Origin of the sequence: Pseudomonas brassicacearum (assembly GCF_003732175.1) — a bacterium.
Classification (GTDB): domain Bacteria; phylum Pseudomonadota; class Gammaproteobacteria; order Pseudomonadales; family Pseudomonadaceae; genus Aquipseudomonas; species Aquipseudomonas brassicacearum_G.
Window position 1 is genome coordinate 1 of record NZ_MOBI01000023.1, and the last position, 56,833, is coordinate 56,833.

The window sequence follows — 56,833 nt, forward strand, 5'->3', positions numbered from 1 at the left end:
AGTATCCGATCAGAAATAAAAATGCCAGTCAGCTTAACTGACTGGCATTAGCCGCTGAGGCCGGTTTTTTTATGGGCGGGATAAATCCTGCGACTCAATCAGTCGTTGAAATCTTCCCAACCGCCCATTTGTTTCCAGCGATTGACGATGCCGCAGAACAGCTCGGCAGTCTTCTCGGTGTCGTAGCGAGCCGAGTGAGCCTCGCGCCCGTCGAAGTCGATATCGGCAGCCTGGCACGCCTTGGCCAGGACTGTTTGACCATAAGCCAGACCGGCCAGTGTCGCGGTGTCGAAGCTGGAGAACGGGTGAAACGGATTGCGCTTCATGTCCAGGCGCGTAACAGCGGCATTCAGGAAGCCCAGGTCAAAGCTGCTGTTATGGCCGACCAGGATCGCCCGTTTGCAGCCGTTGGCTTTCAGCGCCTTGCGTATGCCACGGAAGATGTCGGTCAGTGCCGCTTCTTCACTCACGGCCATGCGCAGGGGATGATCGAGCTTGATCCCGGTGAACTCCAGCGCCGCGGCTTCGATGTTGGCGCCTTCGAACGGTTCTACACGGAAGAAATAGGTGTGATCGGGGTACACAAAACCTTTTTCGTCCATGCTGATGGTCGTGGCGGCAATTTCCAGCAAGGCGTCAGTGGCACAGTTGAAACCACCGGTTTCAACGTCGACGACAACGGGTAAGTATCCACGGAACCTGGCTGCCATCGGGTGACGTGAACCACCTCCGCCTGAACTTTCCTGTTCGTCGTCGAAATGGTCTTCACTCACGCGTGTTCCTCCAGCAGGCGCCAGCGCAGTTTTTCACCGGCGCGCAGCGGGATGACAGTCAGCTCGCCGAACGGCAGGCTGGTTGGGGCGGTCCATTCTTCGCGGACCAGGGTAATGCGGTCGGTGTTCGCCGGCAGGCCGTAGAAGCGCGGGCCGTTGAGGCTGGCGAAGGCTTCGAGCTTGTCCAGCGCATTGCGCTGTTCAAAGGCTTCGGCGTACATCTCGATCGCGGCATAAGCGGTGTAGCAACCGGCACAGCCACACGCGGCTTCTTTGGCGTGTTGGGCGTGCGGGGCCGAGTCTGTGCCCAGGAAGAACTTCTCGCTGCCGCTGGTAGCGGCGTCAAGCAGGGCGACCTGATGCGTATTGCGCTTGAGAATCGGCAGGCAATAGAAGTGCGGACGAATCCCGCCCACCAGCATGTGGTTGCGGTTATACAGCAAGTGGTGAGCGGTGATGGTTGCGCCAACGTTGGCCGAAGCCTCGTTGACGAACTGCACGGCATCGCGGGTGGTGATGTGTTCGAACACCACTTTGAGCGTTGGGAAACGCTCCACGACCCGACGCATGTGCTCGTCGATGAAGATTTTTTCGCGGTCGAAGACATCGACGTCGCCGCGGGTGATTTCACCGTGAATCAGCAAGGGCATCCCGACCTCGGCCATGGCCTCGATCGCGGGGAAGATCTTGTCGATGCTGGTAACACCGGAGTCCGAGTTGGTGGTCGCGCCAGCCGGATACAGCTTGGCGGCGTGAACGAAACCGCTGGCCTTGGCCTCGCGAATTTCATCGGGTGTAGTCCGGTCGGTCAGGTAGAGCACCATCAGCGGTTCGAAACGGCTGCCGGCCGGGCGCGCAGCGAGAATGCGCTGGCGATAGGCGTCGGCTTCAGCGGCGTTACGCACCGGTGGTACCAGGTTAGGCATGATGATCGCGCGACCAAAGGTGCGCGCGACATCCGCGACAGTATTGGGCAACACAGCACCATCGCGAAGATGAATATGCCAGTCGTCGGGACGCAGCAGGGTCAGGCGGTCGGACATTGGGGATTCCAGGCGGGTCAAACTCAAGGGAATGCTACCGGAAAAGACTCATCCAGGCACTCGCTATCAAGTTTTGCAGCAAGCTTCCGATATGACAAAGGTATGCCGTAATTATATGTATCGGTCTTTTTGTTGTAGAAGCCAGTGGAGCCTCCCGTGCGCCAGCGTTATTTAGCCTTGCTCAGCGTGTTTGCCAGCCTTCCTGCGATGGCGCTCACTTTCCAGACGCGTCTGGAGAGCATCGAGTGGACGGTCGAAGGCGACAAGTTCGAATGTCGCCTGAGCCAGCCGATTGCCGATTTCGGTTCGGGCGAGTTCGTGCGGCGCGCAGGCGAGCAGGCCACCTTTCGTCTGAAGGCCTACAACCCGATGATCAGCGGCGGCTCGGCGACGTTGCTGGCTGCCGCTGCGCCTTGGCAGCCGGGGCGCGGCGACATCAATCTGGGGTCGGTCAAAGTCGGCAGCGGTGATGTGCTGTTCAACAGTTCGCAGCTCCAGGCTGGACGCCTTATCGGTGGTTTGATGGACGGTCGCAGTCCGCTGATTCGTCATTATTCGCGCGATGGCGGTGTGTCGGAAGTCCGTTTGTTACCGGTCAGTTTCAGCAAGGCCTACGCCGATTATCAGGCGTGTGTCGCCAAGTTGCTGCCGATGAATTACGAGCAGGTCAAGCAGGCTGAGGTTGGTTTTCCGGGTGGAGGTATCGATCTGGACGCGCAAGCCAAAGCCAAGCTGCAGGTCATGCTGAGCTTCATGAAGGCTGACCCGACGGTCAATCACATTGAGCTCGACGGCCATTCCGATAACAGTGGCAATCGCCTGACCAACCGTGATCTGTCCCGGCGCAGAGCGCTGGCGGTGATGGACTTCTTCAAGGCCAATGGCATTCAGGAATCACAGATCACAATGCGTTTTCACGGCGAACGCTATCCGTTAGCCCCTAACACCAACACCGCCAATCGGGCCAGGAATCGCCGGGTCAACGTTCATCTTGAGCGCGTTGCACCCACCGATAAACCGGCTCCGCAAGTCAGCTCGGCAAGCAGTGCCGCGACGACCTCCTGAACCGGCTGAAATCGTCGCCCGCTCGACATAATCTGTCGCTTCGTCATCATAAGCTGTCGCGCCTCTGTAATTTATCCTCTCGCAGCGGTAGACTTCTCGGCTTTCCGTAGAACCCCGTGGAGTGATGGCATGGCGGACGTAAACAAGGTCGTTCTGGCGTATTCCGGCGGCCTGGACACTTCGGTGATCCTCAAGTGGCTGCAGGATACTTATAACTGTGAAGTGGTGACCTTTACCGCTGACCTGGGTCAGGGTGAAGAGGTCGAGCCGGCCCGCGCCAAGGCACAAGCCATGGGCGTAAAAGAAATCTACATCGACGATCTGCGCGAAGAATTCGTGCGTGATTTCGTTTTCCCGATGTTCCGCGCCAACACCGTTTACGAAGGCGAGTACCTGCTGGGTACTTCCATCGCTCGTCCGTTGATCGCCAAACGCCTGATCGAAATCGCCAACGAAACCGGCGCTGACGCCATTTCTCATGGCGCGACCGGCAAGGGCAACGACCAGGTTCGTTTCGAGCTGGGCGCCTATGCGCTCAAGCCTGGCGTGAAAGTGATCGCCCCTTGGCGCGAGTGGGACCTGCTGTCGCGCGAGAAGCTGATGGATTATGCGGCGAAGCACGCGATCCCGATCGAGCGTCACGGCAAGAAAAAATCCCCGTACTCGATGGATGCCAACCTGCTGCACATCTCCTATGAAGGCGGCGTGCTGGAAGACACCTGGACCGAGCACGAAGAAGACATGTGGCGCTGGACCGTCTCCCCGGAGAACGCTCCTGACAAGCCGCAGTACCTGGAACTGACTTACCGCAACGGCGACATCGTTGCACTGGACGGCGTCGAAATGACTCCGGCTACCGTGTTGGCGACCCTGAACCGTATCGGTGGCGAACACGGTATCGGCCGTCTGGACATCGTCGAGAACCGTTACGTCGGCATGAAGTCCCGTGGCTGCTACGAAACCCCAGGCGGCACCATCATGTTGCGTGCTCACCGGGCGATCGAGTCGATCACTCTGGACCGCGAAGTAGCTCACCTCAAAGACGAGCTGATGCCTAAATACGCCAGCCTGATCTACACCGGTTACTGGTGGAGCCCTGAGCGTCTGATGCTGCAACAGATGATCGATGCTTCTCAGGCGCATGTGAACGGTGTGGTTCGCCTGAAGCTGTACAAAGGCAACGTGATCGTCACCGGTCGCAAGTCTGACGAATCGTTGTTCGACGCCAACATTGCTACCTTCGAAGAAGATGGCGGCGCTTACAACCAGGCTGATGCAGCCGGCTTCATCAAGCTGAACGCTCTGCGTATGCGCATTGCCGCAAACAAAGGCCGCAAGCTGTTCTGATGTTGTTGGCATGATCAACGATTGAGGCCCCGTTTGTAACGGGGCCTCAATGTGATCGAAGAATTCGTGTGTGGCTGTTTGTCTCCTGAATCTGTGTCGCCAGGTCTTGGTTGTTAACTTCCTGGATTGTCTGTACTCCCCTTCTGTTCTGTTCTGTTCTGTTCTGTTCTGTCTGTGTCAGTGCTGGCTGACGACGGTCACTGCCAAAGTACTCAAGTTATAACTCATGTAAAAAGACTCCTTGCTCTCCAGGGATCTTGCATCTGATTTTTTGAGTGCTCTTTCGTTAATCAAATGTTCCGACTCGCCGCTCGTCAGAAAGATGATCACTTCACGGTCATGGTGTTTCCTTGAATAGAGTGCGTTCATCAAACTGCCGACATCTTTCTTTTTGCGAATCCATCGTGCATCAATGATCTGCATGCCGTGTATCGACGCAGGTAAAGACACTGGGTGTTGGGTCGAAAGGTTCGTGATGAAGGTTATATAGGCGGGTGGAGCGGGGGCGCTCTGAAGCAGATAGTCGGGTTTATGTCCTTTGATTGAGTTGGGTTGATTATCCTCTTCAGCAGGGTCGTTGAGGGTGGTGTTTCTGTTTTTTTCTGGTCGAGCAGCATCGTCGATGACTTTTACAAACTGCTTGCTCTTTTGAAAGTCAGAAGGGGCATACAATGATTTGTAGTTAAAGTTTAGCGTGATAAAAAATAAAAAGAGCAGGTAAAAGGGGAAGCTGATCAGAAACCAGATGTAAGTCTGGCGCTCCTCGTTGTCAAGAAAGGGCAACGATACGGCTGCCGAAGTTTCGGAGAGCGTCGCAAATATCGCAATTATGGTCATCGGGTTGGATATTTTTTTTTGAATTTTTGTCATTTTGATTGCTCGTTAAATAGTGGTCTATAGTGATTCCTTGTCGGTGAAAATGTTAAGTGGTCGTGGTGGTTCGGTATTGGTTTATTAGTTTTTGTAAAGGGTTTATGGATCGGCCTGCTTTGCAGTTTTATCACTATTTTTAACGGATCAATAGCCTTGTTTTAGCGTGATTCATGTAAGCGCGTGAAAGCAGGTTGTTTTTTGATAATAGACTCATGTTTCATGATCGGCCGGGATAGAGTGTGTATTGTCAGCTGGTTTCTTTGATGTCCACAGAAAAAATACAGGTGACCAGAGGAGGGTAAAGCCTCGAGTAAACTTTAAGCGACATTGTTTTTTATGAAATCCTGTAGGGAGATTCCTTGTTGTTTGTAGGGATTGTCTCTCGGTGTGGGTGGTTGGGGTGGGCAGCATCCCAAGGTCGAAACGACTACGCTATTGTGCGGGCTCTAAAAATTCGAACAGCGAAATTGGACTTGCCCATGAATAAAGTGCTGATCGTGGATGATCACCCCGTCATTCGTCTTGCTGTACGTATGCTAATGGAGCGTCATGGCTACGAAGTCATTGCCGAAACGGACAATGGTGTCGATGCCTTGCAACTCGCCCGTGAACAGATGCCGGATATCGTGATACTGGATATCGGTATTCCGAAACTGGATGGCCTGGAAGTTATTGCACGCTTGACCTCGACCACCATGCCTTTGAAAGTGCTGGTCTTGACGTCGCAGGCCCCCGGTCACTTTTCAATGCGTTGCATGCAGGCAGGGGCAGCCGGGTATGTCTGCAAACAGCAGGACCTCACCGAGTTGCTCAGTGCAATCAAGGCTGTATTGTCAGGATATAGCTACTTTCCGAATCAGGCGTTGCACTCGGTTCGCTCAAGTTTGGGCAACGCGAGTGAAGCAGACATGGTGGATCGTCTGTCAGGAAGGGAGATGATGGTTTTACAACAGTTGGCCCGAGGAAAGACCAACAAGGAAATTGCCGATGGAATGTTCCTCAGCAACAAAACCGTGAGTACTTACAAAACGCGTCTGCTATTGAAACTCAATGCCCGCTCGCTGGTAGACCTGATCGAGCTTGCGCAGCGTAATGGCCTGGTTTGAATCTCTCGGGGCGAGTAGTGCTTTGTGCATGGAAAGCGTCTGAAGGTAAGCGGAGTCTGATCGGATTTGAGTCGCCGGATGGCTTGCCCTGATGTCCCCGTCGCGCTGGACTCATTGAATCAGAGAGCATTGCCCAGCGGTTGAGGGCGTGCTGAAAAGCCTCCATTTCGGGAGGCTTTCAGGTGTTAAAGGTCAAAATCGTAATCGGCCAGTTGCTTTTGCAAGCGGCGCTCCTCCAAGAGATTATCGATGGTGCGACGTTTGCTCAGGTTGGTCTTTGCTACCTCTACCACAGGCTCGGCATCATCGGCCTCAACAGAGATGAAGTCGTCTTCTGTGTCCAGTTGTTCTTTGCCAGTGCTCATAAGGTTAACTCCAGGCTAAGACTGCCGTTGGCGCCTCTTATATCGACATTCTCCCGGCGGGTAAAAAAGATTTTTTCAATCGGTAAATCAATAAAAGTAATAGAACCTCAATCGTCGGAGGTCTTTTGCTTGTATTCGCACAGGTCTTCGATACGGCAGCTGCCACAGCGGGGCTTGCGAGCCAGGCAAACGTAGCGTCCGTGGAGGATCAACCAGTGATGGGAGTCGAGCAGATACTCCTTGGGAACAAACTTCATCAGTTTCTGTTCCACCTCGACGACATTCTTGCCTGGCGCTAACCCTGTGCGGTTGCTGACCCGGAAAATATGCGTGTCAACGGCCATGGTCAGCTGACGAAAAGCCGTGTTGAGCACCACGTTCGCGGTCTTTCTACCTACCCCGGGCAGCGCTTCCAGTTCCTCACGGGTTTGCGGTACTTCACCGCCATGAAGCTCTACCAGCATTCGGCAGGTTTCAATGACATTCCTGGCCTTGCTGTTGAACAGGCCGATGGTCTTGATGTACTCGGACAATCCTTCCACACCCAGCGCATAAATCGCTGCCGGAGTATTGGCCACCGGAAACAGCTTGGCGGTGGCCTTGTTGACGCCTACGTCGGTGGACTGCGCGGAAAGGATCACTGCGATCAGCAATTCGAAGGGCGACGAGTAGGCCAGTTCGGTTTTCGGTTCCGGATTGTCTTCGTGAAGCCGACGGAAAATTTCCAGGCGTTTTGCGGCATTCATGGGCAGAGCAGTTCCTTGAAGGCGGTCAGTGTGAGGTTGAGGCACCAAGCCAGGCTTGTTTGGCGGCTATGAGCAGTCCCAGCAGGATAAACCCGCCGGGGGCGAGGATGGCCAGTCGTATGCCGCCATCAGCGGCAAACAGCCAGCCTTGCTCGCTGGAATCAATAATTCCGGTCAACCAGGACACATGGCTGGCGAATGACCCATTGCCGAGAGCTTCTCGCAACACGCCCAGAACAACCATCAGCCCAAAAAACAGGCTGGCCAGGCGAATCCGGTCGATCATGCTGGCGAGGGTAAAAAAGCCGCTGTGCTCCAGCACAATGCACTGCAGGGCAATCAGTCCGGCATACATTCCCAGTTGCTGATGCAGTTCAAAGGCCCAGGCCTGTAATGCCAATGTTGCCAGGCTGGTCAATGTGGCGGCGAGCGCAATGCAGGTGATCAACTGCATGGACGGGACGATCCGCGGCCGCAACACACTCATTTTCAGGCCGTAAATACCAATGACCAGCAGCGATAGCAGCGACAGACCCAAGGCTTTTACCAAGGAGTCACTGGCGCCGATCAACGGGGTCAATATCAGCGAGTTCTGCAGCATCGAGGACTGGTTCATTGTCCGCTCCCGATCAGTTGTGGCTGATGCTCGTCGAAATAGCGTAACGCGTCATGGATTGCACTGATCACCGCCCTGGAAGTGACGGTTGCGCCGATCAACTGATCGAATTGCCCCTGATCTTTTTTCAGTGCCCAGCCACTGTCACCGGGGTCGTTGCGCGACTTGCCGAAAAAGCCCTGAAGCCAGGGATTGGGCTGGTCGGCGATTCTCCCGCCCAGCCCCGGCGTTTCCGATTGCTTGAGGGTTTTGACCCCCAGCAACTTGCCGTTGACGTCGATCACAATCAGCAGTTCGATCGCGTTTTCATAACCCATCACCTGGCTGCGCAATATGACTGCGCCGGGTTTTCCCCCAGACGTTGCCAGGTAACCGCCCAGCAATGTGCTGTTGCTCAGCGCGATATCCTTGAGCGCGAGTGGCTGGTCTAAAGGCTGATTGTCGTAGCTGCCGGCTGGCAGCATATCGAAGAGTCTGCGGCTCTCGATCAAGCGCTGTTCAGCCGAGATCTGCGGTGCGGTGGCGTGTTGCAGGAAAAATGTAGCGCCTGCGCCCAATCCGGCCACGACCACCAGCATCAGCACACTGAGATTCCGGTTCATGGCGTACGAGGCTCTGGTTGTGCAGCAGCGAGGCGTTCCAGGGCCGGTACGCAGAGGTTCATCAGCAGCACCGCAAAGGCCACCCCGTCGGGATAGCCGCCCCAGGTTCGAATCAGGTAGGTCAGCAGGCCGACGCCCGCGCCGAACATCAGGCGGGCTTTGGGACTCTTCGCTCCCGACACCGGTTCGGTCACGATAAAGAATGCCCCGAGCATGCTCGCACCTGTCAGCAAGTGAAAGAGCGGGGAGCCGTGGGAGTCCGATCCCGATCCGTTCCAGCACAGCAGACTGATGACGAACAGACTGCCGAGCATGCCGGCCGGCGCATGCCAGCTGAACACCCGCTGCTGTAACAGGAACGCGCCGCCGGCGAGGAAGGCCAGATTCACCCACTCGATACCTTTACCTCCCACGTGGCCAAACGCCGGGTTGCCGGCGAAGAGTTCGTCCATGGTCAGGCTTTTATTGATTCGCAGGCTATCCAGCGCCGTGGCCGTCACCCAGGCGTCGGGCTGCTCGGCGCCGCTGAAATTGAAACCGAAAATCTGTTGCAAGCCGGCGAGCAGATTCATCCCGTGGGACGTTGGCCAATGGGTCATCTGTTGCGGGAAACACACCAGCACCAGTGCAAAGCCGAGCATGGCCGGATTGAACGGGTTTTTGCCGACGCCGCCATACAGGTGCTTGCCGAAAAACATCGCGAATGCTGCAGCGCTGACTGTCAGCCACCATGGACAGTAAGGTGGTAACGCCAATGCCAACAAGGTGGCGCTGACCAACGCGCTGCCGTCGCTTAACGCAGGCTTGAGTGGGCACTTGCGCAAGCGCAGCACCAGCGCTTCAACCGCCAGCGCGCTGCCGCAGGCCAGCAGCAGGTTGATCAGAACGCCCCAGCCAAATAACCAGAACAACACCAGCATGCCTGGCACGGTAGCCAGTAAAACCCGCTTCATCGCCTGTTGCAGGCGATCATCGACTGGTTCAAGGGGTGACATAGGCGTTTACCTGGCGCTCGGCTTCGCAGAGCCTTTCGCGGGCCTTGGCCAGGAGCTCCGCCGGCGTATCGGGACGCCGCTCGAGCTTGCTGACATCGGCGCGGGCATAAGCCAGTTCGGTTTTCAGTTGCCGCAGTTGAGCGTCGATGGGCCGTTTTTCGACGCGTACCAGGTCGGGGGCCGGTTTTTCGCTGGCTCCCTCGGCATCGTGCAGCGCCTGCTCCGCTTGAGCGAGGGCCGCGCTAAGCGCTTCCAGTTGCTCGGCCGGTGTTTCGCTGGCCTGGGCTTTTTTCAGGTCGGCGCGACGCATCGCCAGCTGGATTTTCGCGCGTTTGAGTTCGACATCGTTGGCCGGTGCCGTCGGTTGCACAGGCGCTGACGGGACGGTACTTTCGAGGTGCGCCAGGGCCTGCTCGGCGGCTTCGAATTGCTGCTGCAAAATGATCAGCTGCGACTGCTGTTCGAAGGTCGGAGGATGCCCAAAAGCCTTCAGCGATTTATTCAGCTGCGCGCGGCTCATCGCCACATCGATCTTGGCTTTTTTCAGCGCGGCATCGGCGGCAGCGGCTTTTTGTGCCTGAACCCGAGCAATGGCGTCCTGCAGCGGGTTGTTGCTGGCGTCGCTGTGCTGTGCGGCTTTTTGCGCGCGGGCCAGTCGTTCGGCGTGCTTTTGCTCTTCCTCACGACGCAGGCGCGTATTGCGCTGTTCGAAGCGCTGTCGGGCGTGATCGCGTTTAGCCGTGCGTGCCTGCAGTTCTTCGGACGTGAACGCCAGACCACCGATAATCGGCAGCACCTTGGCCGAGGGCAATGGATGCATTTCGATGCAATCCACCGGGCAGGGCGCTACGCACAGATCGCAGCCGGTGCATTCGTCGATAAGCACCGTGTGCATCAGTTTTGCCGCGCCGACAATCGCGTCTATCGGGCAGGCCTGAATGCACTTGGTGCAGCCGATGCATTCGGCTTCACGGATAAATGCAATTTGTGCCGGTGCCGAGCCACGGCTGACGTCCAGTTCCAACACCGGGATTTTCAACAGTTCGGCCAGCGCCGAAATGGTCTCGTTGCCACCCGGCGGGCACTTGTTGATTGCCTCGCCATTGGCAATGCCTTCAGCGTAGGGCTTGCATCCAGGGTGGCCGCATTTGCCGCATTGGGTCTGCGGCAGGAGTGCGTCGATACGTTGAATCAGACTCATGTTTTGATCAGTCCGCTGAAGCCGAGAAATGCCACTGCTACCAGTCCGGCGCTGATCAGTTCGATCGACAGGCCACGAAAGGGCAGGGGCACATCGTTATTGAGGGTGCGCTGACGCAGGTCGCTGAACAGACTCAGCACCAGCCAGAAACCCAGCCCGGCGCCGAGAGACAGTGCCGCGTGATAGCCAAAGCCTTTGTCGCTCTGCATGCCGAGCAGGCTCAGACCGAGCACGCCTGCGTTGCCCAGCAGCAATGGCCACAGGCCGTTGAACGGCAACTGCGGCAGGGCACGCGTCAGCAGATTCAGCACGGGGGTTATCAGCAGCACGCTCAAGGGCAAAAACACAAACAGGTGCAAGGACGCCAGACCCAACGGTATCAGCAGCCAGTAATAAGCCGCGTAACCCAGAACGCCGCTGAGCAACATCAGGCAAGTGGTCGCAATGCCCAGGGCATGAATCTGGAGCCGCTCGATGGCAGGCTCACGCGTCGATTGCATCAACGGATCGACACCCAGCGGCCAGTGCACGATGAAGTTATTGATCAGGGCGGTGCTGATGAGCGTGAGCAGAATGTCGGTCATGGGCGTGCCGGGTTGAGCGAACGGGCCTGTGCTTGAAGATTAGGCATTATCCGGCAAGCAGATATGAAAATCCCACCGCCGCGAGTCAACGCGACGGTGGGATCGGTTCAGTCAGGCAACTTACTTGATGCGCTGACCCGGCTTGGCGCCGCTGTCCGGGCTCAACAGGTAGATTTCTTCGCCGCCAGGGCCTGCCGCCATGACCATGCCTTCGGATATCCCGAAGCGCATTTTGCGTGGCTTGAGGTTGGCGATCATCATCGTCAGGCGACCTTCAAGCTTGGCCGGGTCCGGATAAGCGCTCTTGATGCCGGAGAACACGTTGCGTTGCTCGTCACCGATGTCCAATGTCAGGCGCAGCAGCTTGTCTGCACCTTCCACGGCTTCGGCCTTGAGAATCAGCGCCACCCGCAGGTCGACAGCCGCAAAGGTATCGAACTCGATCTCTGGCGACAGCGGATCCTTGGCCAGTTCGCCGTTGCCCTGTGGCGCAGCATCGCCGGTGTCGGTCTGGCTGGCGGCCAGGTCTTCTTTCGAAGCGTCGGTCATGGCTTGCACCTTGACTGGGTCGATGCGCGTCATCAGCGGTTTGAACTCGTTCAGCTGATGGTTGCTGAGCAGGGTTGCGTGATCGTTCCAGGTCAGCGGTGCGACGTTGAGGAACGCCTCGGCGTCGGCGGCCAGCAACGGCAGCACAGGCTTGAGGAAGATCACCAGTTGGCGGAACAGGTTGACGCCCAGTGCGCAGATCGCCTGGACTTCGTCTTGCTTTCCTTCCTGCTTGTTCAGCGACCATGGCGCTTTGTCGGCGATCCAGGCGTTGGCCCGGTCGGCCAGGCCCATGATTTCGCGCATGGCACGGGCGAAGTCGCGAGCCTCGTAAGCCTCGGCGATGCTTGGCGCGGCGGCCAGGAACGCTTCGGTCAGTTCTGGCGCGGCATTACCGGCCACCAGCACGCCGGCATTGCCTTTGTGGATGAAGCCTGCGCAGCGGCTGGCGATGTTGACGACTTTGCCGACCAGGTCGGAGTTGACCTTCTGCACGAAGTCTTCGAGGTTCAGGTCCAGGTCGTCGACGCCACGGCCGAGTTTGGAGGCGTAGTAGTAACGCAGGTATTCCGGCGACAGGTGGTCCAGGTAGGTCCGGGCCTTGATGAAGGTGCCGCGGGACTTGGACATTTTCTGGCCGTTGACGGTCAGGTAGCCGTGTACGTTGATACCGGTCGGCTTGCGGTAGCCCGCGCCTTCAAGCATGGCTGGCCAGAACAGCGCGTGGAAATTGACGATGTCCTTGCCGATGAAGTGGTACAGCTCGGCGGTGGAGTCCTTGGCCCAGTACGCGTCGAAGTCCAAATCCTGCCGACGTGCACAGAGGTTCTTGAAGCTCGCCATGTAGCCGATTGGCGCGTCCAGCCAGACATAGAAGTACTTGCCTGGCTCGTCCGGGATTTCGAAACCGAAATACGGCGCATCGCGGGAGATATCCCACTGTTGCAGGCCGACATCCAGCCATTCGGCGATCTTGTTCGCGACTGCGTCTTGCAGGGTGCCGCTGCGGGTCCATTCCTGCAGCATGTGCTGGAAGTCCGGCAGCTTGAAGAAGAAGTGCTGGGAATCCTTGAGCACCGGTGTGGCGCCCGAGATTGCCGATTTCGGATCTTTCAGGTCGGTCGGCGCATAAGTGGCACCGCATTTTTCGCAGTTGTCGCCGTACTGGTCTTCAGTGCCGCACTTCGGGCAGGTGCCCTTGATGAAGCGGTCGGCCAGGAACATTTTCTTTTCCGGGTCGAAATACTGGGTGATGGAGCGCGTGGCGATGTGCCCGGCGTCGCGCAGCTTCAGGTAGATCTGGCTCGACAGCTCACGGTTTTCTTCAGCGTGAGTGGAGTGGAAGTTGTCGAAGTCCACCAGGAACTCGGCAAAGTCGGCGCTGTGTTCAGCCTGGACGTTGGCGATCAGTTGTTCCGGGGTGATGCCTTCTTTTTCTGCGCGCAGCATGATGGCCGAACCGTGGGCGTCGTCCGCGCAGACATACGTGCATTGATTGCCGCGATGCTTCTGGAAGCGCACCCACATATCGGTCTGGATGTACTCAAGCATATGGCCAAGGTGGATTGAACCATTGGCATAGGGCAGGGCGCTGGTGACGAGGATCTTGCGTGGCTCGGACATGGGGCTCGGCTACTTGATGAAACGGAGGTCGGCCACTATAAAGCGCCGGCGCATATTTTTCACCCCTGTGGCGACGGGGTTTACTGCAGCGCTGGCGCTTTTGTGGCGAGGGGGCTTGCCCCCGTTAGGCTGCGTAGCAGTCGTAAAGTCGGCGAATGCGGTATGTCTGGCGGAACGCATGCGCTGAACTCAGGGCCGCTTCGCGCCCCAACGGGGGCAAGCCCCCTCGCCACAGTCAATCCGTTTGCCTCAAATGAAAGTCGGGCATGCCGTCCGACGTGTGGAACGGGTAGGATACCCGTCTGATTTTCCAGCCTTGTTATCGGAGTTGCCCATGAGCGCCGTCAATCGCGCAGCGGTGGAAGCCGTCCTTCGTCAGTACACCGACCCTTACTTGAACCAGGATCCGGTCAGCGCCGGTTGCCTGCGCAGCATCGACATTCAGGGCGACCGCGTCAGCGTTCAGCTGGAACTGGGCTACGCCGCCGGCCTGTTCAAGAGTGGCTGGGCGCAACTGCTGCAAATGGCGATCGAAGGCCTGGAGGGCGTGACCTCGGCCAAAGTCGACATCACTACTGTGATTGCCGCGCACAAGGCTCAGGCGCAGATCCCGGGATTGGCCAACGTCAAGAACGTGGTCGCGGTGGCGTCCGGCAAGGGCGGCGTGGGCAAATCCACCACCGCTGCGAACCTCGCGCTGGCGCTGGCCCGCGAAGGCGCCAGGGTCGGGATCCTCGATGCCGATATCTATGGCCCGAGCCAGGGCATCATGTTCGGCATCCCGGAAGGTACCCGACCCAAGATCAAGGACCAGAAGTGGTTCGTGCCGATCGAGTCGCATGGCGTTGAAGTCATGTCCATGGCGTTTTTGACCGACGACAACACGCCGATGGTCTGGCGTGGCCCGATGGTTTCCGGCGCCTTGCTGCAACTGGTGACGCAGACGGCCTGGAGCGATCTGGATTATCTGGTGATCGACATGCCGCCGGGCACCGGTGACATTCAGTTGACCCTGGCGCAAAAAGTCCCGGTGGCTGGTGCGGTGATTGTCACCACACCGCAGGATCTTGCATTGCTGGACGCCCGCAAAGGCGTGGAGATGTTCCGTAAGGTCAACATTCCAGTGCTCGGCGTGGTGGAAAACATGGCCGTGCACATCTGCTCCAACTGCGGTCATGCCGAGCACCTGTTCGGTGAAGGCGGCGGCGAGAAGCTGGCCAGCCAATATGGCGTCGAACTGCTGGCATCGCTGCCGCTGTCGATGTTGATTCGCGAGCAGGCTGACGGCGGCAAGCCAACAGTGATCGCCGAACCGGACAGCCAGATCGCCATGGTCTACCAGGAACTGGCCCGTCACGTGGGCGCGCGGATTGTCTTGCAGGAAGCCGCCACGCCAGCGATGCCGAACATCACCGTCAGCGACGATTGATACCTTCCAGATAGAACACTAATAACTGTGGGAGCGAGCCTGCTCGCGATAGCGGTGTAACAGTCACAATCAATTGTGAATGTTATGCCCCCATCGCGAGCAGAGGGAGCGCCGCCCGGCTGCTCCCACATTGGTTTTAGGTAGGTCTTAAATCCGCAAACCGCCATCCATCTCCAGGATCCGGCCGGTGTAATAGTCGTTCTCGAAGATGTACGCCGCCGAATGGGCAATTTCTTCGGGCTTGCCCATGCGCTTGAGTGGAATCCCGGAGGTCATTTTCTCCAGCGCTTCAGGCTTCATGCCCAGGGTCATTTCGGTTTCGATGAAGCCCGGCGCAATACCGGCCACGCGAATACCGTAGCGCGCCAGTTCCTTGGCCCAGGTCACGGTGGCCGCAGCAACCCCGGCCTTGGCGGCGGAGTAGTTGGTCTGGCCGACGTTGCCGGCGCGGGAGATCGAGGAGATATTGACGATCGCGCCGCTGGTCTTCAGCTCGATCATTTTCGCCGCCACTTCACGGGTGCACAGGAACACGCCGGTCAGGTTGACGTCGATCACGGCCTGCCACTGGGCCAGGCTCAGCTTGGTCATTTCGCCATCCTTGACCTTGATCAGCAGGCCATCGCGCAGAATCCCGGCGTTGTTGATCAGGCCGTGGATCGCGCCGAAGTCTTCGGCAACCTGGGCGACCATATGAGTCACCTGTTCTTCATTGGCGACGTTGCACAGATAAGCGCGAGCATCGACACCGGCGGCTTTGCAGGCGGCGACGGCCTGGTCTAGCTTTTCCTGGTTGAGGTCGACCAGCGCCAGTTTCGCACCCTTGGCGGCGAAATACTCGGCCATCGAACGGCCTAAACCCTGGCAACCGCCCGTGATAATGATTACTTTGTCAGTGAGTTTCATTCGCATGCCCCCAATAGCAGGTCAGAGTGGTTTCCTTTTAGAGAGCCTCTCGATCTGCACCTGATGTGGCCTGGCTGCACACGAGAACTGCCCCGATGGCATTGCTGGAACGTTGTTCCAGGTGCCTGTCCGTTTTTTTGACGGATTCTATATAAGGAGTCATAAATTGAGCGTTGAAGCTGCCAAGCATGCCCGAGAATTGCTGCTCAAGGAATACCGCGGAGTGCTCTCGACACACTCCAAGGCGATGCCCGGTTTCCCGTTCGGCTCAGTGGTTCCTTATTGCCTGGACGAGCAGGGCCGGCCGCTGATCCTGATCAGCCGGATCGCCCAGCACACCCACAATCTGCAAAAAGACCCTAAATGCTCACTGCTGGTGGGGGAGCGCGAGGCTGAAGACGTGCAGGCCGTTGGTCGGCTGACGTACCTGGCCGAAGCGGAAAAAATCGAAGACCAGGCCGCCATCGATGCCGCCGCCGAGCGTTATTACCGCTATTTCCCGGACTCGCAGAATTATCACAAGGCGCATGATTTCGACTTCTGGGTACTCAAACCGGTACGGCATCGCTACATCGGGGGTTTCGGTGCGATTCACTGGGTCGACCAACTGACCCTGGCCAACCCGTTCGCCGGCAAGGCCGAAGTGAGCATGGTCGAACACATGAACGCCGACCACGCCAAGGCCATCGCCCATTACGTCGACCTGGCCGGCTTGCCGAAAACCGCACCCGCTCAGTTGGCGGGTATCGACGCCGAAGGCATGCACCTGCGCATTGGCCAGGGGCTGTACTGGTTGTCGTTCCCGGAGGTGTGTAATACGCCGACACAAGTGCGCGAAACCTTGGTTTTATTGGCTCATGCCGAGCATTGGCCGAAAAATGCGACAGCCGACGCTTGAAATCACGAAACGGCGACGTCATCTAAGTTTTACTTGCAAGGCATTCTTGCGTTAAGGAACCATTTGATGCGCCCTTTTTTGTTGCTCTTTCTGCTATTCCCGGTGTTGGAGCTGTTCGTATTCGTCAAGGTCAGCGCGGCCATCGGGTTTTTCCCGGCGCTGCTGCTGATTATTCTCGGCTCGATGTTTGGCGTGTTCGTGCTGCGCATCGCCGGTCTGGCTACCGCATTGCGCGCTCGTGAAAGCCTGAACCGCGGCGAGTTGCCAGCGCAGACCATGCTCGAAGGCCTGATGCTGGCCTTGGGTGGTGGTCTGTTGATCCTGCCAGGCTTCGTCAGTGACGTGATGGGTCTGATCATGGTGCTGCCGATCACTCGCCGGCTGCTGGCCAACAAGATGCGCCAGCGCGCCGAAGAGCAGGCAATTCGTCAGCGTGCCTTTGCCGATGATCTGCAACCGCGTGGCGGCCCGGCTCCGCGTCAACCGTTGGGCCGTGAGCCGAACGTGATCGAAGGCGAGTTCGAGCACCGCGACTCCAAATAACTGTCTCATTGACACGGCACCTTCGGGTGCCGTGTTCGTTTCTGTGGTCAGGCCGTAAAAAATTTCACTGCCCAGCCCTTGTAATAAGCTTATGCGCCCTTATGTAACGGTCACCGCAAGGTTTCTGGTGAAGATCACCAGACAGACTTCCGCGGTTCGCTTGACGAGCCGCAACCGGCAACGCCGGAATTTAACCCGCCGGGATTACACCGGCCGCTGAAAACCACAATTAGGAGAGATCGACAATGAAGCTTCGTCCTCTGCATGACCGCGTCGTCATCCGTCGCAGCGAAGAAGAAAAGAAAACCGCTGGCGGTATCGTTCTGCCAGGTTCGGCTGCCGAAAAAGCCAACAGCGGTGAAGTCCTCGCTGTAGGTACCGGCCGCGTGCTGGACAACGGTGAAGTGCGTGCGCTGGCCGTGAAAGTGGGTGACAAGGTTGTGTTCGGCCCGTACTCCGGCAGCAACACTGTGAAAGTCGACGGTGAAGACCTGCTGGTAATGGCTGAGAACGAGATTCTCGCTGTTATCGAAGGCTGATTTGCGCTCAATTTCCCGCTACTACAAAGTATTTAAGGAATATCGATCATGGCTGCTAAAGAAGTTAAATTCGGCGACTCCGCCCGTAAGAAAATGCTCGCCGGTGTCAACGTCCTGGCTGACGCAGTAAAAGCGACCCTGGGCCCTAAAGGCCGTAACGTGATCATCGAGAAGAGCTTCGGCGCTCCGACCATCACCAAGGACGGCGTTTCCGTAGCCAAAGAAATCGAACTGAAAGACCGTTTCGAAAACATGGGCGCGCAGCTGGTCAAAGACGTTGCCTCCCGTGCCAACGATGACGCAGGCGACGGCACCACCACCGCGACCGTTCTGGCTCAGTCGATCGTCAACGAAGGCCTGAAAGCCGTCGCTGCCGGCATGAACCCGATGGACCTGAAACGCGGTATCGACAAAGCGACCATCGCTATCGTCAAAGAGCTCAAAGCCCTGTCCAAGCCATGCGCTGACACCAAGGCAATCGCTCAGGTCGGCACCATCTCGGCCAACTCCGACAGCTCCATCGGCGACATCATTGCCGAAGCCATGGAAAAAGTCGGTAAAGAAGGCGTGATCACCGTTGAAGAAGGCTCGGGCCTGGAAAACGAACTGTCGGTTGTAGAAGGCATGCAGTTCGACCGTGGCTACCTGTCCCCGTACTTCGTCAACAAGCCAGAGACCATGACCGCCGAACTGGACGGTCCGCTGATCCTGCTGGTCGACAAAAAGATCTCGAACATCCGCGAAATGCTGCCAGTACTGGAAGCCGTTGCCAAAGCCGGTCGTCCTCTGCTGATCGTTGCCGAAGACGTTGAAGGCGAAGCCCTGGCGACTCTGGTTGTGAACAACATGCGCGGCATCGTTAAAGTGGCTGCCGTCAAAGCCCCAGGCTTCGGCGACCGTCGCAAGGCCATGCTGCAGGACATCGCTGTTCTGACTGGCGGTACCGTTATCTCCGAAGAGATCGGCCTGAGCCTGGAAAGCACTACCCTGGAACACCTGGGTAATGCCAAGCGCGTGATCCTGTCCAAAGAAAACACCACCATCATCGACGGTGCTGGCGTTGAGGCTGACATCCAGGCTCGCGTTGTTCAGATCCGTCAACAAGTGGCTGACACTTCGTCCGACTACGACCGTGAAAAACTGCAAGAGCGTCTGGCCAAGCTGTCCGGCGGCGTTGCAGTGATCAAGGTTGGCGCGGGTTCCGAAGTTGAAATGAAAGAGAAGAAAGCCCGCGTTGAAGACGCCCTGCACGCTACCCGTGCAGCCGTTGAAGAAGGCGTGGTACCTGGCGGTGGCGTGGCACTGGTTCGCGCTCTGCAAGCGATCTCCGAACTCAAAGGCGACAACGATGACCAGAACGTGGGCATCCAGTTGCTGCGTCGCGCTGTTGAAGCGCCACTGCGTCAGATCGTTGCCAACTCCGGCGACGAGCCAAGCGTTGTAGTCGACAAGGTCAAGCAGGGTAAGGGTAACTACGGTTACAACGCTGCTACCGGCGAATACGGCGACATGATCGAAATGGGTATCCTGGACCCGGCCAAAGTGACTCGTTCGGCTCTGCAAGCGGCTTCGTCGATTGCCAGCCTGATGATCACCACCGAAGCCATGATCGCCGAGATCAAGGAAGACGCACCAGCTGGCGGCGGTATGCCAGACATGGGCGGTATGGGCGGCATGGGCGGCATGATGTAAGCCAGCCTTACCCTGTACGAAAAAACCCCGCTGGCGTAAAGCCCGCGGGGTTTTTTTATGGCTGTAACATATCGGCAGAGGTCTGCAGTACCTTCCCTGACAGGGTTTGGATCAACAGATCTATCCCTGAGCCACTCTTGGCCTTAAGCTGCGCGGGCCAAGACGGCCGTTACTGTGTACGGAGCAAGTGCCCATGCGAATTCTATTGGTTGAAGACAACCGCGACATCCTCGCCAATCTGGCCGATTACCTGGGGCTTAAAGGCTATACCGTGGATTGCGCGCAGGACGGTTTGTCAGGTCTGCACCTGGCGGCCACCGAGCATTACGATCTGATCGTGCTCGACATCATGCTGCCCGGCATCGATGGTTACACCCTGTGCAAACGCCTGCGTGAAGATGCCCGGCGCGATACCCCGGTGATCATGCTGACTGCCCGTGACCAACTGGATGACCGGCTGCAGGGCTTCAAGTCCGGTGCCGATGATTACCTGGTCAAACCCTTTGCCCTGTCTGAACTGGCGGCGCGCATCGAGGCGGTCATGCGCCGTACCCAGGGTGGCGGTCGCCGTGCCCTGCAGGTTGGCGATCTGAGCTACGACCTCGACACGCTTGAAGTGACCCGCGAAGGTCGCCTGCTGAAACTCAACCCGGTCGGCCTCAAGCTGCTGGCGGTGTTGATGCAGAAAAGCCCGCACGTCTTGCGTCGCGAAATACTCGAAGAAGCCCTTTGGGGTGATGACTGTCCGGACAGCGACAGCCTGCGCAGTCACGTCCATCAGTTGCGTCAGGTGATCGACAAGCCGTTCGCCAAACCATTGCTGCAAACCGTGCACGGCGTCGGCTATCGCCTGGCCGAGGGGCGTGATGGAGTTTAAGCAGAGCCTTGCTCAGCGGATCATTATTGCCTTTGCCTTGATGAGTGCGTTGGTGGCGGGGGCATTCGCCATTGGCATCGTGGCGACCGTGCATCTGGTCGAAGAAAAGCTGATTTCTGCAGGTCTGGGTGGCGATTTACAGCGTTTGCTGTTGATGGACAGTATGGCCGACTGGAGTCACCGTCCCGAGCCCGATCAGTTGTTCTACTTCAGTGGCGGCCCTGGCGACTTCGACTTGCCCAGGGACCTGCGGCATCTGAATGCGGGCTTTCATGAAGTGTTTCGCGAGCAGCTGTCATACCACGCGCTCGTCGAGATCGTTGATGGCCGACGCTACGTCCTGATACAGGATCAAAGCGATTTCGAAGAGCGCGAACGGGTATTGTTTGCCGTGGTGCTGGTGGGGTTTGTATTAAGTCTGGCATTGGCGGTGTTCCTTGGCTGGGTGCTCGCGCGCAAGGTCATGGCGCCGGTGGTCCGGCTGGCACGCCAGGTGCGTCACCGCGATCAACTGCTTGGTCTGGCACCGCCCCTGGCGCCGGACTATGCCGCCGATGAAGTCGGTGAGCTGGCCGTCGCCTTCGACGCCACGTTGGGCCGATTGCGCCAGGCGCTGAGTCGCGAACGGCTGTTCACCAGCGACGTCAGTCACGAGCTGCGCACCCCGTTGATGGTATTGGCCAGCTCCTGCGAACTGTTGCTGGAGAACCCGGACCTTGATCAGCGCAGTCGCAACCAGGTTGAGCGGATCGCTCGTGCCTGTGAAGAGATGCGCGAACTGGTCCAGACCTTCCTGATGCTCGCCCGGGCGCAGCGTGAAGATGCCAGCATGTCGCCACAACAGACTCTGGGGCAGGTGGCCGAGGACTTGCTCGGCCTGTGGCGCGAGCCGATCGAAGACAAGGGGCTCACGCTGTTTTATGAACCCGGCAACCCGACGGATACGCGCTATAACGCGACATTCCTGCATGCAGTCATGGGTAACCTGTTGCGTAATGCCTTGCACTACACCGACAGCGGGTTTATTCGCCTGACCATTCTGCCCCGCGGTTTTCTGGTCGAAGACAGCGGTGTCGGTATTCCTGAAGAGAAGCGTGAAGCGATGTTCGAGCCGTTTGTACGCGGTGGCGAGAAGCGTGGGGACGGGCTTGGACTGGGCCTGTCGCTGGTGCAGCGAATTTGTGAAAACCAGGGCTGGAGCGTCAGTCTCAGCACCATGGAACCCAACGGCTGCCGCTTTTATGTCGAACTGGGCAAGCCGGACGCTTGATGCCACGGTCGCGACCGTAGAAGCGGAGTTCAAGCAGGTGGATTTTCGGGTTCAGGAGCATTTGGACTTTATCCCGCTCTATGGCATGCGGCGCGTTTATATATTACGAAAGAGGTAGCAGGATGGCAGTTGGACAGGCATCGGAAATGGAAGTCGCTCCTGAAGACCGCTTCAATTATTTCTGGAATCAGCGCGGTGAATGGGTAGAAGAACCCAACGTTCGTCGAGGTGGGGAAAGTGGCGTACAGCGGATTCGTGCCCCCCATGACCGGCTGCTCTATGCCAAGCGTCAGACGGGGCACATTTACCGAAGCTGGTTGCACCCGTTTGGTCGTCCGACGGTGTTACGTGAGCTTGATGCGCTGAACGGCCTCCGTTTGCTGAATGTTCGAGTGCCTGAACTGGTGTTCTGTGGCGCCCAGCGTGATCCGGTGCATCAGTGGCGAGCGTTGTTGGTGACTGCCGCACTGGACGGCTTTGTCGAGATTGAAGACTGGTATGCCAGCGGTGGGCGCGAGCGCTACGGCGAGGCGTTGCATGAACGGGTACTGCAAGACCTGGCCGAGAACCTGGCGCGGATGCACAAGGGGCGCTGGCAACATAGCTGCTTGTATATCAAGCATGTTTTTGTGCGCGTGACCGGTGAGGGTGACGCCGCCAGGGCCGAAGTGGCGTTGCTCGATCTGGAGAAGTGCCGCCAGCGTCTGACCCGTCAGCAAGCGGCTTCGCATGACATGAAACAGTTGCGCCGCCACTCGTCGTGGGGCTCGGCAGATTGGGCGAAGCTCATCTACTTTTATAAGAAGGCGTTTGGCAGCTCCATCAAAGGTTTGTAGCGATGAAACTAGAAATTGCTAGGGGGCTATTTTTGGCAGGAGCCTTGGCAGTTGTTTCATTGGCGGTGGTCGGCCTGGAGCAGCCACGTACGCAAGTTCTCAGTGCAAAGAATGGCGGCGCGCATTGCCCGTTACCACGGACTGCGAAGTCATCCACGGTGACCCACTCCGAAAATGATGAGTTGTTGTTGTTCATGTTAGGCATGACTCAGGGAATGAAGCACCAGAGTTGAAACCCCTCAGCCCACATCAAAGGCCTCGCATACGCGAGGCTTTTGCTTTTGAACCCAAGTCTTCAATTTGCCGACCCCTTGTGGGAGCTCTCAGGTCTTGTCGGGCTTGGCCAACAGCGTGTAGATGCAGGGCAGCACGAACAGCGTGAACAGTGTCCCGATCGACATGCCCGTGGCGATCACCATCCCGATATCATAGCGGCTGACGGCCCCCGCGCCGGTGGCGATGATCAACGGCACCATGCCGAAGACCATGGCGGCCGTGGTCATCAATACCGGACGCAGGCGAATGGCTGCCGCTTGCTCCACGGCTTCGCGGGGCGTCAGGCCCTTGTCCTTGCGCAATTGGTTGGCAAACTGGACGATCAGGATCCCGTGTTTGCTGATCAGTCCGATCAAGGTCACCAGCCCGACCTGGGTATAGATGTTCATGCTCGACCAGCCCAGGAACAACGGGATCAGCGCGCCGCAAATCGACAGCGGTACGGTCACCAGAATCACCAGTGGATCGCGGAAACTTTCGAACTGCGCCGCCAGTACCAGGAAAATGATCGCCAGTGCCAAGGCAAAGGTCACCCACAAGGCGCTGCCTTCCTGAACGAACTGCCGCGAGGCGCCGCCGTAATCGAAGGCATAACCTGGCGGCGCTTCTTCCTGGGCGATCTGGCGCACGGTATCAATCGCCTCGCCCATGCTGACCATCGAAACGCCGGAAAGAATCGCCGAATTGAGTTGCTGGAACTGATTCAGCTGTCGCGGTCGTGCCCGGTCACTGATGTTGATCAAGGTCGACAGGGGCAACAGCTCACCCTTGGTGTTTTTAACGTAGTAGTTGCTCAGCCAGTCGGGGTTGTCCCGGTAGGGCCGTTCGACCTGGGCGATGACTTTGTAACTGCGCCCCTCGATGGTGAAACGGTTGATCTCGGCTTCTGCCAGCAACGTCGACAGGGTTACGCCCAGATCCTCCATCGAGACACCCATTTGAGCGGCTTTGGCGCGGTCGATATCAACCACGACTTCGGGCTTGTCGAAGGCCAGGTCGATGTCGAGGAACGCGAACTTTCCGGATTCCAGGGCACGCTTCTTCACCCGATTGATCACCTCCAGCAGGGACTCGTAGTCATTGGCGGTGTTGATCACAAACTGGAACGGCAAGCCTTCACCAGTGCCCGGTAGAGACGGCAGGTTGAAGCCGAAGATTTGCAGGCCGGTGATGCTCGAAAGCTTTTTCTGCACCTCTGGCAGAATCTGCATCTGGGTTCGTTTGCGCTCATTCCAGGGTTTGAGCAGGAAGCCGCCAATACCTGACTGCACGCCATTGAATCCGTTGATCTGGAAGGACGAGTAGTACTCGGGAAACTCCTTGAATATCGCCAGGAATTCGTCGGTGTAGGTATTCAGGTAGTCCAGGTTGGTGGGTTGTGGGGCGTTGGCCATCATGAAAATGACGCCCTGGTCTTCATCCGGTGCCAGTTCCGATTTGGTGAACTTGAGCAGCACCGGAATCAGGCACAGCACGATCACGGCGAACACCAGCACCACGGGCCGTGTATTGAGCGTGCCGTGCAGCACACGTTGATAACGACGCTTAAGCCCTTCGAAAATCAGATCGAGGCGATGGGCCAGGCCTGACGGGTTTTCATCGTGACGCAAGAGCAGCGCGCACATCATCGGCGACAGCGTCAGGGCAACGATCCCGGAGATCACCACGGCGCCGGCCAGGGTCAGCGCGAACTCCTTGAACAGGGCGCCGGTCAGGCCCGTCAGAAAGCCGATGGGTGCATAGACCGCCGCCAGGGTGATGGTCATCGAGACTACCGGCATGGCGATTTCCCGGGCGCCTTCGAGAGCTGCGTCCAGCGGCGTTTTGCCTTCTTCTATGTGTCGGTGGATGTTTTCCACCACGACGATGGCGTCGTCCACCACCAGGCCGATGGCCAGCACCATCGCCAGCAAGGTCAGCAGGTTGATCGAGTAGCCCATCAGTTGCATGAAGAACATCACGCCGATCATCGACAGTGGAATGGTCACCACCGGGATCAGCACCGAACGCAGCGCGCCAAGAAACAGGAACACCACGACAATCACGATCAGCACGGCTTCGAAGAGGGTTTTCACCACTTCGTTGATCGAGGCCTGAATGAACAACGTGGCGTCGTAGGCAATTTCAGCCTTGAGGGTGGGGGGCAACTGGGATTCCAGCTCCGGCATGATCTTGCGCACTTCCTTGATCACGTCCAGCGGGTTGGCGGCCGGTGTGGCCTTGATCCCGATGTACACCGACGGTGTGCCGCCAAAAGAGCTGATGGTGTTGTAGTTCTCGGCGCCCATTTCCACGCGCGCCACGTCGCTGAGCAGTACCCTGCTGTCACCCTCTGTTTTCAAAGGGATCGCGGCAAAGGCTTCGGCGGTCTTCAACTCGGTATTGGCGTTGATACTGGTGACGACGTACTCGCCTTTGACTTCACCGGCGGCGGACAGGAAGTTGTACTGGCGCACGGCGTTGGTGACGTCACTGGCGCTCAAGCCGAAACCGGCAAGTTTTACCGGGTCGAGCCAAAGGCGCATGGCAAACACCTGGTTGCCGAGAATGGCGGCTTCAGCCATGCCGGGAAGGGTGGCGAGCTTGGGCTGGATCACCCGTGACAGATAATCGGTGATCTGCGGGTTGCTCAACTCCTTGCTGAAAAAACTCATGTACATCAGCGCCGAGGCACCTGCGGCCTCCTTGCTCAGCACCGGGTCTTCAGCGTCTTTGGGCAGCTTGTTCTTGACCTCGTTGGCCTTGGCCAGCAGCTCGGTGAACAGCCGGTCGCTGTTGGAGCCGATGCGCGCGTAAATCGAAATCACCGAGAAGTTCTGGCGACTGACCGAGGTCATGTAGTCAATGCCTTCGGCACTGGCCAGGCTTTGCTGCAAGGGTTGGGTGATGTAGCCCTGAATGGTTTCGGCGTTGGCGCCGGGGTAGGCAGTGGTCACCGTGATCAGCGCGTTCTCCATTTGCGGATATTGGCGCAGCGGCAGTTTGCTCCAGGCCTGGAAACCCAGCAGCACAATCAGCAGGCTGACCACGGTAGCGAGCACCGGGCGGCGGATGAACGGATCGGTAAACGCCATGGGAATTCCTTGATCAGTTCGCGCGCGGTTGGCTGGTCTGTTCGGCTGGCAGGTTCTTGTCGGGGCTGACGACAATGTGCGTGCCGTTGTCGAGTTTGATCTGACCGGCACTGACCACTTGCTCGCCGTTCTGCAGCCCTTTGTTGATCATCACCAGGCCTTCGCGACGCTCGCCGGTTTCGATGAAGCGTCGTTCGGCGATCAGGATCGGCTGGCCCTGGTCGTCTTTCTCGACGTTGCCGTTCGCGTCCTTCTTCTGGGCGACCACATAAAGCGAGTTGCCATAGAGGGTGTAGGTGATCGCGCCTTCCGGTACGACGATTTTGGGCTGTGGGTCCGGCAACATGACCTGCAGGCTGGCGAACATGCCCGGTAGCAATGTGCCGTCAGGGTTGGCCAGGGTGGCACGCACCAGCACGTTGCGGGTGCTGTTTTCGACCTTGGGGTTGATCGCGCTGATGGCACCGGGGAAGTTCTGTGTCGGGTAGGCCGGGACCGTGACTTGAACCGCCTGACCGAGGGCGATTTTCGGCACCGATTGTTCCGGCACGTAGAAGTCGACGTAAAGGCTGCTCAAGTCCTGCAGGGTGGCGATGACCGTGCCGCTGGGCAGGAAGTCGCCGACGTCCACCTGACGAATGCCGATGGTGCCGCTGAAGGGCGCGACGATATGTTTCTTCGCCAGCGCAGCCTTGAGCTGATTGACTGTGGCCTTGTTCTTGGCGAGCACCGCGGTGAGCCGGTCGAACTCGCCCTTGGAAATCGCCTGACTGCCGACCAATTGGCTGCCGCGGCCGTAATCGAGTTGCGCCAGGCCAAGGTCGGCCTGAGCAGTTTCCAGCAAGGCACTTTCAACGGCGCTGTCGAGCTGCACGAGCGGCTGACCGGCCTTGACCTTCTGCCCGGATTCAAACTGCACCTCCTTGACCGTACCGGCGATCTCCAGGCCCAGGTTGACCCCTTGCAGCGCCTTGAGAGTACCGACCGTGGGCAAGCGAAATTGCCAGGGCCGTTCGGTGGCCGTGGCCACGGCAACGCTCACCGGTGGTCTTGGCACAGCGAAGGTCTGGATCATCTTGTAGATGGAGAAGGCCTTGTAGCCTCCCAGCATCAGGACGATCAACAGCACAACACCCAACATGATCAGCATGCGGCGACGCAGCATATTCCACTTCCTTGGAAAAAATCAGGCGAGACAGACCAAACATTACTCCGTGTATGCGGGTGATTCCAATTGATGTTTCCGGGTGTTCTCAGGAACAGGATCGCAGCCTTCGGCAGCTCATTATTGATCGTTCCCACGCTCTGCGTGGGAATGCCTCACCGGACGCTCTGCGTCCGCTTCGGCAGGTGACGCGGAGCGTCACTGGCTGCATTCCCACGCGGGAGCGTGGGAACGATCAAACGATCAATTTGGCAGCGCAGATTTCAGACCAGGTGCAGGTGGTTATCCCAGAGCCCTGCAGGGAGCTCGAGGGGTTTTGCCAGCAGCGGTGTCTGGCGACAATCATAGAAACGGCAACGCCCTTGCCCCGATGTCACGACAAAGCCATCGGCCACCGCACCGACGCCGGCACAGTCGGGCAGCGGTGCATCGAGGCGCACTTCGCCGCTGTCCAGGTCCCAGATGAAAAAACGGTTGCCGCGCGGTGCGGTGAGCGCCACCAGCCGCAAGTCACTGTGCACCGCGACGCTCGCGGTGTAGTGCCCCATGGCCTGCAACTGATGCTCGGCGACCGGGAACGCGACAAAGGGCTGGCCGGGACGCTTGATCGCCAACAGCTCGGATGATTCATGGGCGGCGCCCATGAATTGCTGGCCGGTGACAATGGTGCCATCGCTGGCGATCCCCATGTGACGCACGCTGTTCATCTGCTGGGCCAGGGTTTCCTTGCTCAGCAGGGTGCCATCGCGCTGCATCAGCACCAGGCTGGGTTCCATGGCGTCAAGGTTCATCTCGACCCGGCTTTCGCCTTCGGTGCGAATGCCGCCGTTGGCCACCACCAGGGTTTCACCGTCGGGCATCCATGACACCTGATGCGGACCGATGCCGTGGGTGGAAATTTCACCGCTGTAAAGCAACCGCTGACCCTCGAAACGGTACACCCCGAGCAAGCCGCGACCCGGGTCGGTGGTGTCGTTTTCGGTGGCGTACAGCCAGTCGCCGCTTTTATGAATAACCGCGTGACCGTAGAAGTGCCGGTTCGGTTTCGATACTACGGTTTGCAGCAGCGTACCGTCACGCAAATCGACCAGATAGCTCTCGGTGCCCGGTCGCCGTGCGACGAACAGGGCTATTGGCAGAGCAGGGTGGTTGATGATGTCGTGGCAGCGTTGGCCAACTTCGGTGGCGAACACTCGAGTGCCGTCCAGTCGATAGCCGACGGCGTAATGTTTGCCGTCACTGTCGTCGCGCGCCGAAAGCAGCAAAGGACCGTGGTCCTTTTGCTTGAACAGCTTCCAGCCGCCCAGCGTCACGGCGCCCAGCAACAAACTGCCTAAAGTCAGAGCCTGACGTCGCAGCATGGCGCTACCCCTCATCAGTCACCGTCGTTGGCGTTGAAGCCCAGTTGGATGCCCAGCGCCTTGGCCAGATCACCTTCGTGCAGGCGATGGACGACGTTGAGGCTGTCGTAGAGGTCGTTGAGTTGCTGGCGACCGGCATCGTCTGTGAGCATCTCGGTCAGCGAGCGCTGGTTGCTTTCGAACAGTTTCAACGACGCGGCGTAGGCGGCATCGATCTTGTCCGCCAGCGGCTTTTGTTCGGCCGGCAGCAGGCCGCGCAGGCCCTTGTTGTCGACGCCGACCCAGACCGTCCGGGCGGCAGCCAGACTCGACTCCATGCTTTGCAGCGACGACTGACTGCGCCATGCGTCTGCCTGGAACGGCTGTGGAATACCCTTGGTCTGGCGCCCCATTGGCGTGCCGAGTTTTTTCTTCAGGGTATCGAGTGCCGTCACTTGAGCGCGCAGCAAATCGGCGATGGCTTCGTGGGAATCGGCGTAACGCTGGTTCGGGAATTTGCTCATCTGGGCCAGCATGCCGTCGGTGCTGTTCCAGCTGGCGAGGATCTCTTCGGCCAGCAGTTTCTGACGTTCGCCGATGGCACTCAGCAGTGGGCAGTAACGGGCTTTTTGCGCGGCGTCGGCAACGTTGGTTTTTTCGTCGAACAGAATGTACTCATAGGCCGAGAGTCCCTGCACGACGACGCTGGATTTGGCTAGCGCAGCGGCGTCGATCTGCGGTTGTGCGGTGACCAGTTGCTCGACCTGACGCCCGACCAGGTTTTTCTTGTCTGGCCAGAACTGCACCTGCCAGGAGCGATTGCCTTCGGCCAGTGGGCCAACCAGCAGCGGTTGCAATTGTGCCCAGGCCTTTTGTGCATGGAGGAAGTCGGCGCGAGCTGTTGCAAGGTCCGCCTTGCCTTCGCAGTAGGCCAGCGCACTGACGGCCAATTGGCGGTCGGCTTCAACCCAGCGACTGTAGGTCGGCAGGATCACTTGCTTGGCGATGGCTGCCGAGGTGACGGCTTGAGGGTCCTGGGGCGAGCAGGCACCCAGGGCGAGTGCGGCAAGGCTGGTGAACAACAGCTTGGGACGGAACATGTCGGGCTCCCTTTTTATGTGGGCAAAAGCGTATGGGAAATGCGTCAAAGAGAATTCAAAAAGGCCAGCAACGCAGCACGTTGTTCGGCGTTGAACGCTAAAACCTGCTGCTGCGCCGCGCGTGCTTCACCGCCGTGCCACAACACGGCTTCGAGCAGGTTGCGAGCGCGGCCGTCATGCAGAAACTGCGTGTGGCCACTGACGGCCTGCGTCAGGCCAATGCCCCACAACGGCGCGGTGCGCCAGTCGCGTCCTGAAGCCTGGAATTCGCTACGGTTATCGGCCAGGCCTTCGCCCATGTCATGCAACAGCAGATCGCTGTAGGGGCGAATCACTTGATTGGCCAGTTCAGGTTCTGCGGCATTCGCGGCGGTGGTGAATTTCGGTGTGTGGCAGGACTGGCAACCGGCCTGATAGAACAGGTTTTTACCGGCCAGGACTTGCGAGCCGTTGACATCACGGCGGGCCGGGACGGCGAGGTTACGGCTATAGAACAGCACCAGGCGCAAGATGTTGTCGCTGACTTCCGGCTCGCCATCCGGGCCATTGCCGTTAGGCGCCTGCAGGCAGTCAGTCTGGGCCTGGGTGCAGTCATCGAACGGTCGCAGGCGGGTGGTGAGGCCCATATCGCCGGAAAACGCGTGAACGTTTTGCTGATTGAGATTGGGTTGCCCGGCTTTCCAGCCAAAACGCCCCAAAACGGTCTTTTGCTGCGCGTCATCCCACACCCGGTTTGGACGTCCGGCGATGCCGTTCTTGGCTTTAGCCTGGGCGTCGGCGTTGGCCAGGATATCTGCGTCAGCGATGGCTTCGAGTAGCCCGAGGCCAATCATCGGCGGGGCGACTCGAGCGGAAAAAAGCGTGTCGGGATGCATCGGGCCGTAGCCCAGTTGGGTGATCAGCAGCTTGGGTTTGCGCAGTTCGATTTCAGTGCCGTCGGTAAAGCGCACCGGGACCGGATCATAGTCGACCCGAACCTTGCCTTCGGGGGCGACGCCGGGCACGGCCATGTCCTGAAGCTGCCCGCCGTAGACCGGCTCAGGCACCACACCCATTTGCTCGATGACCTTGGCGTAGGCCGGGGCGTTGGGGATCGACAGACGCACCAGCATCGACACGGCATTATCGGAATCGGCCGTTGGCGGATGACCGCGACCGTCCTTGATATGGCAGTTCTGGCAGCCGTTGGTGTTGAACAGCGGGCCGAGACCGTCGCGGGCGGTGGTGGTCGAGGGGGCGATCACCCAAGGGCTGCGGAAAAAACTGTTGCCGACGCTGAAGTCCAGCCGCCGGGTCGGCGAGAGGTTGGCTGAAGGCAGTGAGAACGCGTTCTGGTCGGTCTTTCTGACGGTCGCTGCGCCACCGGAGCGGGCTTCACCGGGTTCGGCCTTGGTAAAACGCGGGGCGTCATCGCAGGCACTCAGGCCCAGGGCCAGAAGCAGTGCAGACAAGCGAAGAGGCAGCGAGGGCATCAGCAATCCTGAAAGACGAGCCAAACAAGGGCGCAAAGTCTAACAGGGCAGCGGAGTTTGAATAAGAGGAATTATCGTTCGCTCTCACAGGTTGATCGCAATTCCCTGTGGGAGCGGGCTTGCTCGCGAAAGCGGACTGACATCCGATCGTTCCCACGCTCCGCGTGGGAATGACTCTAGGGACGCTCCGCGTTCCGCTCGTGACATGTGACGCAGAGCGTCACGGGATGCATTCCCACGCAGAGCGTGGGAACGATCGGTGGCAAGCGTTGATCAGAAATCGTGATCGGCGTTGTCCGGGTTCAGGTCGCTGATGCCCAGTTTGCCGGCAGCCAGTTCGATTGCACTGGTCTGCTTGACCAGTGCCGCAATCGCGTCACGCACAATCTGGTTGCCCGCGGTATTGCCGGCAGCGATCAACTGGTCGTAGTGCTCACCCTTGTTGGCGTGATCAACCATGACCTGGATTTTGGCCTCGGTGGTGGCCAGGTCAGCCTTGAGTGCAGCATCGGCAGCCGGGTCGGCTTTGGCCACCAGCGACGACAGGCTGGCGCCGGTCATTTTGGTGCCGTCGGTGCGGGTGTATTCGCCCAGGTACACGTTGCGAATGCCTTTGGCATCGTAGAAGTGCGAGTTGTGGGTGTTGTCGCTGAAGCAGTCCTGTTCGTCTTCCGGGGAGTTGGCTTCCAGGGAAACTTTCATGCGCTCGCCCGCCAGTTCGCCCAGCGAGAGACTACCCATGCCGAAGAGCATTTTGCGCAAACCGCTTTCAGCCGGTTCTTCTTCCAGCTCGGCGCGGTAGTTGTCAGGCACGTTCGGCTTCCAGTTGCCGACCATTTCTTCCAGGTCACTGACCAGCAACTGGGTCACGGCTTTCAGGTAGGCGCGACGACGATCGTTGTGGCCACCGGTAGCACCGGGGCCTTCCAGGTAGTCCGACGCCGGACGGTTGCCGGCACCAGGGCCGGTGCCGTTCAGGTCCTGGCCCCAGAGCAGGAATTCGATGGCGTGGTAACCCGTCGCGACGTTCGCTTCGGAACCGCCCAGCTCGTTCAGGCTGGCGAGTTTTTCCGGCGTGATGTCGGTCACGTCGATCTTGTCTTCACCCACCTGGATGATCGGGTTGGCGATGATGTTGGCGTTGGCCCCCGGGTTACCCAATGCGTGCTCGTAGTTCTTGTCGACGTAGTCGATCAGGCCTTCGTCGAGGGGCCAGGCGTTAACCTGACCTTCCCAATCGTCAATGATGGTGTTGCCGAAGCGGAATACTTCACTCTGCAGGTAAGGCACGCGTGCAGCGACCCAGGCTGCGCGAGCGGCTTTCAGGGTCTCGGCATTCGGCTTGGCGAGGAAGGCGTCGATGGCTGTTTGCAGGGTTTTCGCAGTGGATTCGGCATCGCTGAAGACAGCAAAAACCATGTCGGCGTAGTGCGCGACAACGGCTTTGCGAGCGGCTTCATCGACTTTCCCGGTAGCGGCAGGCGCAGCGGGTGCCGCAGTGCTGGTGGCCGGCGTAGGCGCTTGAGGAGCAGCCTTGTCTTTACCTTCGCCGCAACCGGCGAGGGAAATAGCGATGGCCAGCAAACTGGCGGTAGCCAGAGGCATACGAATCATGGCGAACATCCTGCTTCGGTAAATAATGGACAGGCGCGGGGGTGCGCAAAACTGCGACATAATGCAAATCTTTCGCATTATGTGTAAAGGGCCGTGGTTGGAAATATTTCTTGTTTACGAGGGCGGTGCGGGGAAGATCAAAAGATCGCAGCCTTCGGCAGCTCCTACAGGTGAACACCAATCTAATGTAGGAGCTGCCGCAGGCTGCGATCTTTTAGAGGCTCAGAGGATCATCGCATTACTACGTTGGGCCTGTTTCAGATAAGCACTCAGCTCCCGCGCAGGCAGCGGTTTGCTGTAGAGATAGCCCTGACCTTCGTGACAGCCTTCAGAGATGATGTAAGCCTCTTGCTCGAGCGTTTCCACCCCCTCGGCAATCACCTGCATGCCAAGGCTTTTACCGAGCTGGATGATCGCGCGAACGATGGTTGCATCGTCGTCGTCATCGAGCAGGTCCTGAACGAAGCTTTTGTCGATCTTGATCTTGTCCAGCGGCAGGCTCTTCAAATAGCTCAGCGATGAGTAGCCGGTCCCGAAGTCGTCGATAGCGATCAAGGCCCCCGAACGGCGCAGGCTGAGCAGGTGTTGCGCGGCGGTGCTGATGTCTTCCATCAGACCGGTCTCGGTGACTTCCAGTTCGAGGCTGCGCGGCGGCAGGCGATACATTTGCATCAGGTTGTTGACGACTCGCGGCAACTCGGCGTGGTGCAGTTGCACGGTGGACAGGTTGACCGCCATGCGCAGGTCGCTGAACCCCTGGTCGTGCCATTCACGCAGTTGTCGGCAGGCCTGGTCCAGCACCCATTCGCCGATGGCGATGATCGTGCCGTTCTGCTCGGCCAGCGGAATGAACAGATCCGGCGGCACCAGCCCGTGTTCCGGGTGTTGCCAGCGAATCAGCGCCTCGACACCGACCACCCGCTGATCGCGGTAACTGATCTGCGGTTGGTAAACCAGATAGAACTGATTGCGGGTGAGGGCGTCGCGCAGGTCTTTTTCCAATTCGCGGCGACGGCGCATTTCGCTGTCGACGCTGGCGATATAGAACTGATAGCGATTGCGCGAACGGGTCTTGGCCAGGGTCATGGTCTGTTCGGCTTTCTGCAACAGCTTCTCGGTGCTGTCGCCATCTTCCGGGAACAAGGTGATGCCGATGGTTGCGCGCAGGCGGATTTCCTGATGATCGAGGGCAAACGCCGCTTCCAGGTCATCGAGGATGCTTTGCGCCAGCTCGGCGGCTTCGTAGGGCTGCTCGATATCGGCCTGAACCAGTGCGAACTGATCGCCCCCCAGGCGGGCGAGCGCGCCGAGACGACCACTGTGGGCACGCAGACGGTCAGCCAGGGCCAACAGCAATTGGTCGCCGGTCTGGTAGCTGAACTGCTCGTTGATGCCTTTGAAATCATCCAGGCCTACACACAACACGGCGACCCGGCGTTGCAGGCGACCGGCGTCTACCAGAATCTTGTCCAGTTGCTGCTGCAATTGCTGACGGTTCGGCAGACCGGTGAGGAAGTCGTATTGCGCCATGCGCAACAGGCTGTTTTCGGCTTCGTGGCGCAGGTGGGTATTGCGCTCGATGGACTCAAGCAACTGGTTGGCGGTGTTGATCCAGATCCCCAGTTCGTTCTTTTCGTGGCCCTTGAGCTGCGGAATCTTGTGTTCGCTGGGACGGTCGGGATTGACGTTGGTCAGGTGTTCGATGATTCGTGACAGCGGTTTGGTCAGCAGCCAGTGATAGACCAGATACAGCACCAGGCCCATGGCCATGGCCCGCAATACGCCGGAGATGAAGATGATCACCGAGCTGACAATAAAGCTCTGGCCATAGGTGGCGGTGTCGAGGGTGATACTGAGGTCGCCGTAATATTCGCTATAGGGGCCGCGCCCCACCAGTTGCGTGGTGAACGTGCGTTCCTGGCCCAGAATAAGGTCGGTCAGCCAACGGCTGTGAGAATGCTGCAAGTCACGGGATTTTTCCGCAAGCATGGCTTCATTGGGATGGCCGATGGAGGCCATGCGCACGGCGTCGTCCTGGAACAGGCCTTCAATAACCTGCATACCCATTTCCCGATCGAGGCTGTACACCGCCTGGGTCGAGGGGTCGCGGAACATATCGAGGATGCGCTGGGCATCATTGGCCACGGCCTGGCGTGTTTTATAAGCATCGAAAACGATCTGCGCGCAGCTCAACACCACGCCGACGATCAATGCCGACAGGAGCACGACCCGGAGCAACTTCACCGACAAGCTGTTTTTGAGTTCCAGCTTCAAAGGGCTATTCCTTGTTCCGTGCGGGTAACGTCAAGTTGCCATGAGTATTGGCAATCCCGTGATGGCAGTCAAAGGGACAATCAAGCCATGCGAATTTTGTCCGCTGGCTTGGCCTCAATGCCGTGGTAGCTGGCAAGTGGAGCCCATTAGTAGTGTTTCGGTAGGCAGCTCCCGCAACTTGAGGGGCAGGGGCGAATATTTGTGTCTGGTTGATGGTAGACGGCTGTGGCGTTGGGGCAAGGAAACGCTTGTTTTCGGGGGGCGTTGCGGGAGGATTTCACATTGCACTGGCATAAAAAAACCCGGCAATGCCGGGTTTTTTTGACTGCAAGCAGACTTAAGCGGTGAAGACTTTGCCTTCGAACTGCTCAGCCACGAACTTCCAGTTAACCAGGTTCCAGAACGCTTCAACGTACTTCGGACGCAGGTTGCGGTAGTCGATGTAGTAAGCGTGTTCCCAGACGTCGCAGGTCAGCAGCGGGGTGTCGCCGCTGGTCAGCGGGTTGCCGGCGCCGATGGTGCTGGCCAGGGCCAGGGAACCGTCAGCTTTTTTCACCAGCCAGCCCCAACCGGAACCGAAGGTGCCGACCGAAGTCTTGGTGAACTCTTCTTTGAACTTGTCGAACGAACCGAAAGCTGCGTTGATCGCCTCAGCCAGTGCGCCGGTTGGTTGACCGCCAGCGTTTGGCGCCAGGCAGTTCCAGTAGAAAGTGTGGTTCCAGACCTGAGCGGCGTTGTTGAAGATGCCACCCGAAGAAGTCTTGACGATTTGTTCCAGGGTCTTGCCTTCGAACTCGGTGCCTGGCACCAGGTTGTTCAGGTTCACGACGTAGGTGTTGTGGTGCTTGTCGTGGTGATATTCCAGAGTTTCCTTGGAAATGTGCGGCTGCAGTGCATCGTGTGCGTAAGGCAGTGGCGGCAATTCGAAAGCCATGGTGATTCTCCTAATCAGGTCAGTTGCGGTGAGCGCAAGGCCGATCACGGGCGGCCAGACAAGCGCCGGGGAGTTTGTACTCTTTGCGGCGCAGGTGTCGGATCATAGCACCGGGGGTGCGGCTTAACCACGCAACAACTGTGTGGGATAGAGGTTCCAGAGCCTTTGGGAATAATCAGGCGGCGTTGATCAGTTGAAAGGCCACAGTAAACATCATCACCGCCACCAGCAGGTCGAGAATCCGCCAGGTGCTTGGGCGTGCCAACCACGGTGCCAGCCACGCGGCGCCCAGCGCCAGGGTGAAAAACCACAGCAATGACGCACTGGCTGCGCCCACCACATAAGCGCTCGGCACTGTTTGTTGGGCCCCGAGCGAACCGATCAGCAACACGGTGTCCAGATACACATGCGGGTTGAGCAACGTCACCGCGAGAGCGCTGAGCAATACCGCGCGCAATGAACGCACGGTCTGGTTTTCACCCTGTTGCAGGCTTTGCTTCGAACAGGCGCGACGCAGTGCCAGGCTGCCGTACCACAGCAGGAAAGCCGCGCCGCCCCAACGGGCGATCGCCAGCAACAGTGGATTTTGCGCGAGGATCGTCGCCAGCCCGAACACGCCAGCGGCCACCAGCAACGCATCGCAGGTCACGCAGAGCGCCGCCACCGGCAGGTGATGTTCGCGGCGCAGGCTTTGCGCCAGCACGAACGCATTTTGCGTACCGATCGCCATGATCAGTCCCGCAGCGACCAACAGGCCGTTCACATAGCTTTGCCACATAAGGTTTACTCCGCGTTTGCCGCGAGTTGCCGCAGTACCGACATCGCGCGCTTGGCGTCGGCCTGGCCGACAAACAAATGGTCGTGGTAATAGCCGGCAATCACGTTGCAGCTGATCCCGGCTTGGCCGAGGGCTGTGGCAAACGCAGCGGTCAGGCCAACGGCTTCGAGGGCCGAATGCACATTGAGGGTGATCCATGCCGCCAGGTAGTCGAAACTCAACCCGGCCTTCTCGGCTTGCGAGCGCTCAAGAATCACCGTCAGGCCTTCCTGTTCGCGGAAGCTGCCGATGATTTCGCAGTCTTTGGGCAGGTGGTCGTCGCGAATCGTGCAGAACACGTATTCGCCATCGTTGAGCTGCGGGCTCATGCTGCGCAGCAGGGTGTTCAGTGAGGTTTCGCCAGCCATGTCGCTGATCCTTGTTCAACAGTTCTTGCTGGTCATTCTCCTGTTCCAGGTTGTATAAGAAAAACCAATATTGCTGATCGCTCATTAGGAAAACTGATGTTCGACTATAAATTGCTGTCCGCCCTTGCTGCGGTGGTCGAGCAGGCCGGGTTCGAGCGCGCCGCTCAGGTGTTGGGGTTGTCGCAATCGGCGATCTCCCAGCGCATCAAGTTGCTCGAAGCGCGTATCGGCCAGCCGGTGCTGGTGCGGGCCACGCCGCCGGCGCCGACCGAGATTGGCCGGCGTTTGCTCAACCATGTGCAGCAGGTGCGTTTGCTGGAGCGTGACCTGCAAAGCCTGGTGCCCGCTCTGGATGAAGAAGGCTTGCCGGAACGCCTGCGCATCGCACTCAACGCCGACAGTTTGGCCACATGGTGGGCCGAGGCGGTGAGTGACTTTTGCGCCGAGCAACATCTATTGCTCGACCTGGTGGTGGAAGACCAGACCGTTGGCCTCAAACGCATGCGCGCCGGTGAAGTGGCGGCGTGCGTGTGTGCCAGTGAGCGCCCGGTGGCGGGTGCCCGCAGTGAGTTGCTGGGCGCCATGCGTTACCGCGCGCTGGCCAGCCCGGCGTTTATTGCCCGGCATTTTCCCCAAGGGGTCAGGGCCGATCAGTTGGCGCACACGCCGGCGCTGGTGTTTGGCCCGGATGACTTTTTGCAGCACCGCTACCTGGCGTCACTGGGTGTGGACGGTGGTTTTGAACATCATTTGTGCCCGTCATCCGAAGGCTTCATCCGCCTGACTGAGGCCGGCCTGGGCTGGGGGCTGGTGCCCGAGCTGCAGGTGCGCGAACAACTTGAACGCGGTGTCCTGGTGGAGTTGTTGCCAGATAAACCGATTGATGTGCCGTTGTACTGGCATCATTGGCGCAATGGTGGCCAGTTGCTGGGGTTACTCACCGAGCATCTGGTACGTTTATCCAGGCAGTGGCTGGTGCCGTTGGACTGACGGGCAGCGTCAAGAGCACACGAAATCTGTAATGCGACACGCATGAAAAACGAAACACATCGGAGCAAGTCATGAAAATTCTGGTCACCGGCGCAAGCGGCTTCATTGGCGGGCGCTTTGCGCGATTCGCCCTGGAGCAGGGCCTGGACGTGCGGGTCAACGGCCGCCGGGCCGAAGGCGTCGAACATCTGGTACGGCGAGGTGCGGAGTTCGTTCAGGGCGATTTGAGTGACCCGGAACTGGTTCGCGAGCTGTGCGCAGACGTCGAAGCCGTGGTGCATTGCGCGGGTGCGGTGGGGCTTTGGGGGCGCTATCAGGACTTCCATCAGGGCAATGTGCTGGTCACCGAAAACGTTGTCGAAGCCTGCCTGAAGCAAAACGTCCGGCGGCTGGTGCACTTGTCGTCACCCTCGATCTACTTCGATGGCCGCGACCACTTGGGGCTGACCGAAGAGCAAGTGCCCAAGCGCTTCAAGCATCCTTATGCAGCAACCAAATACCTGGCCGAGCAAAAAGTCTTCGGCGCCCAGGAGTTTGGTCTTGAAGTGCTGGCCCTGCGCCCGCGTTTTGTCACCGGTGCCGGTGACATGAGTATCTTCCCGCGTCTGCTGAACATGCAGCGCAAAGGGCGTTTGGCAATCATCGGCAACGGCCTGAACAAGGTCGATTTCACCAGCATGCAGAACCTCAACGAAGCCATGCTCAGCTGTTTGCTGGCGACGGGATCGGCGCTTGGCAAGGTCTACAACATCAGCAACGGCGCACCGGTGCCGCTGTGGGATGTGGTCAATTATGTAATGCGCCAGATGGAAGTCCCGCAGGTGACTCGCCATCGTTCCTACGGGTTGGCCTACAGCATTGCGGCGCTGAACGAGGGCTTTTGCGCACTCTGGCCGGGGCGTCCGGAGCCGACGCTGTCACGTTTGGGCATGCAGGTGATGAACAAAAACTTCACCCTCGATATCAGCCGCGCCAGGCATTATCTGGACTACGATCCCAAGGTCAGTCTGTGGACGGCGCTCGATGAGTTTTGCGGCTGGTGGAAGGCTCAAGACCCGGGGGCAAAATAAACTCTGAACCGAGCCAGTTGATCACGGTCGATCAATGCGGCGAGTTCAGGGTTTATACTCGTCGCATTTAGCCATCACTGTGGTTCAGAAAGGTTGCCTCATGTCCATGCGTAACGATGCCAACGACGACTTCGACGATGTACCGAGCCTGCGTGCCGACCCTCACGATGCCGACGATTTTCCAACCGCCGCCGCTGCCCGTGAACACACCAGCGTACATGCGCGAAGCGCGAGCCGGGGCACCGTCAAAGTCCCGAACACCGGTCCATTGTGGGCCTTGGTCGGGGCGTTGCTGTTCGCCTTTGCCGGCCTTGCCTGGTGGAGCTTTCAGCAGATCTCGCTGATGGAACAGCAACTGGTCGCGACCCAGGAAAGTTTTGCCCGTATCAGCGAGGAAGCCGCCGGGCGCTTGCAGGATATTTCCGGCAAAGTGGTCGCCAGTCAGTCGAACGTCACCAGCGACAGCGAAGCGCTGAAACTGAAAATCAAGCAACTTGAAACCAAGCTGGTGGAGCAGAACCAACAGCAGCAAGGCGTAGTCGGCCAGGCGTCGGACCTGGACAAGCGGCTGGCACAGATCGCTGCGCAAAGCGTCGAGCAACATGCCGTCAACGCTCAATTGCAAACCGACCTGAAAGCCCTGAGCGCTGACGTGACGACCCTGAAAAATACCCCGAGCGACACCAGTAAATTCGACGCCCAGCTGAAAAGCCTGGGGGCCGAGATCGCCGCCTTGAAGAAACAAGGCAACCCGAGCACGGCTATCGAACGCCTGGAGCAAGAATTGGTGGTGATCAAAAGCCAACAGGACAACCGCCCGGCCGCCGCTCAAGGCAGCAACGCGAATGTCGCCGAGTTCGACGCCTTCCGTGGCCAGGTCACGCGCAACATCACCACCTTGCAGAGCCAGATTCAGAACCTGCAGCAGCAGCTCAACGCTCGACCTTGAAGCGGGCAATATGATCGTTCCCACGCAGAGCGTGGGAACGATCAGCGTAGGCGACTCGGTCTTTCTATCGAACCTTGTCTTCCCGCCCACGCAGCAACATGTTCGGCATCGCAATCGCTGCCGCCAGCCCCAGCAACGACACCGCCGCGCTGACCATCAGCAAATGCCGGAAGGTCAGCAACAGTTCGGCGCGCAAGGCGTTTTGAGCGTCGCCCGGTACGGCGTTCAGGCCATCGAGCAAAACGTTTCCGGAACTGCCTTCGGCGATCAGCGACGAGTCGGTCAAATGGGCGAAACTCGAATCCTGCAACAGCGCCAGCAACAACGCCGACATCAGTGCCACGCCGACCGCGCCACCGAGTGAGCGAAACAGGTTGGTGGTGCTGGTGGCGACGCCGATGTCCCGTTGCTCCACCGAGTTTTGCGTGCCGACCAATGAGGTCGGGAACTGCATGCCGGCGGCAATGCCGCAGAGCAACATAAAGGCGCTGCTGATGAGCATCGCTTGCGGCGGGCTGAACGCCATGCCGAGAATCGCGAGCGGGGTGAGCAGGGCGCCTGTCAGGATCATCGGTTTGTAACGACCGGTCACCGAGGTCCGGCGACCGGCGAAGTAGGCCCCCATCGGCAACCCCATCGCCAACGGCAACAGGTGCAGCGCCGCGCTGTCGGCCCCGGCCCCGGTGACGCTCTGGAAGCGCAGCGGCATCAGCACGATCAGTGAAATCGCCTGGAAACTGGTGAAGAAAATCGTGCACCAGCAGAGGAGCGCATTGCGGTTGGCGAACAGGTGCATCGGCAGCAACGGCTCGCGTGCCCGCCGCTCATGCCAGGCGAACAGCGTCAGGGTCAGCACCGCACACGCCAGCAACCCGAGCACTTCGCTGCTGCGCCACGAATGCCCTTGGCCAACCTGGGTGATACCCAGCAGTAATGCGGTCAGGCCGATGATCATCAGCAACGTGCCCAAATAATCGATGACCGGCTTGCGCTGTGGCACCGGCAAACCGACCAGCGTGCGGTTGGCCACCAGCCAGGCGCCGAGGCCCAACGGCAGGTTGATCAGAAACACCCAGCGCCACGACAGGTACTCGGTCATGTAACCGCCGAGCACCGGCCCGGCCACGCTGGCCACCGCGTACATGCTGCTGAAGTAACCCTGATAACGCCCGCGTTCGCGGGGCGGCACGATGTCGCCGATGATCGCCTGGCTGACCGAAATCATTCCGCCGGCGCCGATACCCTGAATGATCCGTGCGAGGACAAGCTGCTCCATGCTCTGGGCCATGCCGCAAAACACCGAGGCCAGCGTGAACAACCCCATGCCGAACAGCATCAGCCGCCGACGGCCGTAAAGGTCGCCGAGCTTGCCGTAGATCGGCACTGCCACGGTCATCGCCACCATGTAGCCTGCGATGACCCAGGCCAGCAGGCTGACATCCTTGAACTGGGCGGAAATGGCCGGCATCGAGACGGCCACGATGGTTTGATCCAGCGCCCCGAGAAAGATCGCCAGCATCAGGGAGACCAACACGCTGCGGATGGCCGGTTTGGTGGATTCAGGCTGGTTCAGATTGGTCACGGGTCAAACCTGCGGGCGGTGATTAACCCGCAAGAGGCAAGGCGAGCGGGGATGCTCGCCAGTGTAAGTCGATAGCCTGCTATTCGATAGCCTCATACGGAAGCCCGACGTAATTTTCTGCAATGGTTTTTCGACCGGCTTCGGAGTCGACGAAATACTCGAGTTCCGACTCGCTGATGCGCTGGCTGAAGGCATCGCTGCCTTCGAAGGTGTGCAGCATCGAGGTCATCCACCAGGAAAACCGTTCGGCCTTCCAGACCCGGCGCAGGCAGATTTCCGAGTACTTCTCCAGCAGTTCGGTGCGGCCGTCGCGGTAGACCTTGAGCAGAATGTTGAACAAGGTGCTGACATCGCTGGCTGCCAGGTTCAGGCCTTTGGCCCCGGTGGGCGGGACGATATGGGCCGCGTCGCCGACCAGGAACATCCGTCCGTACTGCATGGGCTCGACTACAAAACTGCGCAGCGGCGCGATGCTTTTTTCAATCGACGGTCCGGTGACCAGCGTGTCGGCAAGCGCCTGCGGCAGGCGCGACTTCAGCTCTTCCCAAAAGCGCTGATCGGACCAGTCCTCGACCTTCTCGTCAGCGGGCACCTGCACGTAATAGCGGGTACGCGTAGTCGAACGCATGCTGCACAACGCGAAGCCGCGAGCATGTCGGGCGTACACCAGTTCATCGTGGACCGGCGGGGTGTCGGCGAGAATACCGAGCCAGCCAAATGGGTAGACCCGTTCGAATATTTTCAGCGTGTCGGCGGGAATCGATTGCCGTGCGACACCATGAAAGCCGTCGCAACCAGCGATGTAGTCGCAGTCCAGGCGCCAGGTTTCACCGTCCTTTTCAAACGTCAGGAATGGCTCGGCGGATTTCATCCCGTGAGGCATGACGTTGCTGGCTTCGTAGAGGGTCGATGCCCCCGCCAACTGACGGGCGGCCATCAGATCACGGGTGACTTCGGTCTGGCCGTAGATCATCACGGTTTTGCCGCCGGTCAGCGCGTGCAGATCGATGTGCACCTGGCGTCCACCGAGGGCCAGCTGGAAGCCGCCATGCACCAGACCTTCAGTGTCCATGCGCTGGCTGACGCCGGCCTGGCGCAACAGCTCGACCATGCCCTGTTCCAGGACCCCGGCGCGGATTCGCCCCAGTACATAGTCGGGTGTCTGGCGTTCGACAATGACCGTGGCGATGCCGGCGTTGTGCAACAACTGGCCGAGCAGCAGGCCAGAGGGGCCGGCACCGATAATCGCGACTTGGGTTTTGAGGGTTTTCATTATTGTTAGGGCTCTCAAGCTTCACGCGGACAAAGTCGGTGAATGGTTTTATGAATCGAGTGCTTGCATTTTTCGCTTGTGAGTCGGTCAATTGAAGGTGAAAACTGCGCTGAAACCTGTACATTTCGCCAATCGGGGCGATTACCGCCCGTTACGCTGAGGCCTGGACTGAAGTGATGAACAAGCCTGCCCTTCCTTCGATTCCTGTATTCAAACTCTATGGCGAGAGCCTGGACTGGCCGACCCCTGACTTGTTGCATTGCGAAACCATTTCCAAACGCAGCCGTGAACATCAATGGGAAATCAAACCCCATCGGCATGCCGATTTATGTCAATTACTGTTTGTGTACAAAGGTCAGGCGGAGCTGGAGATCGAGGGTCAGCGCACGCAACTGAGCGAAGCCGCGATCCAGATCCTGCCACCGCTGTCGGTACATGGTTTTCGATTTTCCGAAGATGTAGAGGGATTTGTGGTGACACTGGCAGCGCCGCTGGTGGCTCATCTTCAAGCGCAGCTGGGCAGTTCGGTGAATGCCCTGGCAGTGGCGGAGAGTTACTCGGCAGGAAGCGATGCGGACTACCTCAACAGCCTGTTTACAGCCTTGCAGAATGAATACGTCGGGCACCAGCCTGCACGCGAAATGCTCATGCATTCGCTGGTCAGCGTGATCATGGTGTGGGTCAGCCGCCAGGTGATCCAGCGCCGCGCCGCCAGTCAGCGGCCACAGCGTGCACGCGAATACCTAAACGGGTTTATTCAACTGGTGGAAGAGAATTATCGCCAGCACGTGAAGGTCGAGGATCTGGCACACCGGCTGGGGATTTCCGTGTCCCACCTCAACGGCACCTGCCGTGAGCTGGCAGGGCAACCGGCGTTGCAGATCATGCATGAGCGTCAGTTGCTGGAGGCCAAGCGACTGCTGACCTACACCAGCATGACCATTTACGAGATGTCGGATGTGTTGGGTTTCTCCGACCCAACCAACTTCACCCGGCTGTTTCGGCGTCGCGTGGGAATCTCACCGAAGGCGTTTCGGGATCGCTTGAAAGCTGATCAGGACAGCGAGGGCTAAGGGGGGGCGTTCTCAATAAGTTTCCCCGCCCCCTTGTTACTTGAGGTTCAGCGTCGCGGTGTGCGGAATGCACCGTTCGAAGTTGCAGCTGGCGTACTCGCGCGGCAGCTGCCGGGCCTGTTCAACGCGGTAGGCGGCGGTGCCATATAACGCCAGCGCGGCGGTACAGGTGATAAAGATCGCGAGATACCTTCTGGTTTTGACGTTCATGGCGCTGACCTCTGAACCGATACCCGTGGGTATTACTATCAGCATAGGTCAGATTGAAACCGTCGTCGGTGCTGCCACAGGCTGCGATCTTTTGATCTTAAAGCCCCACATCCCACGCAGGTTCTTCAGGAAATCTCGACACCAGAAAATCCAGCATGCTGCGCAGCGCTGCGGGCATGTGTTTGCGCGAGGCGTACACCGCGTACATATTCATCTGTCGAGGTTCGGCGTGAGGCAGCAGGCGCACCAGTTCGCCGCTGTGGATATGCACGCCGGCCTGGTAGCTGGGCAGCATCGCCACCCCGGCACCGGCCATTGCTGCGCGCAACAACGTGCTGGCTTCGTTGGCGCTGATGTTGCCCTGCACCGGCACCGAGACCTGCTCGCCGTCCTGCTCGAAATGCCAGAGGCTTTTGCCGAAGTAGGAGTGGGTCAGGCAATTGTGCTGGCTCAAATCCTCAACCCGTTGCGGCGTCGGGTGTTCGCGCAGGTAGGCGGGGGAGGCGCAGATCACCGAACGGCAGACGGTCAGCCGCCGGGCAATCAGGTTCGGGTCCAGGTCGTTGCTGGTGCGGATCGCGAGGTCAATGCGCTCGTCCACCAGGTTTACTGTGCGATCGAGCATCTGCATGTCGATACTGACGCCGGGAAAGCGTTTGACATACGCGGCCATGGCGTCGGCCAATTGCGCCTGGCCGAACGAGGTACTGACGCTGATCCGCAGCAAGCCGCGTGGCGCGTCGTCCGGTTCACTGACGGCGGCCTGCATGTCGCTCGACAAATCGAGCATCTGCCGACAGCGCGGCAGGATCTCGGTGCCGGCGGCGGTCAGGCTGAGCTTGCGCGTGGTGCGGTGCATCAAGCGTGCCCCGACCCAGTCCTCCAGTTCGGCCAGATAGCGCGACACCACCGGACGCGAAAGGTCCAGATGATCGGCTGCGGCTGACTGGCTGCCGAGGTCGACGACGGTGACAAACACCCGCATTGCTTGAAGACGATCCATGATTTGCCCGCTTTCAGAAACAAACTATGTTCAAGCATCGCATTTTTTGTAGCGAGTCAGGCAACTAAGCTCTGTCCCATCGCCAAACACGGCTTATGCACAACGGAGCAGCACCATGATCGGCTTCACTTCTCTCAAGCGCCTTTTACTCGCCACCGCCACCCTGGGCTTTGCCGCTCATGCGGCAGCCGCCACTCCGGCACTCACTCTGGACGTCTACAACCCAGGCGCCGCTGCGATCTTCCCGGTGACCTCGGTACTGGTCAGCGGCGAGAAAGAAGCGATTCTGGTGGACGCGCAATTCGGCAAATCCCAGGCCGAGCAGGTGGTGGAAAAAATCCGCGCCAGTGGCAAGCAACTGACCACCATCTACATCAGCCACGGTGACCCGGATTACTACTTCGGCCTGGACACGATCACCGCCGCGTTCCCAAAAGCCAAAGTGCTCGCCTCGCAGCCGACGGTTGATCACATCAAGGCCACTGTTGAAGGCAAAGTGGCGTTCTGGGGACCGAAAATGGGCGCTGATGTACCGGCCAAAACCATTGTGCCGGGTGTACTCAAGGGCCACAGCCTGACCCTGGAAGGCAAGAAGCTCGACATCATCGGCCTGGACGGCAAGCAACCGGACCGGACCTTTGTCTGGATCCCGTCGATCAAAGCCGTGGTCGGTGGTGTGGTCGTCGCGGAAAACATCCACGTGTGGATGGCCGATACCCAAACCGCGCAGTCCCATGCCGATTGGTTGACTACGCTGAAGACTATTGAAAGCCTGAAACCGAACACCATCGTTCCAGGTCATTACCTGGGTGACAGCGCACGTTCGCTGGCCGCTGTGCACTTCACCGCCGACTACATCAAGGCGTTCGACGAAGAAACCGCCAAGGCCAAAGACTCGGTCGAGCTGATCGCTGCGATGAAAAAACGTTACCCGAACCTGGGCGAAGAAAGCTCGCTTGAGCTGAGCGCCAAAGTCGCCAAAGGCGAGATGAAGTGGTAAGTCAGTTTCACTAAGTAACTGAATGATCGTTCCCACGCTTTGCGTGGGAATGCAGCCAGTGACGCTCCGCGTCACACCTGAACTGGAGAATCCCATGAGCAAGATCGCAATCATTGGCGCCACCGGTCGTGCCGGTAGCCAACTGCTGGAAGAAGCCCTGCGTCGCGGTCACAGCGTCACCGCTATCGCCCGCGATACCTCGAAAATCAGCCCGCGTGCCGGTGTCGTCACCAGGAATGTTGACGTTGCCGACGGCGCAGCGTTGCAGGCGGCTGTTGCAGGTGTTGATGTGGTGATCAGCGCGGCACACTTTTCGACGATCCCGGCCAAGGCGATTATCGAGCCGGTCAAAAAGGCTGGTGTGAAGCGTCTGCTGGTGGTCGGCGGTGCCGGTTCGCTGTTGGTGCCGGATGGCAGCAAAGTCATCGAATCCCCGAACTTTCCTGAAGAGTACAAGGCCGAGGCGACTGCCGGTGGCGTCTACCTTGACACCTTGCGTCAGGAAAAGGATCTGGACTGGACCTTCCTTTCACCGTCGGCGCTGTTCGTCGAAGGCGAGCGTACCGGCACCTTCCGTGTGGGCAAGGACCATCTGCTGGTGAGCGCCGAAGGCAAGAGCTGGATCACCTTCGCCGACTACGCGATTGCGATGCTCGATGAAGTCGAGAAGCCAGCGCATAGCCGCCAGAGGTTTACTGTGGGCTACTGATCCACACACTGTGGCGAGGGGGCTTGCCCCCGTCGGGGCGCGTAGCGGCCCTAATACCTGCTAACCGATTCCACCAGACACACCCCATGCGCAGGATTTACGACTGCTTCGCAGCCGAACGGGGGCAAGCCCCCTCGCCACAGTGAGTGATTTTCCCGATCCGGGTGTTCAGCGCGCCTGCGCCTGCACCACCAGCCATTCCATCAGTTCACGCAACTGCGGCGACGGTCCCGGTTTCTGCGGGAACACCAGGTAGTACCCCAGCCCCGTTTTCACCTTCAAATCAAAGGGCATGACCAGCCGTCCGGCACTCAGGTCATCGCCGATCAACGACCAATCTCCAATCGCCACCCCCGTTCCTTGAGACGCCACGGACATCGCCAGGTCCAGGGTTTCGAAATGCTGACCCTTGCCGAGTGTGCTGAGATTGACGTCCGCGGCTTTCAGCCAGGCTTTCCAGTCCCGCTGATCGCGTGTTGGGTGCAGCAGCAAATGTTGACTCAGGTCTGACGGACTGTGCAGTGGCACCGGACCATCGAGCAACGGCTGCGAGCAGACCGGGGTCAATTGCTCATCAAACAGACGCAGCGACGCCAGTGAATTGTCCGGCGGTGCGCCGTACATGACGGCGGCGTCGAACTGTTCGCGATGAAAATCCACGCCATGTTGCACCGTGGTGGTCAGCTCCACCGGCACGTCCGGGCGTTCCTTTTGCCACTGCAGCAAACGCGGCAGCAGCCAGCGCATGACACACGTCGGGGCCTTGAGCTGCAAGGTTTCACGGTGTGCGCCCACCTGTTCCACCGCCTCGTCGATCAAGCCGAACACCTGCTGGATCCGTGGCAGCCACTCGAGCCCCTCGGCCGTCAGGCTCAAACCGCGTGCCTGACGGTGAAACAGCGTGTAGCCCAAATGTTCTTCCAGCCCGGCGATCTGTCGACTCACCGCGCCCTGGGTGATGTGCAGCTGCTCGGCCGCCCGCGTGAAATTGCAGCACTGGGCCGTGATCAGGAACGTGTGCAACGCGGGAAGGGGGGGAAGTCGTTTCATGGGACGCCAAGGCATGAGGTGAGGACATGGCGAGTATGACTTTTTATCGATTGTTGCGGCTACCCGCTGACCGTTCCAATAACGCCATGCCTGAGCACTGCGACGCGTCTTCAAATGCCGCGCGGGGCCAGCGTCTCAACGAACAAGAAGGGTAAAGATATGGCGACGTGCGGCGAAGTATTGGTCAAGTTACTCGAAGGTTACGGGGTCGAGCAGGTGTTCGGCATTCCCGGCGTGCATACCGTTGAGCTGTATCGCGGCCTGGCCCGTTCGAGCATCAACCACGTTACTCCGCGTCACGAGCAGGGTGCCGGCTTCATGGCTGACGGTTATGCACGCACCAGTGGCAAACCGGGTGTGTGCTTCATCATCACCGGCCCCGGCATGACCAACATCACCACCGCAATGGGTCAGGCCTACGCCGATTCGATCCCGATGCTGGTGATCTCCAGCGTGCAATCGCGCAGCCAGTTAGGCGGCGGGCGCGGCAAGCTGCATGAGCTGCCGAACCAGGGCGCACTGGTGGCCGGCGTTGCGGCGTTCTCCCATACGCTGATGTCCGCTGCCGAACTGCCGGGTGTGCTGGCCCGTGCCTTTGCCTTGTTCCAGGCTGGGCGACCGCGTCCGGTGCACATCGAAATTCCGCTCGACGTGCTGGTCGAAGACGCCGATGCCTTGCTCGCCAGCCAACCGGTGAGTATCACTCGCGCCGGTGCAGCGCCGTCGGCCGTGGCACAGATGAGCGAACTGCTGGCCACCGCCAAACGCCCGTTGATCCTCGCCGGTGGCGGTTCGATTGACGCGGCGGCCGAGCTGACCCGACTCGCCGAAATACTCGATGCGCCGGTGGCGCTGACCATCAATGCCAAAGGCATGTTGCCGTCGGCGCACCCGTTGCTGATCGGTTCGACCCAAACGCTGGTGGCCACCCGTGCCCTGGTGGCTGACGCTGATGTGGTCCTGGCAATCGGCACTGAACTGGCCGAGACCGACTACGACGTGACCTTTGCTGGCTGCTTTGAAATTCCGGGCACCTTGCTGCGCGTTGACATCGATCCAGACCAGACCGTGCGCAACTACCCACCGAAAGTAGCGCTGGTCTCCGATGCACAAAGCGCGGCCCTTGCCTTGCTCGACGGCGTGGCCAAATTTTCGCTGGCCGAACGTTGCAGCGATTGGGGCCAAGCTCGCGCCGCCCGCTTGCGTGCCGAGCTTGAAACCATTTGGGACGCGCCAACCCGTGCGCAGACACTGTTCCTGCATACCGTGCTGGATGAGTTGCCGGAAGCGGTATTCGTCGGTGACTCGACCCAACCGGTGTACACCGGCAACCTCACATTCAACCCGGAGCGTCCGCGTCGTTGGTTCAATTCGTCGACCGGTTACGGCACCCTTGGATATGCCTTGCCGGCGGCCATTGGCGCGTGGCTCGGCGGTGGTCAGGAACGCAACAGTCGTCCACCGGTGGTGTGCCTGATCGGCGACGGTGGTTTGCAGTTCACCTTGCCGGAACTGGCCAGCGCGGTGGAAGCACGCACCCCGGTCATCGTCCTGCTGTGGAACAACCAGGGCTACGAAGAGATCAAGAAATACATGGTCAACCGCGACATCGAACCGGTTGGCGTCGACATCTATACCCCGGATTTCATCGCCGTGGCCAAAGGCCTGGGCTGTGCGGCACACGCCGTCAGCGGCGTTGAAGAACTGCGGGTTGCACTGCGTGCAGCGACAGATCGCCAAGGCCCGACCCTGATCGAAATCGACCAGACCCAGTGGATGAAGGCGGTGTCGGCATGAGTTTTCCAATCACCCAGGAAGGCCTGTACATCGACGGCCAATGGTCGGCCGGCGACGAGCACTTGCGGGTCATCAATCCGGCGACCGAAGCGCTGTTGACCACCGTCAAGGGTGGCGATCAGCGCGCAGTTGATCAAGCGGTCACAGCGGCCAGCGCGGCGTTTGCGCAGTGGTCGAAAACCACCGGTGCCGAGCGCGGCGCGGTGCTGCGCAAGATCGCCAACGGTGTGCAGGCACGCCGCGAGCGCTTGATGCATTTGCAGTCGAGCAACAACGGCAAGCCACAGTTCGAAGCGGGCATCGATGTCGATGACGTGATCGCCACGTTCGAGTACTACGCGGGTCTGGCCGAAGCGCTGGACGCCGGCCAGGACCGCGTTGTGGAACTGCCGAGCGAAGACTTCGCCGCCCGTGTGCGCCGTGAAGCGTGCGGTGTGGTCGGGTTGATCGTGCCGTGGAACTTCCCGATGGTTACCACCGCCTGGAAACTTGCGCCAGCCTTGGCTGCGGGGTGCTGCGTGGTGCTCAAACCTTCGGAAGTCACGCCGCTGCCGGAGCTGGAACTGGCGGCGATCATCGCCGAGAGCGGTTTGCCTAACGGTGTGTTCAACCTGGTCTGCGGTACGGGGGTGGCGGTCGGTGCGCCGCTGTCGGCCGATCCGCGGGTGGCGAAAATCTCCTTCACCGGCAGCAACGCGGTGGGCGTTCAGGTCATGCAGCGTGCGGCGGAAACCGTCAAAGGCGTGAGCCTGGAACTGGGTGGCAAATCCTCGCTGCTGGTGCTCGCCGACGCTGATCTCGATCTGGCCGTGGAGCTGGCCTGCGGCGGTGGTTTCTTCAACGCCGGGCAGATGTGTTCGGCCACCAGCCGGGTGTTGGTCGCCGATGAGTTGGCGGATGAATTCCTGCTGCGTCTGACGGCGCGTGCCAATGCGATCCGCGTGGCTGACCCGTTTGATCCCGAGGTTGAAATGGGCGCGTTGGTCAATCAGGCGCAATACCAGCGCGTGCTGGGCCACATTGATCGCGGTTTGAGCGCGGGCGCGCGGCTGGTCTGTGGCGGTGACCGGCCTGCCGATCTGCCGCACGGTTATTTTTTGCGGCCGACCATTTTCACCGAAGTGCCCCTCGACAGTGCGTTGTGGTGTGAAGAGATTTTTGGCCCGGTGCTTTGTGTACGCAGTTTTGCCACGGAGCAGGAGGCAATCGAGCTTGCCAACGACAGCCAGTTCGGTCTGGTGGCCAGCGTGGTCAGCGGTGATCCGGCGACCGCCGAACGAGTCGCCAACGCCTTGCAGGCGGGGCTGGTGTGGATCAACGCGCCGCAGGTGATCTTCCCGCAGACGGCCTGGGGCGGCTACAAGCAGAGCAGCATCGGCCGCGAGTTGGGGCCGTGGGGCTTGCAGGCGTTTCAAGAAATAAAGCACGTGATTCGCGCCGTCTGACGGCACGAAAACGGCCCGCGCATGCCTCGTAACGAGGCATGCGCCAGGGACATGGCACCAATGATTTTTTTTCGATTGTTGCGCGTTTTGCGTGACCTCAGGATGAACCCGCAGACCTCGCTAGCCCCTAGTAACAAGGGGCTTGCAGCGGATCGAAGAGCGCGGGCGCAAGGGATGCTCCTAACTCATACCTACAACAATAAAGGGAGTCCTTCATGGGCGATCATGATCTGAACAGAAGACAATTCATCAAGACCGTAGGCGTTGCATCGGTTGCGGTGGCCGCCATGAGCATGCCATTCATCCGCGCCAACGCCAGTGACACACGTTTTCAGGGCAAGACCCTGCGGCTGTTGACCTGGTCCGATGACACCGGGCTTGCGGCGCTGCGCAACATCGCCGCGACCTTTGAAGCCAAAACCGGCGCCAAGGTCATTGCGGACCGCACCGGCAGTACTTCGGAAATGGTCGCCAAACTGAAGGCCGGTGGTGATCGCCCGCAATACGACGTCATCACCCTGGCTGGCGTGGGCGCTGAAGGCCTGGCCGCTGCCGGGTTGCTGGAAAAGCCGGACCTGAACCGCATTCCCAACCTGATCGACGTACCGGAAAAATACCGCACCGGGGCCAACGGTCACGGCATCGGTTACCTGCTCTGGTGCAACAGCCTCGTCTACAGCAGCCGCACTCAGAAAGAAGCCCCGGACAGCTACGCGGCCCTGTGGGACGCGGACCTGGCGCCGAACATCTTCCTGCCGCCGCCGAACTGGACCGAGGCCATGGACCTGATCATCATCGCCGCCAAACTGGCCGGTGGTGACGAACACAACATCGAACCCGGCTTCAAGAAACTCGCCGAGCTCAAGAGCCGCGTGGTGACCCTGGGCGAAAACCCGAACCAGATCGCCGAGCTGTTCCGCACCGGTTCCCTGGACATGGGTGGTCTTTACGCTCCGGCGTTCTTCCCGAAACAGATTCGCGACCCGGCCTACGGTCTGAGCGCAACCTTTGGCATGAAGGAAGGTTTCTACACCGACCTGATGCAGTCGGTCATGCCGAAAAACCGTCCGGGCGATACTGACCTGGCCTATGCCTTCATCAACCACTCACTCGACCCGTTGGTGCAGGGCAAGATGGCCGAAGACATCTACAACGGCCCGGTCAACGCCAAGGCAATCATCTCTGCCGAAGCGCGCAAGAGCCCGTACATCCTGACGCCGGAGCAGATTGCCGAGAAGGCGATCATGCACGACAACGCCTTCCTGGCGACCGTGCATGACCAATGGATTCGTCGTTACACGGAAATCTTCTCTTCCTGATCGAGTGTCGAACACCAGATCTTCAATCACCGAAGATCCCCTGTGGGAGCGAGCCTGCTCGCGATGACGGCCTGCCTGTCGACATTGATGTAACTGACAGATCGCTATCGCGAGCAGGCTCGCTCCCACAAGGGGCCAATAGGTCTTGGAAGACCTGTGTTCACTCAGCTGTTTTCCATTGACGAGACCATTGCTATGGAACACCAACCTCTGACCCACCCGGTCGGCGCCGCTGTCGTACGTCCCCGCTTCGGCGTTTCGCCGACGACGCGCGCCTGGTTATTTCTTTCGCCATCGATGCTGTTTCTCGGTGTGCTGATTGCCGCCAGCCTGCTGGTGTTGCGCATGAGCGTGGGCACCAAAGGCGCGGAGTGGAGCGGTTTCAGCCTGGCCAGTTATGCCCAGCTGCTGGAACCCTATTACCTCAAATCCCTGTTGCTGACCTTGCGTCTGGCATTGATCAGCGCGGTGATTGCCGTACTGCTGGCGATCCCGGTGGCATACACCATGTCGCGCCTGACTTCTCCGTTGCTGCGTCGAGTATTTCTGGCCGCCGTGCTGTTACCGTTGCTGGTCAACCTGTTGCTGCAAAGCTACGGCTGGCTGGTGATCCTCGGACCTGGCGGGATGCTTAACCAGGCGCTGATGGGCCTCGGTTTGATCAAGCGTCCGATCATGCTGCTCTACAACCAGAACGGCGTATTGATGGGCCTGGTACAAACCGCTTTCCCGTTGGCCGTGCTGCCGATTGCCAGCGCCATGCGCGGCGTTGCCCGCACTTACGAGGAAGCCGCGGCGACCTTGGGCGCGAGCCGCTTGAAGGTGTTTTTCCAGGTGGTGCTGCCGATGAGCATGCCGGGAATCATCACCGGCGCGACCCTGGTTTTTGCCTATAACGCCAGCAGCTTTGTGGTGCCCTTGCTGCTCGGTGGTCGGCGCGTGCCGATGCTCGCGGTGATGGTGCATGACCAGATCGCCCCGCTGATGAACTGGCCAGCCGCTTCCGCTGCGGGTGTGGTGCTGATCGTCACCACGTTGGCCATCATGACCTTGTCCGAATACATCACTGGCCGTCGTCGGCGCATGCTGGAGGCTTCGCAATGAGCACGTTGATCAAGAAGCGCCTGTCGCTGTTGCCAGGCGACACCGGTAAATTTGCCGGGATCCTCTCAGGTGTCATCCTGTTTCTGGCGGTGTTGCCGATTCTGACCATGATTGTCATGTCGTTCAGTGGTTCTTCGAACCTCGACTTCCCGCCAAGCAGTTACAGCCTGCAATGGTACAAGGCTGCCTGGCACACGTTCGCGTCCCCGGACGCCAGCGATGTGCTGAGCCTGGGCAAAGCCATGACCACCAGTTTGATGGTGTCGTTCATGGCCATGATCTTCGCCACCCTCGTTGCGGTGCCGGCGGCTTATGCGCTGACCCGTCTGGAGTTTCGTGGCAAAGCCGTGGCACTGCAATTGATGTCGCTGCCGTTGGTGTTTCCAATGGTGGTACTGGGTCTGGCGTTGTTGCTGGTGTTCGATAGCCTGCCGTTCCAGATGACGGTTTCGCGACTGGTGATTGCCCACGTGATTCTGGCCTTGCCGTTTGTGGTGAAAAACTGCACGGCGGCGATGCTGTCCATCGGTAGCGAAGTCGAAGAGGCCGCACAAATGCTCGGTGCTTCGCCGATGCGGGCGATAGTCGATGTGGTCGTGCCGTTGATGAAGTCGGGGATCCTTGCGGGGATGCTGCTGGCGTTCATCGTGTCGTTCAACGAGTTCACCGTGACGTACTTCCTCTACACCATCGATGTCATGACGGTGCCTATCTGGATGTTCAGCCGCACCGTGTCATCGCTGGACCCAACCGTATTCTCGTTTGCCGTGCTGATCGTGCTGATCGACTTCGTCCTGATCTGGGCGTTGGAGAAGCTGGTCGGTGAAGGTGGTGTTTCGTTCTGATTTCTGGAGGTAATTAATATGACTGGTCTGATTCTGGAAAACGTCGAGAAACGTTACGGCACGGCGTGTGCGGTCAAAGACGTCAATCTGCACCTGCCTGAGGGCAAACTGGTGTGTTTTCTCGGCCCTTCGGGCTGCGGCAAAACCACCTTGCTGCGGATGATCGCGGGCCTGGAAACCCTTTCCGACGGTGAAATTCGTCTGGACGGTGAAGACATCGGCAACACACCGGCGCACCTGCGTAACTTCGGCATGGTGTTTCAGTCGCTGGCGCTGTTCCCGCACATGACGGTCGGCGAGAACATTGCCTATCCGCTGAAACTGCGTGGCGTGAGCAAGGCCGACCAGCAGGCGCGGGTCACTGAATTGCTGCAACTGATTCAGTTGCAAGAGATGGTTGATCGTCCGGTGTCGAAACTCTCCGGTGGTCAGCGTCAGCGCGTGGCGATTGCCCGGGCGATTGCCTCGCACCCGAAAATCCTCCTGCTCGACGAACCGCTGTCGGCCTTGGACGCCAAGCTGCGCGAGTCGATGCAAGTGGAGATTCGCCAGCTTCAGCAACGCTTGAACATCACCACCATCATGGTGACCCACGACCAGCGCGAAGCCATGACCATGGCCGATATCGTGGTGGTGTTGGGCCAGAATCGGGTGCAGCAGGTCGGCACACCGATCGAGATCTACCGTCATCCGGCCAACGAGTTCGTCGCCGACTTTATCGGCTCGGGGAACATTTTTCCGGCCACCGCATTGGGTGACGGCAAAGTCGGTTTACCCGGTGGCGATGCGCTTCAGGTGCCGATTTGCAGCAGCATCGTGGTGGGCGAAAAGGTCAAGATGCTGGTGCGTCCCGAGGACCTGCAGTTGTCGCACCCACAGGCAACCGCCGGTAATCGCTTACTGGGCAGGGTGACATTTGTGCGCGATATCGGCGCGACCATCGAAACCACGGTCGAGTGTTCCGGCGTGACGCTGACAGCGTTGAGTACACCGTGCCAGGGCATCGGCCTGAGCATCGGCAACCCGGTGTCGGTGACCATTCCATCCGAAGCCTGTCGCGTACTCGCCGCCTGACTTACTGACCCTATCGCGAGCAGGCTCGCTCCCACACTGGATCGTACGTGAACACAAGATTTGTGAACACTTCAGATCAAATGTGGGAGCGAGCCTGCTCGCGATGAGGCCGGCACAGCCTGCCGAAAAGTCTAATTAGACGGACATTCGTAACCGCGCCAGATCCCGCAACGGTGGTGCGCCAAACAGCCGGCTGTATTCGCGGCTGAACTGCGAGGGGCTTTCATAGCCCACGCGGTAACCCGCCGCCGAGGCGTCGATGCCCTCGGCGAGCATCAAGCGCCGCGCTTCTTGCAGGCGCAGTTGCTTCTGATACTGCAGTGGACTCATCGCCGTCATCGCCTTGAAGCGATGGTGCAGGGTCGACACGCTCAGGTTCACTTCCTTGGCCAACTCATCAATGCGCAACGGCTGCTCGTAGTTGCCGTTGAGCCATTTGATCGCCTGACCGATGCGATGGCTCTGGCTGTTGGCGATGGCAATCTCATACAGCCGATGGCCCTGTGGGCTGCGCAACAAGCGATAAAGAATCTCCCGACGAATCAGCGGCGCGAGCATGGCGATGTCTTTCGGGGTGTCGAGCAAGCGCGCCAGACGCAGCACGGCGTCGAGCATCGGCTGATCCAGTTGTTCGACATACAGACCGCGCCCGGCAGGGCGGGTGGGCACGCCGATGGGCCCGGCGTCGGCAATCAATGCGGTGATTTCCGCGGGGTCGATATCCAGGCGCAAGGCCAGGATCGGTTCCTCGGGCGAGACATCGACCACCCGCCCGCTGAGCGGCATCGAGACCGAGACCACCAAATAGTTGAGCGGGTCGTAGTTGAAGACTTCGTCGGCCAGCCGCACTTCCTTGCGCCCCTGGGCCATGATGCACAGCGCCGGCTGCGCGAGCACCGGGGCAAAGTCATGGGACTGGCTATGGCGCGACAAAAACAACGAACCGATGGCGGTTGCGTAGCTGCCATCCTCGTAGGTGTTACGTCGAATGATTGCCGAGAGCTCCACACGCTGTTTTTCCATGTTGGCATCCAGCGGTGCGTGGGTGGAATCCAGAGGCGACATGCGAAACATCCTCGACACGGTTGATGGGATGAGCACAGATTAAGTTTGTGCAAGCCTGGGCGGTAGGCAAATCCTGCGCAAAACTTGCCTGATTCTGCTGAGCGGGTGCATTCAGCATAAAGATCATGAACATAATGCGGAAAAACTTGCTTGAAACCCCTTTGTCATCTTTCCAGAGCTGGCCTGACGCGGGTTTGGCGACAGTCAGGTGCGGGTGCAGGATTGTGCAATAAGCCGGCAGGAATCGACTAACGGGCCTGACGCCCGTCGCTTAATCTCTGTTCCTGTCGCAGCTTCTCTCAGGCTGCCGATCGTCTACATCAGGGAGAGTCGAACATGTCCACGCAGATCCCCGTCAGCCAT

Annotated in this window: 53 protein-coding genes and 1 pseudogene (1 of these 54 cut by a window edge); 26 read left to right on the top strand and 28 right to left on the bottom strand. The window is 59.2% G+C overall.

Annotated features, from left to right (window positions below; translation table 11 throughout):
• Window positions 1–98: 98 nt before the first annotated feature.
• Window positions 99–773, bottom strand: a complete 675-nt coding sequence (gene rnt / locus BK658_RS21865; protein ID WP_103315097.1) for a ribonuclease T — start codon at window positions 771–773, stop codon at window positions 99–101.
• Entirely contained in the window at window positions 770–1,816 is a 1,047-nt protein-coding gene (pyrC, locus tag BK658_RS21870) for a dihydroorotase (protein ID WP_123584130.1), read from the bottom strand. Before pyrC ends, rnt begins: the two co-directional genes overlap by 4 nt.
• A 156-nt stretch (window positions 1,817–1,972) precedes the next feature.
• On the opposite strand from pyrC, the gene BK658_RS21875 reads away from it, so the two are divergent.
• Window positions 1,973–2,881, top strand: a complete 909-nt coding sequence (locus BK658_RS21875) for a flagellar protein MotY (RefSeq protein ID WP_123584131.1) — start codon at window positions 1,973–1,975, stop codon at window positions 2,879–2,881.
• Between the two features lie 129 nt (window positions 2,882–3,010).
• Window positions 3,011–4,228, top strand: coding sequence for an argininosuccinate synthase (locus tag BK658_RS21880; protein ID WP_019693354.1), 1,218 nt, complete (start codon window positions 3,011–3,013; stop codon window positions 4,226–4,228).
• A gap of 177 nt (window positions 4,229–4,405) precedes the next feature.
• Here BK658_RS21880 and BK658_RS21885 read toward each other — a convergent pair whose 3' ends face one another.
• On the bottom strand, window positions 4,406–5,098 hold the full coding sequence (locus BK658_RS21885; protein WP_123584132.1) for a hypothetical protein: 693 nt from the start codon (window positions 5,096–5,098) through the stop codon (window positions 4,406–4,408).
• Between the two features lie 482 nt (window positions 5,099–5,580).
• Here BK658_RS21885 and BK658_RS21890 point away from each other — a divergent pair, with 482 nt between their 5' ends.
• The gene (locus BK658_RS21890; RefSeq protein ID WP_054593803.1) at window positions 5,581–6,207 is read left to right on the top strand and encodes a response regulator transcription factor; all 627 of its coding nucleotides are present in this window, start codon (window positions 5,581–5,583) and stop codon (window positions 6,205–6,207) included.
• Window positions 6,208–6,392: 185 nt separating this feature from the next.
• On the opposite strand, the gene BK658_RS21895 is transcribed toward BK658_RS21890, so the two are convergent.
• The 8 genes from BK658_RS21895 to metG all read right to left on the bottom strand — a co-directional run bounded on the left by BK658_RS21895 (window position 6,393) and on the right by metG (window position 13,488).
• Complete coding sequence (locus tag BK658_RS21895) at window positions 6,393–6,572, bottom strand: PA3496 family putative envelope integrity protein (RefSeq protein ID WP_019693351.1); 180 nt, start codon at window positions 6,570–6,572, stop codon at window positions 6,393–6,395.
• A gap of 107 nt (window positions 6,573–6,679) precedes the next feature.
• Entirely contained in the window at window positions 6,680–7,318 is a 639-nt protein-coding gene (nth, locus tag BK658_RS21900) for an endonuclease III (RefSeq protein WP_123584133.1), read from the bottom strand.
• Window positions 7,319–7,343: 25 nt separating this feature from the next.
• A complete protein-coding gene (locus BK658_RS21905; RefSeq protein WP_123584134.1) occupies window positions 7,344–7,934 on the bottom strand; it encodes an Rnf-Nqr domain containing protein in 591 nt (196 codons plus the stop codon).
• Complete coding sequence (locus BK658_RS21910; protein WP_123584135.1) at window positions 7,931–8,536, bottom strand: RnfABCDGE type electron transport complex subunit G; 606 nt, start codon at window positions 8,534–8,536, stop codon at window positions 7,931–7,933. Before BK658_RS21910 ends, BK658_RS21905 begins: the two co-directional genes overlap by 4 nt.
• Entirely contained in the window at window positions 8,533–9,531 is a 999-nt protein-coding gene (locus BK658_RS21915; RefSeq protein WP_123584136.1) for an RnfABCDGE type electron transport complex subunit D, read from the bottom strand. Before BK658_RS21915 ends, BK658_RS21910 begins: the two co-directional genes overlap by 4 nt.
• Window positions 9,518–10,732 carry an electron transport complex subunit RsxB gene (gene rsxB, locus BK658_RS21920; protein ID WP_123584137.1) on the bottom strand — a complete coding sequence of 405 codons (1,215 nt, stop codon included), beginning with the start codon at window positions 10,730–10,732 and terminating at the stop codon, window positions 9,518–9,520. Before rsxB ends, BK658_RS21915 begins: the two co-directional genes overlap by 14 nt.
• Entirely contained in the window at window positions 10,729–11,316 is a 588-nt protein-coding gene (locus BK658_RS21925) for an Rnf-Nqr domain containing protein (RefSeq protein WP_123584138.1), read from the bottom strand. Before BK658_RS21925 ends, rsxB begins: the two co-directional genes overlap by 4 nt.
• A 120-nt stretch (window positions 11,317–11,436) precedes the next feature.
• Window positions 11,437–13,488 (bottom strand): methionine--tRNA ligase, encoded by a 2,052-nt coding sequence (metG, locus tag BK658_RS21930; RefSeq protein WP_123584139.1) that lies wholly within the window; start codon window positions 13,486–13,488, stop codon window positions 11,437–11,439.
• A gap of 334 nt (window positions 13,489–13,822) precedes the next feature.
• Here metG and apbC point away from each other — a divergent pair, with 334 nt between their 5' ends.
• Window positions 13,823–14,917, top strand: a complete 1,095-nt coding sequence (gene apbC / locus BK658_RS21935; protein ID WP_123584140.1) for an iron-sulfur cluster carrier protein ApbC — start codon at window positions 13,823–13,825, stop codon at window positions 14,915–14,917.
• Window positions 14,918–15,064: 147 nt separating this feature from the next.
• On the opposite strand, the gene BK658_RS21940 is transcribed toward apbC, so the two are convergent.
• Entirely contained in the window at window positions 15,065–15,823 is a 759-nt protein-coding gene (locus tag BK658_RS21940; protein WP_123584141.1) for an SDR family oxidoreductase, read from the bottom strand.
• A 166-nt stretch (window positions 15,824–15,989) separates the two neighbouring features.
• Here BK658_RS21940 and BK658_RS21945 point away from each other — a divergent pair, with 166 nt between their 5' ends.
• From BK658_RS21945 to BK658_RS21985, 9 genes and pseudogenes are all read left to right on the top strand, one after another.
• The gene (locus BK658_RS21945) at window positions 15,990–16,721 is read left to right on the top strand and encodes a HugZ family pyridoxamine 5'-phosphate oxidase (RefSeq protein WP_123584142.1); all 732 of its coding nucleotides are present in this window, start codon (window positions 15,990–15,992) and stop codon (window positions 16,719–16,721) included.
• Window positions 16,722–16,787: 66 nt separating this feature from the next.
• On the top strand, window positions 16,788–17,264 hold the full coding sequence (locus BK658_RS21950; protein ID WP_123584143.1) for an FxsA family protein: 477 nt from the start codon (window positions 16,788–16,790) through the stop codon (window positions 17,262–17,264).
• Between the two features lie 245 nt (window positions 17,265–17,509).
• Window positions 17,510–17,803, top strand: coding sequence for a co-chaperone GroES (locus tag BK658_RS21955; protein WP_008032125.1), 294 nt, complete (start codon window positions 17,510–17,512; stop codon window positions 17,801–17,803).
• A gap of 48 nt (window positions 17,804–17,851) precedes the next feature.
• Window positions 17,852–19,495: a chaperonin GroEL gene (groL, locus tag BK658_RS21960; protein ID WP_054593791.1), complete on the top strand. Its 1,644-nt coding sequence runs from the start codon at window positions 17,852–17,854 to the stop codon at window positions 19,493–19,495.
• A 193-nt stretch (window positions 19,496–19,688) separates the two neighbouring features.
• A complete protein-coding gene (gene colR / locus BK658_RS21965) occupies window positions 19,689–20,372 on the top strand; it encodes a two-component system response regulator ColR (protein WP_054593790.1) in 684 nt (227 codons plus the stop codon).
• Window positions 20,362–21,642, top strand: coding sequence for a sensor histidine kinase (locus BK658_RS21970; protein ID WP_123584144.1), 1,281 nt, complete (start codon window positions 20,362–20,364; stop codon window positions 21,640–21,642). The genes colR and BK658_RS21970 overlap by 11 nt, the downstream gene beginning before the upstream one ends.
• A 10-nt stretch (window positions 21,643–21,652) precedes the next feature.
• Window positions 21,653–21,760 (top strand): annotated as a pseudogene (locus tag BK658_RS21975) (SAM-dependent methyltransferase); the annotation flags it as partial.
• 4 nt (window positions 21,761–21,764) lie between these two features.
• Window positions 21,765–22,478 carry a lipopolysaccharide kinase InaA family protein gene (locus BK658_RS21980; RefSeq protein WP_123584145.1) on the top strand — a complete coding sequence of 238 codons (714 nt, stop codon included), beginning with the start codon at window positions 21,765–21,767 and terminating at the stop codon, window positions 22,476–22,478.
• 2 nt (window positions 22,479–22,480) lie between these two features.
• Window positions 22,481–22,711: a hypothetical protein gene (locus BK658_RS21985; RefSeq protein WP_123584146.1), complete on the top strand. Its 231-nt coding sequence runs from the start codon at window positions 22,481–22,483 to the stop codon at window positions 22,709–22,711.
• 90 nt (window positions 22,712–22,801) lie between these two features.
• Here BK658_RS21985 and BK658_RS21990 read toward each other — a convergent pair whose 3' ends face one another.
• The 10 genes from BK658_RS21990 to BK658_RS22035 all read right to left on the bottom strand — a co-directional run bounded on the left by BK658_RS21990 (window position 22,802) and on the right by BK658_RS22035 (window position 36,912).
• Window positions 22,802–25,828, bottom strand: a complete 3,027-nt coding sequence (locus BK658_RS21990; protein ID WP_123584147.1) for a multidrug efflux RND transporter permease subunit — start codon at window positions 25,826–25,828, stop codon at window positions 22,802–22,804.
• A 13-nt stretch (window positions 25,829–25,841) separates the two neighbouring features.
• Window positions 25,842–26,993: an efflux RND transporter periplasmic adaptor subunit gene (locus tag BK658_RS21995; RefSeq protein WP_123584148.1), complete on the bottom strand. Its 1,152-nt coding sequence runs from the start codon at window positions 26,991–26,993 to the stop codon at window positions 25,842–25,844.
• A 263-nt stretch (window positions 26,994–27,256) separates the two neighbouring features.
• Complete coding sequence (locus BK658_RS22000) at window positions 27,257–28,354, bottom strand: DUF1513 domain-containing protein (RefSeq protein WP_123584149.1); 1,098 nt, start codon at window positions 28,352–28,354, stop codon at window positions 27,257–27,259.
• Window positions 28,355–28,368: 14 nt separating this feature from the next.
• Entirely contained in the window at window positions 28,369–29,433 is a 1,065-nt protein-coding gene (locus tag BK658_RS22005; protein WP_123584150.1) for an imelysin family protein, read from the bottom strand.
• A 44-nt stretch (window positions 29,434–29,477) separates the two neighbouring features.
• Entirely contained in the window at window positions 29,478–30,905 is a 1,428-nt protein-coding gene (locus tag BK658_RS22010) for a di-heme oxidoreductase family protein (RefSeq protein ID WP_123584151.1), read from the bottom strand.
• Between the two features lie 273 nt (window positions 30,906–31,178).
• On the bottom strand, window positions 31,179–32,519 hold the full coding sequence (locus tag BK658_RS22015) for an imelysin family protein (protein WP_123584152.1): 1,341 nt from the start codon (window positions 32,517–32,519) through the stop codon (window positions 31,179–31,181).
• Between the two features lie 222 nt (window positions 32,520–32,741).
• Complete coding sequence (locus tag BK658_RS22020; RefSeq protein ID WP_123584153.1) at window positions 32,742–34,793, bottom strand: putative bifunctional diguanylate cyclase/phosphodiesterase; 2,052 nt, start codon at window positions 34,791–34,793, stop codon at window positions 32,742–32,744.
• A 337-nt stretch (window positions 34,794–35,130) separates the two neighbouring features.
• Window positions 35,131–35,727, bottom strand: coding sequence for a superoxide dismutase (locus tag BK658_RS22025; protein WP_123584154.1), 597 nt, complete (start codon window positions 35,725–35,727; stop codon window positions 35,131–35,133).
• Window positions 35,728–35,902: 175 nt separating this feature from the next.
• A complete protein-coding gene (locus tag BK658_RS22030) occupies window positions 35,903–36,505 on the bottom strand; it encodes a LysE/ArgO family amino acid transporter (RefSeq protein ID WP_123584155.1) in 603 nt (200 codons plus the stop codon).
• Window positions 36,506–36,510: 5 nt separating this feature from the next.
• Entirely contained in the window at window positions 36,511–36,912 is a 402-nt protein-coding gene (locus tag BK658_RS22035) for an ACT domain-containing protein (RefSeq protein WP_123584156.1), read from the bottom strand.
• Window positions 36,913–37,008: 96 nt separating this feature from the next.
• Between BK658_RS22035 and BK658_RS22040 the strand changes: the two genes are divergently transcribed.
• From BK658_RS22040 to BK658_RS22050, 3 genes are all read left to right on the top strand, one after another.
• Entirely contained in the window at window positions 37,009–37,902 is an 894-nt protein-coding gene (locus BK658_RS22040; protein WP_123584157.1) for a LysR family transcriptional regulator ArgP, read from the top strand.
• Between the two features lie 71 nt (window positions 37,903–37,973).
• Entirely contained in the window at window positions 37,974–38,972 is a 999-nt protein-coding gene (locus BK658_RS22045) for an NAD-dependent epimerase/dehydratase family protein (protein WP_123584158.1), read from the top strand.
• A gap of 100 nt (window positions 38,973–39,072) precedes the next feature.
• Window positions 39,073–39,921 (top strand): ATPase, encoded by an 849-nt coding sequence (locus BK658_RS22050; protein WP_185019880.1) that lies wholly within the window; start codon window positions 39,073–39,075, stop codon window positions 39,919–39,921.
• A 64-nt stretch (window positions 39,922–39,985) separates the two neighbouring features.
• Here the strand turns inward: BK658_RS22050 and BK658_RS22055 are convergent, their stop codons facing one another.
• Both BK658_RS22055 and pobA read right to left on the bottom strand, forming a co-directional pair.
• A complete protein-coding gene (locus BK658_RS22055) occupies window positions 39,986–41,503 on the bottom strand; it encodes an MDR family MFS transporter (protein WP_123584159.1) in 1,518 nt (505 codons plus the stop codon).
• Window positions 41,504–41,582: 79 nt separating this feature from the next.
• Window positions 41,583–42,776 (bottom strand): 4-hydroxybenzoate 3-monooxygenase, encoded by a 1,194-nt coding sequence (pobA, locus tag BK658_RS22060; protein WP_123584160.1) that lies wholly within the window; start codon window positions 42,774–42,776, stop codon window positions 41,583–41,585.
• Between the two features lie 176 nt (window positions 42,777–42,952).
• On the opposite strand from pobA, the gene BK658_RS22065 reads away from it, so the two are divergent.
• Window positions 42,953–43,849 (top strand): helix-turn-helix domain-containing protein, encoded by an 897-nt coding sequence (locus BK658_RS22065; RefSeq protein WP_123584161.1) that lies wholly within the window; start codon window positions 42,953–42,955, stop codon window positions 43,847–43,849.
• Between the two features lie 36 nt (window positions 43,850–43,885).
• On the opposite strand, the gene BK658_RS30060 is transcribed toward BK658_RS22065, so the two are convergent.
• Window positions 43,886–44,059: a hypothetical protein gene (locus tag BK658_RS30060; RefSeq protein WP_020723547.1), complete on the bottom strand. Its 174-nt coding sequence runs from the start codon at window positions 44,057–44,059 to the stop codon at window positions 43,886–43,888.
• A gap of 97 nt (window positions 44,060–44,156) precedes the next feature.
• Window positions 44,157–45,062: a LysR family transcriptional regulator gene (locus BK658_RS22070; protein WP_123584162.1), complete on the bottom strand. Its 906-nt coding sequence runs from the start codon at window positions 45,060–45,062 to the stop codon at window positions 44,157–44,159.
• A 115-nt stretch (window positions 45,063–45,177) separates the two neighbouring features.
• Here BK658_RS22070 and BK658_RS22075 point away from each other — a divergent pair, with 115 nt between their 5' ends.
• Together BK658_RS22075 and BK658_RS22080 are read left to right on the top strand one after the other, a co-directional pair.
• On the top strand, window positions 45,178–46,062 hold the full coding sequence (locus BK658_RS22075) for an MBL fold metallo-hydrolase (protein ID WP_123584163.1): 885 nt from the start codon (window positions 45,178–45,180) through the stop codon (window positions 46,060–46,062).
• Between the two features lie 94 nt (window positions 46,063–46,156).
• Window positions 46,157–46,771: an NAD(P)-dependent oxidoreductase gene (locus tag BK658_RS22080; protein ID WP_123584164.1), complete on the top strand. Its 615-nt coding sequence runs from the start codon at window positions 46,157–46,159 to the stop codon at window positions 46,769–46,771.
• Window positions 46,772–46,939: 168 nt separating this feature from the next.
• Here the strand turns inward: BK658_RS22080 and BK658_RS22085 are convergent, their stop codons facing one another.
• Entirely contained in the window at window positions 46,940–47,821 is an 882-nt protein-coding gene (locus BK658_RS22085) for a LysR substrate-binding domain-containing protein (RefSeq protein WP_123584165.1), read from the bottom strand.
• 159 nt (window positions 47,822–47,980) lie between these two features.
• On the opposite strand from BK658_RS22085, the gene BK658_RS22090 reads away from it, so the two are divergent.
• The 6 genes from BK658_RS22090 to BK658_RS22115 all read left to right on the top strand — a co-directional run bounded on the left by BK658_RS22090 (window position 47,981) and on the right by BK658_RS22115 (window position 55,405).
• Entirely contained in the window at window positions 47,981–49,618 is a 1,638-nt protein-coding gene (locus BK658_RS22090) for a 5-guanidino-2-oxopentanoate decarboxylase (RefSeq protein ID WP_123584166.1), read from the top strand.
• A complete protein-coding gene (locus BK658_RS22095; RefSeq protein ID WP_123584167.1) occupies window positions 49,615–51,063 on the top strand; it encodes an aldehyde dehydrogenase family protein in 1,449 nt (482 codons plus the stop codon). The genes BK658_RS22090 and BK658_RS22095 overlap by 4 nt, the downstream gene beginning before the upstream one ends.
• Window positions 51,064–51,278: 215 nt before the next feature.
• Window positions 51,279–52,382: an extracellular solute-binding protein gene (locus tag BK658_RS22100; protein ID WP_123584168.1), complete on the top strand. Its 1,104-nt coding sequence runs from the start codon at window positions 51,279–51,281 to the stop codon at window positions 52,380–52,382.
• A 195-nt stretch (window positions 52,383–52,577) separates the two neighbouring features.
• Window positions 52,578–53,486, top strand: a complete 909-nt coding sequence (locus BK658_RS22105) for an ABC transporter permease (protein WP_123584321.1) — start codon at window positions 52,578–52,580, stop codon at window positions 53,484–53,486.
• Window positions 53,483–54,331, top strand: a complete 849-nt coding sequence (locus tag BK658_RS22110) for an ABC transporter permease (protein WP_123584169.1) — start codon at window positions 53,483–53,485, stop codon at window positions 54,329–54,331. Before BK658_RS22105 ends, BK658_RS22110 begins: the two co-directional genes overlap by 4 nt.
• An 18-nt stretch (window positions 54,332–54,349) precedes the next feature.
• Window positions 54,350–55,405 carry an ABC transporter ATP-binding protein gene (locus tag BK658_RS22115; protein ID WP_123584170.1) on the top strand — a complete coding sequence of 352 codons (1,056 nt, stop codon included), beginning with the start codon at window positions 54,350–54,352 and terminating at the stop codon, window positions 55,403–55,405.
• Window positions 55,406–55,540: 135 nt separating this feature from the next.
• Here the strand turns inward: BK658_RS22115 and BK658_RS22120 are convergent, their stop codons facing one another.
• Window positions 55,541–56,470, bottom strand: a complete 930-nt coding sequence (locus tag BK658_RS22120) for an AraC family transcriptional regulator (protein ID WP_123584171.1) — start codon at window positions 56,468–56,470, stop codon at window positions 55,541–55,543.
• 336 nt (window positions 56,471–56,806) lie between these two features.
• Here BK658_RS22120 and BK658_RS22125 point away from each other — a divergent pair, with 336 nt between their 5' ends.
• On the top strand, window positions 56,807–56,833 hold the start of the coding sequence (locus BK658_RS22125) for a putative quinol monooxygenase (RefSeq protein ID WP_123584172.1). 339 nt of this gene lie beyond the right edge of the window; only the first 27 of its 366 coding nucleotides appear in the window; it begins with the start codon at window positions 56,807–56,809; the stop codon falls past the right edge of the window.

Bases quoted from the DNA above. Each gene is read 5' to 3' on its own strand.
- pyrC (WP_123584130.1), bottom strand. From the start codon at position 1,816: ATGTCCGACCGCCTGACCCTGCTGCGTCCCGACGACTGGCATATTCAT.
- BK658_RS21880 (WP_019693354.1), top strand. From the start codon at position 3,011: ATGGCGGACGTAAACAAGGTCGTTCTGGCGTATTCCGGCGGCCTGGAC.
- BK658_RS21885 (WP_123584132.1), bottom strand. From the start codon at position 5,098: ATGACAAAAATTCAAAAAAAAATATCCAACCCGATGACCATAATTGCG.
- BK658_RS21890 (WP_054593803.1), top strand. From the start codon at position 5,581: ATGAATAAAGTGCTGATCGTGGATGATCACCCCGTCATTCGTCTTGCT.
- BK658_RS21895 (WP_019693351.1), bottom strand. From the start codon at position 6,572: ATGAGCACTGGCAAAGAACAACTGGACACAGAAGACGACTTCATCTCT.
- nth (WP_123584133.1), bottom strand. From the start codon at position 7,318: ATGAATGCCGCAAAACGCCTGGAAATTTTCCGTCGGCTTCACGAAGAC.
- BK658_RS21905 (WP_123584134.1), bottom strand. From the start codon at position 7,934: ATGAACCAGTCCTCGATGCTGCAGAACTCGCTGATATTGACCCCGTTG.
- BK658_RS21910 (WP_123584135.1), bottom strand. From the start codon at position 8,536: ATGAACCGGAATCTCAGTGTGCTGATGCTGGTGGTCGTGGCCGGATTG.
- BK658_RS21915 (WP_123584136.1), bottom strand. From the start codon at position 9,531: ATGTCACCCCTTGAACCAGTCGATGATCGCCTGCAACAGGCGATGAAG.
- rsxB (WP_123584137.1), bottom strand. From the start codon at position 10,732: ATGAGTCTGATTCAACGTATCGACGCACTCCTGCCGCAGACCCAATGC.
- BK658_RS21925 (WP_123584138.1), bottom strand. From the start codon at position 11,316: ATGACCGACATTCTGCTCACGCTCATCAGCACCGCCCTGATCAATAAC.
- metG (WP_123584139.1), bottom strand. From the start codon at position 13,488: ATGTCCGAGCCACGCAAGATCCTCGTCACCAGCGCCCTGCCCTATGCC.
- apbC (WP_123584140.1), top strand. From the start codon at position 13,823: ATGAGCGCCGTCAATCGCGCAGCGGTGGAAGCCGTCCTTCGTCAGTAC.
- BK658_RS21940 (WP_123584141.1), bottom strand. From the start codon at position 15,823: ATGAAACTCACTGACAAAGTAATCATTATCACGGGCGGTTGCCAGGGT.
- BK658_RS21950 (WP_123584143.1), top strand. From the start codon at position 16,788: ATGCGCCCTTTTTTGTTGCTCTTTCTGCTATTCCCGGTGTTGGAGCTG.
- BK658_RS21955 (WP_008032125.1), top strand. From the start codon at position 17,510: ATGAAGCTTCGTCCTCTGCATGACCGCGTCGTCATCCGTCGCAGCGAA.
- groL (WP_054593791.1), top strand. From the start codon at position 17,852: ATGGCTGCTAAAGAAGTTAAATTCGGCGACTCCGCCCGTAAGAAAATG.
- colR (WP_054593790.1), top strand. From the start codon at position 19,689: ATGCGAATTCTATTGGTTGAAGACAACCGCGACATCCTCGCCAATCTG.
- BK658_RS21970 (WP_123584144.1), top strand. From the start codon at position 20,362: ATGGAGTTTAAGCAGAGCCTTGCTCAGCGGATCATTATTGCCTTTGCC.
- BK658_RS21980 (WP_123584145.1), top strand. From the start codon at position 21,765: ATGGCAGTTGGACAGGCATCGGAAATGGAAGTCGCTCCTGAAGACCGC.
- BK658_RS21985 (WP_123584146.1), top strand. From the start codon at position 22,481: ATGAAACTAGAAATTGCTAGGGGGCTATTTTTGGCAGGAGCCTTGGCA.
- BK658_RS21990 (WP_123584147.1), bottom strand. From the start codon at position 25,828: ATGGCGTTTACCGATCCGTTCATCCGCCGCCCGGTGCTCGCTACCGTG.
- BK658_RS21995 (WP_123584148.1), bottom strand. From the start codon at position 26,993: ATGCTGCGTCGCCGCATGCTGATCATGTTGGGTGTTGTGCTGTTGATC.
- BK658_RS22000 (WP_123584149.1), bottom strand. From the start codon at position 28,354: ATGCTGCGACGTCAGGCTCTGACTTTAGGCAGTTTGTTGCTGGGCGCC.
- BK658_RS22005 (WP_123584150.1), bottom strand. From the start codon at position 29,433: ATGTTCCGTCCCAAGCTGTTGTTCACCAGCCTTGCCGCACTCGCCCTG.
- BK658_RS22010 (WP_123584151.1), bottom strand. From the start codon at position 30,905: ATGCCCTCGCTGCCTCTTCGCTTGTCTGCACTGCTTCTGGCCCTGGGC.
- BK658_RS22015 (WP_123584152.1), bottom strand. From the start codon at position 32,519: ATGATTCGTATGCCTCTGGCTACCGCCAGTTTGCTGGCCATCGCTATT.
- BK658_RS22025 (WP_123584154.1), bottom strand. From the start codon at position 35,727: ATGGCTTTCGAATTGCCGCCACTGCCTTACGCACACGATGCACTGCAG.
- BK658_RS22030 (WP_123584155.1), bottom strand. From the start codon at position 36,505: ATGTGGCAAAGCTATGTGAACGGCCTGTTGGTCGCTGCGGGACTGATC.
- BK658_RS22035 (WP_123584156.1), bottom strand. From the start codon at position 36,912: ATGGCTGGCGAAACCTCACTGAACACCCTGCTGCGCAGCATGAGCCCG.
- BK658_RS22040 (WP_123584157.1), top strand. From the start codon at position 37,009: ATGTTCGACTATAAATTGCTGTCCGCCCTTGCTGCGGTGGTCGAGCAG.
- BK658_RS22045 (WP_123584158.1), top strand. From the start codon at position 37,974: ATGAAAATTCTGGTCACCGGCGCAAGCGGCTTCATTGGCGGGCGCTTT.
- BK658_RS22050 (WP_185019880.1), top strand. From the start codon at position 39,073: ATGTCCATGCGTAACGATGCCAACGACGACTTCGACGATGTACCGAGC.
- pobA (WP_123584160.1), bottom strand. From the start codon at position 42,776: ATGAAAACCCTCAAAACCCAAGTCGCGATTATCGGTGCCGGCCCCTCT.
- BK658_RS22065 (WP_123584161.1), top strand. From the start codon at position 42,953: ATGAACAAGCCTGCCCTTCCTTCGATTCCTGTATTCAAACTCTATGGC.
- BK658_RS30060 (WP_020723547.1), bottom strand. From the start codon at position 44,059: ATGAACGTCAAAACCAGAAGGTATCTCGCGATCTTTATCACCTGTACC.
- BK658_RS22070 (WP_123584162.1), bottom strand. From the start codon at position 45,062: ATGGATCGTCTTCAAGCAATGCGGGTGTTTGTCACCGTCGTCGACCTC.
- BK658_RS22075 (WP_123584163.1), top strand. From the start codon at position 45,178: ATGATCGGCTTCACTTCTCTCAAGCGCCTTTTACTCGCCACCGCCACC.
- BK658_RS22080 (WP_123584164.1), top strand. From the start codon at position 46,157: ATGAGCAAGATCGCAATCATTGGCGCCACCGGTCGTGCCGGTAGCCAA.
- BK658_RS22085 (WP_123584165.1), bottom strand. From the start codon at position 47,821: ATGAAACGACTTCCCCCCCTTCCCGCGTTGCACACGTTCCTGATCACG.
- BK658_RS22090 (WP_123584166.1), top strand. From the start codon at position 47,981: ATGGCGACGTGCGGCGAAGTATTGGTCAAGTTACTCGAAGGTTACGGG.
- BK658_RS22095 (WP_123584167.1), top strand. From the start codon at position 49,615: ATGAGTTTTCCAATCACCCAGGAAGGCCTGTACATCGACGGCCAATGG.
- BK658_RS22100 (WP_123584168.1), top strand. From the start codon at position 51,279: ATGGGCGATCATGATCTGAACAGAAGACAATTCATCAAGACCGTAGGC.
- BK658_RS22105 (WP_123584321.1), top strand. From the start codon at position 52,578: ATGGAACACCAACCTCTGACCCACCCGGTCGGCGCCGCTGTCGTACGT.
- BK658_RS22110 (WP_123584169.1), top strand. From the start codon at position 53,483: ATGAGCACGTTGATCAAGAAGCGCCTGTCGCTGTTGCCAGGCGACACC.
- BK658_RS22115 (WP_123584170.1), top strand. From the start codon at position 54,350: ATGACTGGTCTGATTCTGGAAAACGTCGAGAAACGTTACGGCACGGCG.
- BK658_RS22120 (WP_123584171.1), bottom strand. From the start codon at position 56,470: ATGTCGCCTCTGGATTCCACCCACGCACCGCTGGATGCCAACATGGAA.